This window comes from Desulfotruncus alcoholivorax DSM 16058 (assembly GCF_000430885.1).
Classification (GTDB): domain Bacteria; phylum Bacillota; class Desulfotomaculia; order Desulfotomaculales; family Desulfallaceae; genus Desulfotruncus; species Desulfotruncus alcoholivorax.
Window position 1 is genome coordinate 1 of the sequence record NZ_AUMW01000006.1, and the last position, 57,671, is coordinate 57,671.

At 47.3% G+C, this 57,671-nt stretch carries 48 protein-coding genes, 2 pseudogenes and 1 other annotated feature (1 of these 51 running past the window's edge); of the genes and pseudogenes, 12 read left to right on the forward strand and 38 right to left on the reverse strand.

The window, feature by feature from the left end; genetic code table 11:
• A pseudogene (locus H569_RS22130) lies at positions 1–150 on the forward strand (IS256 family transposase); the annotation flags it as partial.
• A 196-nt stretch (positions 151–346) separates the two neighbouring features.
• On the opposite strand, the gene H569_RS0103535 reads toward H569_RS22130, so the two are convergent.
• Both H569_RS0103535 and H569_RS0103540 read right to left on the reverse strand, forming a co-directional pair.
• Positions 347–526, reverse strand: coding sequence for a GNAT family N-acetyltransferase (locus H569_RS0103535; protein ID WP_027363865.1), 180 nt, complete (start codon positions 524–526; stop codon positions 347–349).
• 161 nt (positions 527–687) lie between these two features.
• Positions 688–1,596 carry a hypothetical protein gene (locus H569_RS0103540; protein WP_027363866.1) on the reverse strand — a complete coding sequence of 303 codons (909 nt, stop codon included), beginning with the start codon at positions 1,594–1,596 and terminating at the stop codon, positions 688–690.
• Positions 1,597–1,853: 257 nt separating this feature from the next.
• Here H569_RS0103540 and H569_RS0103550 point away from each other — a divergent pair, with 257 nt between their 5' ends.
• Complete coding sequence (locus tag H569_RS0103550; RefSeq protein ID WP_027363867.1) at positions 1,854–2,915, forward strand: glycosyl hydrolase family 18 protein; 1,062 nt, start codon at positions 1,854–1,856, stop codon at positions 2,913–2,915.
• Positions 2,916–3,019: 104 nt separating this feature from the next.
• Here H569_RS0103550 and H569_RS0103555 read toward each other — a convergent pair whose 3' ends face one another.
• Entirely contained in the window at positions 3,020–4,498 is a 1,479-nt protein-coding gene (locus H569_RS0103555) for a 4-hydroxyphenylacetate 3-hydroxylase family protein (protein ID WP_027363868.1), read from the reverse strand.
• Between the two features lie 407 nt (positions 4,499–4,905).
• On the opposite strand from H569_RS0103555, the gene H569_RS0103560 reads away from it, so the two are divergent.
• Positions 4,906–5,796, forward strand: a complete 891-nt coding sequence (locus H569_RS0103560; protein ID WP_238492455.1) for a YitT family protein — start codon at positions 4,906–4,908, stop codon at positions 5,794–5,796.
• Between the two features lie 243 nt (positions 5,797–6,039).
• Here the strand turns inward: H569_RS0103560 and H569_RS23470 are convergent, their stop codons facing one another.
• The 7 genes from H569_RS23470 to rocD all read right to left on the reverse strand — a co-directional run bounded on the left by H569_RS23470 (position 6,040) and on the right by rocD (position 13,203).
• Positions 6,040–6,876: a methyl-accepting chemotaxis protein gene (locus H569_RS23470; RefSeq protein ID WP_027363870.1), complete on the reverse strand. Its 837-nt coding sequence runs from the start codon at positions 6,874–6,876 to the stop codon at positions 6,040–6,042.
• Between the two features lie 289 nt (positions 6,877–7,165).
• The gene (locus H569_RS0103570) at positions 7,166–7,657 is read right to left on the reverse strand and encodes a DUF2680 domain-containing protein (RefSeq protein ID WP_027363871.1); all 492 of its coding nucleotides are present in this window, start codon (positions 7,655–7,657) and stop codon (positions 7,166–7,168) included.
• Positions 7,658–7,765: 108 nt separating this feature from the next.
• Positions 7,766–9,163 carry a sensor histidine kinase gene (locus H569_RS19060; RefSeq protein ID WP_027363872.1) on the reverse strand — a complete coding sequence of 466 codons (1,398 nt, stop codon included), beginning with the start codon at positions 9,161–9,163 and terminating at the stop codon, positions 7,766–7,768.
• The gene (locus H569_RS0103580) at positions 9,160–9,912 is read right to left on the reverse strand and encodes a response regulator transcription factor (protein ID WP_309294769.1); all 753 of its coding nucleotides are present in this window, start codon (positions 9,910–9,912) and stop codon (positions 9,160–9,162) included. Before H569_RS0103580 ends, H569_RS19060 begins: the two co-directional genes overlap by 4 nt.
• Positions 9,913–10,011: 99 nt before the next feature.
• A complete protein-coding gene (locus H569_RS0103585) occupies positions 10,012–11,223 on the reverse strand; it encodes a cystathionine gamma-synthase family protein (protein WP_207637516.1) in 1,212 nt (403 codons plus the stop codon).
• Positions 11,224–11,252: 29 nt separating this feature from the next.
• Positions 11,253–12,134, reverse strand: a complete 882-nt coding sequence (locus H569_RS0103590; protein WP_027363875.1) for an isoaspartyl peptidase/L-asparaginase family protein — start codon at positions 12,132–12,134, stop codon at positions 11,253–11,255.
• Position 12,135: 1 nt separating this feature from the next.
• On the reverse strand, positions 12,136–13,203 hold the full coding sequence (gene rocD / locus H569_RS19065; RefSeq protein WP_081410860.1) for an ornithine--oxo-acid transaminase: 1,068 nt from the start codon (positions 13,201–13,203) through the stop codon (positions 12,136–12,138).
• Between rocD and H569_RS19070 the strand changes: the two genes are divergently transcribed.
• Complete coding sequence (locus tag H569_RS19070) at positions 13,193–13,675, forward strand: ABC transporter substrate-binding protein (RefSeq protein ID WP_238492459.1); 483 nt, start codon at positions 13,193–13,195, stop codon at positions 13,673–13,675. The two genes, rocD and H569_RS19070, sit on opposite strands and share 11 nt — an antisense overlap.
• Positions 13,676–13,745: 70 nt before the next feature.
• A complete protein-coding gene (locus tag H569_RS23545) occupies positions 13,746–13,988 on the forward strand; it encodes a creatininase family protein (RefSeq protein ID WP_407638023.1) in 243 nt (80 codons plus the stop codon).
• 150 nt (positions 13,989–14,138) lie between these two features.
• Here H569_RS23545 and H569_RS23550 read toward each other — a convergent pair.
• Both H569_RS23550 and H569_RS0103610 read right to left on the reverse strand, forming a co-directional pair.
• Positions 14,139–14,666, reverse strand: a pseudogene (locus tag H569_RS23550) (ABC transporter ATP-binding protein); the annotation flags it as partial.
• Positions 14,667–14,680: 14 nt separating this feature from the next.
• Positions 14,681–15,313: a GntR family transcriptional regulator gene (locus H569_RS0103610; RefSeq protein ID WP_027363877.1), complete on the reverse strand. Its 633-nt coding sequence runs from the start codon at positions 15,311–15,313 to the stop codon at positions 14,681–14,683.
• Positions 15,314–16,224: 911 nt separating this feature from the next.
• Between H569_RS0103610 and H569_RS0103615 the strand changes: the two genes are divergently transcribed.
• The 5 genes from H569_RS0103615 to H569_RS0103635 all read left to right on the forward strand — a co-directional run bounded on the left by H569_RS0103615 (position 16,225) and on the right by H569_RS0103635 (position 23,025).
• Positions 16,225–17,829 (forward strand): acyl-CoA dehydrogenase family protein, encoded by a 1,605-nt coding sequence (locus H569_RS0103615; protein ID WP_027363878.1) that lies wholly within the window; start codon positions 16,225–16,227, stop codon positions 17,827–17,829.
• Positions 17,830–17,857: 28 nt separating this feature from the next.
• Positions 17,858–19,366, forward strand: a complete 1,509-nt coding sequence (locus H569_RS0103620) for a long-chain-fatty-acid--CoA ligase (RefSeq protein WP_034629403.1) — start codon at positions 17,858–17,860, stop codon at positions 19,364–19,366.
• 604 nt (positions 19,367–19,970) lie between these two features.
• Entirely contained in the window at positions 19,971–21,494 is a 1,524-nt protein-coding gene (locus H569_RS0103625) for an aldehyde dehydrogenase family protein (protein ID WP_027363880.1), read from the forward strand.
• A gap of 5 nt (positions 21,495–21,499) precedes the next feature.
• Positions 21,500–21,829, forward strand: coding sequence for a DUF779 domain-containing protein (locus H569_RS0103630; RefSeq protein ID WP_027363881.1), 330 nt, complete (start codon positions 21,500–21,502; stop codon positions 21,827–21,829).
• Between the two features lie 5 nt (positions 21,830–21,834).
• Positions 21,835–23,025, forward strand: coding sequence for an iron-containing alcohol dehydrogenase (locus H569_RS0103635; protein WP_027363882.1), 1,191 nt, complete (start codon positions 21,835–21,837; stop codon positions 23,023–23,025).
• A gap of 193 nt (positions 23,026–23,218) precedes the next feature.
• Here H569_RS0103635 and H569_RS0103640 read toward each other — a convergent pair whose 3' ends face one another.
• The 8 genes from H569_RS0103640 to H569_RS0103675 form a co-directional block, all read right to left on the reverse strand.
• Positions 23,219–24,058, reverse strand: a complete 840-nt coding sequence (locus H569_RS0103640; RefSeq protein WP_027363883.1) for a 1,4-dihydroxy-6-naphthoate synthase — start codon at positions 24,056–24,058, stop codon at positions 23,219–23,221.
• Entirely contained in the window at positions 24,055–24,753 is a 699-nt protein-coding gene (locus tag H569_RS0103645; protein WP_051273207.1) for a futalosine hydrolase, read from the reverse strand. Before H569_RS0103645 ends, H569_RS0103640 begins: the two co-directional genes overlap by 4 nt.
• Positions 24,754–24,805: 52 nt before the next feature.
• The gene (locus H569_RS0103650) at positions 24,806–26,014 is read right to left on the reverse strand and encodes an NADP-dependent isocitrate dehydrogenase (RefSeq protein WP_027363885.1); all 1,209 of its coding nucleotides are present in this window, start codon (positions 26,012–26,014) and stop codon (positions 24,806–24,808) included.
• Between the two features lie 69 nt (positions 26,015–26,083).
• Entirely contained in the window at positions 26,084–26,701 is a 618-nt protein-coding gene (locus tag H569_RS0103655) for a DedA family protein (RefSeq protein ID WP_309294770.1), read from the reverse strand.
• 483 nt (positions 26,702–27,184) lie between these two features.
• On the reverse strand, positions 27,185–27,367 hold the full coding sequence (locus H569_RS0103660) for a hypothetical protein (protein WP_027363887.1): 183 nt from the start codon (positions 27,365–27,367) through the stop codon (positions 27,185–27,187).
• Between the two features lie 117 nt (positions 27,368–27,484).
• Positions 27,485–28,699, reverse strand: a complete 1,215-nt coding sequence (locus tag H569_RS0103665; RefSeq protein ID WP_027363888.1) for a sodium ion-translocating decarboxylase subunit beta — start codon at positions 28,697–28,699, stop codon at positions 27,485–27,487.
• A gap of 14 nt (positions 28,700–28,713) precedes the next feature.
• Positions 28,714–28,899, reverse strand: a complete 186-nt coding sequence (locus tag H569_RS0103670; RefSeq protein WP_027363889.1) for a hypothetical protein — start codon at positions 28,897–28,899, stop codon at positions 28,714–28,716.
• A 253-nt stretch (positions 28,900–29,152) separates the two neighbouring features.
• Positions 29,153–30,436 carry an ArsB/NhaD family transporter gene (locus H569_RS0103675; RefSeq protein ID WP_027363890.1) on the reverse strand — a complete coding sequence of 428 codons (1,284 nt, stop codon included), beginning with the start codon at positions 30,434–30,436 and terminating at the stop codon, positions 29,153–29,155.
• Between the two features lie 255 nt (positions 30,437–30,691).
• Between H569_RS0103675 and H569_RS0103685 the strand changes: the two genes are divergently transcribed.
• Positions 30,692–32,803: a sigma-54-dependent Fis family transcriptional regulator gene (locus tag H569_RS0103685; protein WP_027363891.1), complete on the forward strand. Its 2,112-nt coding sequence runs from the start codon at positions 30,692–30,694 to the stop codon at positions 32,801–32,803.
• An 88-nt stretch (positions 32,804–32,891) separates the two neighbouring features.
• Here H569_RS0103685 and H569_RS0103690 read toward each other — a convergent pair whose 3' ends face one another.
• The 3 genes from H569_RS0103690 to H569_RS0103705 form a co-directional block, all read right to left on the reverse strand.
• Positions 32,892–34,547, reverse strand: a complete 1,656-nt coding sequence (locus H569_RS0103690; RefSeq protein WP_027363892.1) for an APC family permease — start codon at positions 34,545–34,547, stop codon at positions 32,892–32,894.
• Between the two features lie 122 nt (positions 34,548–34,669).
• Positions 34,670–35,968 (reverse strand): saccharopine dehydrogenase family protein, encoded by a 1,299-nt coding sequence (locus H569_RS19080; RefSeq protein ID WP_081410864.1) that lies wholly within the window; start codon positions 35,966–35,968, stop codon positions 34,670–34,672.
• Positions 35,969–36,435: 467 nt separating this feature from the next.
• Positions 36,436–37,800, reverse strand: a complete 1,365-nt coding sequence (locus tag H569_RS0103705) for a sigma-54-dependent transcriptional regulator (RefSeq protein ID WP_051273209.1) — start codon at positions 37,798–37,800, stop codon at positions 36,436–36,438.
• A 105-nt stretch (positions 37,801–37,905) separates the two neighbouring features.
• Here H569_RS0103705 and H569_RS0103710 point away from each other — a divergent pair, with 105 nt between their 5' ends.
• Entirely contained in the window at positions 37,906–38,352 is a 447-nt protein-coding gene (locus tag H569_RS0103710; protein WP_027363895.1) for an Hpt domain-containing protein, read from the forward strand.
• A 9-nt stretch (positions 38,353–38,361) separates the two neighbouring features.
• On the opposite strand, the gene H569_RS21170 is transcribed toward H569_RS0103710, so the two are convergent.
• From H569_RS21170 to H569_RS0103795, 15 genes are all read right to left on the reverse strand, one after another.
• Positions 38,362–41,307, reverse strand: a complete 2,946-nt coding sequence (locus tag H569_RS21170; RefSeq protein WP_051273211.1) for a PAS domain-containing hybrid sensor histidine kinase/response regulator — start codon at positions 41,305–41,307, stop codon at positions 38,362–38,364.
• Positions 41,308–41,511: 204 nt separating this feature from the next.
• The gene (gene speE, locus H569_RS0103720) at positions 41,512–42,369 is read right to left on the reverse strand and encodes a polyamine aminopropyltransferase (protein WP_027363896.1); all 858 of its coding nucleotides are present in this window, start codon (positions 42,367–42,369) and stop codon (positions 41,512–41,514) included.
• Between the two features lie 246 nt (positions 42,370–42,615).
• Positions 42,616–44,562: a stalk domain-containing protein gene (locus H569_RS0103725; RefSeq protein ID WP_027363897.1), complete on the reverse strand. Its 1,947-nt coding sequence runs from the start codon at positions 44,560–44,562 to the stop codon at positions 42,616–42,618.
• Between the two features lie 431 nt (positions 44,563–44,993).
• A complete protein-coding gene (locus tag H569_RS0103735) occupies positions 44,994–45,815 on the reverse strand; it encodes an ABC transporter ATP-binding protein (RefSeq protein WP_027363899.1) in 822 nt (273 codons plus the stop codon).
• Positions 45,808–46,575, reverse strand: coding sequence for an ABC transporter ATP-binding protein (locus H569_RS0103740; RefSeq protein WP_027363900.1), 768 nt, complete (start codon positions 46,573–46,575; stop codon positions 45,808–45,810). The genes H569_RS0103735 and H569_RS0103740 overlap by 8 nt, the downstream gene beginning before the upstream one ends.
• A gap of 44 nt (positions 46,576–46,619) precedes the next feature.
• On the reverse strand, positions 46,620–47,645 hold the full coding sequence (locus H569_RS19090; RefSeq protein ID WP_407638021.1) for a branched-chain amino acid ABC transporter permease: 1,026 nt from the start codon (positions 47,643–47,645) through the stop codon (positions 46,620–46,622).
• A 17-nt stretch (positions 47,646–47,662) separates the two neighbouring features.
• Positions 47,663–48,538 carry a branched-chain amino acid ABC transporter permease gene (locus H569_RS0103750; RefSeq protein WP_027363901.1) on the reverse strand — a complete coding sequence of 292 codons (876 nt, stop codon included), beginning with the start codon at positions 48,536–48,538 and terminating at the stop codon, positions 47,663–47,665.
• 12 nt (positions 48,539–48,550) lie between these two features.
• A complete protein-coding gene (locus H569_RS0103755) occupies positions 48,551–49,771 on the reverse strand; it encodes an ABC transporter substrate-binding protein (RefSeq protein WP_034629406.1) in 1,221 nt (406 codons plus the stop codon).
• Positions 49,772–50,026: 255 nt separating this feature from the next.
• Positions 50,027–50,284 (reverse strand) — a binding site (T-box leader).
• A 56-nt stretch (positions 50,285–50,340) separates the two neighbouring features.
• Complete coding sequence (locus H569_RS19095) at positions 50,341–52,362, reverse strand: CoB--CoM heterodisulfide reductase iron-sulfur subunit A family protein (RefSeq protein ID WP_051273215.1); 2,022 nt, start codon at positions 52,360–52,362, stop codon at positions 50,341–50,343.
• 25 nt (positions 52,363–52,387) lie between these two features.
• Positions 52,388–53,245, reverse strand: coding sequence for a CoB--CoM heterodisulfide reductase iron-sulfur subunit B family protein (locus H569_RS0103770; RefSeq protein ID WP_027363903.1), 858 nt, complete (start codon positions 53,243–53,245; stop codon positions 52,388–52,390).
• A complete protein-coding gene (locus H569_RS0103775; RefSeq protein ID WP_027363904.1) occupies positions 53,242–53,826 on the reverse strand; it encodes a 4Fe-4S dicluster domain-containing protein in 585 nt (194 codons plus the stop codon). The genes H569_RS0103770 and H569_RS0103775 overlap by 4 nt, the downstream gene beginning before the upstream one ends.
• Positions 53,827–54,218: 392 nt before the next feature.
• On the reverse strand, positions 54,219–54,926 hold the full coding sequence (locus tag H569_RS0103780) for a Vitamin B12 dependent methionine synthase activation subunit (RefSeq protein ID WP_027363905.1): 708 nt from the start codon (positions 54,924–54,926) through the stop codon (positions 54,219–54,221).
• A 68-nt stretch (positions 54,927–54,994) separates the two neighbouring features.
• A complete protein-coding gene (locus H569_RS0103785) occupies positions 54,995–56,842 on the reverse strand; it encodes an ASKHA domain-containing protein (protein ID WP_027363906.1) in 1,848 nt (615 codons plus the stop codon).
• 123 nt (positions 56,843–56,965) lie between these two features.
• Positions 56,966–57,664, reverse strand: coding sequence for a GntR family transcriptional regulator (locus H569_RS0103790; protein WP_027363907.1), 699 nt, complete (start codon positions 57,662–57,664; stop codon positions 56,966–56,968).
• Positions 57,657–57,671 carry the final stretch of a cobalamin B12-binding domain-containing protein gene (locus H569_RS0103795; protein WP_027363908.1) on the reverse strand. It continues 672 nt past the right edge of the window, so only the last 15 of its 687 coding nucleotides appear in the window; its start codon lies beyond the right edge, outside the window; it ends in the stop codon at positions 57,657–57,659. The genes H569_RS0103790 and H569_RS0103795 overlap by 8 nt, the downstream gene beginning before the upstream one ends.

Genomic DNA, 57,671 nt, shown 5'->3' on the forward strand with positions numbered 1-57,671 from the left:
CCGACTGATGATGCCTTGAAAAAGATTATTTACCTGGCCACCGTTGAAGCAGCCAAAAAGTGGACCATGCCTGTTAAAGACTGGAAGAACTGCATCTCACAGTTCGCCATATATTTTGGGGATAGATTGGAAACTGAGTTGGCCATATAAGTTAGCCTGGCGATTAACCGACGGCAGCCCTTGACATGGAGCCTCCAGGCCTGTGTTTCCAGGAGGCCGCGGGGAGTCCACGCTGTGCGTTGGCCTCCCGCCCAAATAGGCTAACACAGGCCTCTCTCCATGTAAAGGGCTGCCTGGCTGTTTCTAATTAACCCCAGTTTTATCTTAACCATTTACACGAAAATATTCACACTCCCTCCATTACCCAGATAGGGCGTTTTTCGGGCTCGTGCTCGTGGAACCAGGCCACCTTGCTTGCAACAGTTACCGGGCTCGTATCAGCGGTAACCATTCTGGAAGGTATAGTAGAATTATAAATATCTACTATTGCAGGTAAATCATTTTGGCAGGCATTTCGTATTATCATGCTATCTAACACTCCCTTAACTTTATGAATGACTACGTCTATTATATATTTCAAAAAAAGAGCTCAGAAATATGAAAATTAAATATTTGATTTGTTCCTGAAAACAAAAAAGCCTTTACCTGCACAAGCTGGTAAAGGCAATTGATTAGGGTGAAAGGATCTTAATCCTTAAATTTTTGAAGCAAATCTTTATACGTTTCGTCAAACCGCTCGTAAGGAACCTGGCAGGTCCCAACATTCTCATGGCCGCCGCCACCGTAACCAAGCATTACCGAACCTATATTTACTTTGGAGCTTTTGTTAAAAATACTCTTTCCACAGGTAAAAACGCAATTATTTAATCTGCCGTCAACGATCCAGATACTTATATTCACATCTGGATATAAAGCATAAGGAATAAAGCGGTTCCCCGAATAAATGGGATCAACGCTTCGAAGATCTGTTACCAGAACGTTATGATGTACTGTAGAGTGCTTCCTTACCATCTTTTTAAATAACTCCATTTGCTCCATATACAATTCGACTCTTTCCCTAACGTCATAGTCTTCCATTATCTCATTAATTTGCTTATGGCGAATGTCATTAGCCAGTTTCTCCATGAGCTGGTAATTGCTGATTCTAAATTGGCGGAATCGCCCGAGCCCTGTCCGGGGGTCCATAATAAATGCCAGCAGCACCCAACCCTGCGGGTGCAAAACCTCGCTCACACTAAATTGCGCAGAATCAGCCTTGTCAACGGCTTCCATCAGTTCATCAAAACCAGGGCCAAATTTTTCACGTCCTCCATAATACTCGTAAATAACCCGGGCACATGAGGGGGCAGGGGCGGATTTCCCTTGATATTGTTCTTTCAGACTCCCCCGCTCTTCTTCCGAGCTATGGTGGTCAAACCAATATCCACAACCCTTGGCATATGGTACATTGGCCAGGATATCATTTGAACCTACTTCGATTAGTCCATCTTGAACATCTTTGGGGTGAACAAATTTAAAGGAGTCAACCAGATCTAGTTCCAACAATAGCGCGGCGCAAGCCAGGCCGTCAAAATCAGAACGAGTAAGCAATCTCATTGCCGAAGCACCTCCAATTATCGTATCAAAACAGGCGTATCAAATAACAATGGCAATGGCACATTTTCTACAAACCTTAAAAATATTCCTTTATTTAATAATTTTTCTTTTGTTATAGAAGGCCGCTGCTCAACGTCGTTTTTTACGCTGGCGGCATTGAAACAGCCCACGGTATTTATGGCAAGGCGATACATTTTAAAAGAACTTTTAGGGCATTTTAATTTTAATATTAAACCTTTTCAGAGGAGTGGAACTATGTGAAAAAAAATAAATTAGTTTACCTTACTGCTTTTTTAATTATTTTTACTATCCTGGCAGGCTGCAGCAAAGCCAAAAAACCACTGTTTCCCGGTTTACAAACGCGACCCGGTGTCAGCGGGTTTTACGTTAATGACCCGGCCGGTTACGATTCATTGCCTTCATTAAAAACTCACGCTAATGTGTTGAATGAAGTTTACCCTTTGTGGTATCACGTAAAAGTAGATGGTTCCCTTAAAGAAGAACCAAATCAAGAGGCAATCAATATTGCCAGGAAAAACAAGGTTAAAATACTGCCTTTAATCAATGTGGTACCAAGTCAGGATACCGTTTTACGCAATCAGGCAGCCCGGGATAATGCCATCGCCAACATCGTGAGGGTTGTGAAACAAAATAACTATGATGGTGTAAATGTCGATTTTGAATTTGTTCCAACAACCGGCCAACAAGATTTCCGGGTTGATCGTAAAGAAATGACTGAATTTATGAAGCTGCTAAACCGGCAGCTGAAGAAAATGGGTAAAGAAACCCATATGTGTGTTCTTCCGCACGTAGGAGTGTCGCCGGAAATGTCCGGAGTGTACGACTATGGTGGCCTGGCGCCTTACGTCGATAAAGTTACTATTATGTGTTATGATCACAGCCAAGCGGGAAGCCCGCCAGGGCCGCTGGCGCCTTTTAGCTGGGTGGAACAAAATATTATAACAGCCACCAAGCAGGGCTTTAAACCTTCACAGATATGCCTTGGCGTAGCAACCTATGGCTATGACTGGCCATCGGGAAAAACAGGCGGGTTTTCAGCACCGACCAAGGAGATCATGCAGCGAGCCTATATGAAGGGTTATAATATTAGATGGAGCAACAGCTATAATGAACCTTATTATTCCTATACAGGTGAAAATGGCGAGAAAAGAGAAGTATGGTTTGAAAACGCATCTACCTTGCAAACAAAAATAGACCTGGTTAAAAAGTATAAGCTTGCAGGAATCTGTATCTGGAGATTAGGCTTCGAAGAACCAAAATTCTGGAATATAGTCGTCAAAAACTGGGGTACAAAGTGAGATTTAAAAAAGAGGAAGGAGGGATAAATTCCGCCTTCCTCTTTTAACTACCATACCTTGGTAACCACATACTTTGTTTTGCCGGCCTTTTGTTGCCTTTAAACTTATTTCTTGCCTTGCCTTGGTTTCATGCCGGCAATTTCCCTGACAATGTCCTTCTTGGACTCAATGTCGTACTGGCTGGTGATAGCGATTTGCTCCATAATTGGAGAGCCGCCGCCGTGGTAAGCGCCGTAAAGCATTGATCCCGCGGATGCTGAAAGACCGAAATCGATGAAATTCAGCCAGAATTTGATTTGCTCCTCAACAGGGATCTTTGGATTTCTGTTGAGGTATTTTTCCAGCAGGGCTTTGGTTTCCGGGTTGGCCAGGTCCTTTTCAAATGGGAAGGTCGCGGGCAAACCACCTGCGATATTGCACAATATCTCTTGCTCGTGGAATACCGCCTCGCCGGTCAAACACCTGCCAACATTGGCGTAGATGGAGTGGGGGATGTAGCTGCCGGGACCATACGGCACATTGCCCACGCCCGGCATGTAAACCTCGGGCTTGGCCAGGTCGGATGCAGTGTAACCGGCCGCGTAGCCGAGCTCACCTGTCATGATCAGTTTGGACAGCATTTCGCGTACATGGGGCGTTTTCTCTATGCCGTTAATTTCAGCAGCCAGGGCGGCTAAACCGATCACATAATCAAGCATCGCGGGTTTGCAGCCGGAATAAGAATGGCGGTGGAACAGCGCAAACAGCAGTGCGGCTATGCCGCCGTGCACGGTTTCCCCACACAGGAACACGCGCTCCCAGGGGACAAAGCAGTCATCAAAAATCACATAAGAATCCGTATAGCCGACTTCAATTCCCTTCTGATAATGTTCGCGCTTGCGGGTGTTATGAATATGGACAACCTGCTTGACGCCTTCATAGTCCGATGGGACCGCAAAACACACCGCATAGGCTTCTTCGCCCTTTTTAAGGGCCCGGTTCGGTACCACCAGGATTTCATCAGAGATTGATGCTTCAGAGATATGGACCTTGGAGCCGCGGACAATAATGCCGTCACTGCGTTCCTCCACCACGTGCACATACATATCAGGGTCGGCCTGTTCGGCCGGCCGCTTTAAACGCTCGCCCTTGACGTCGGTCTGCGCGCAGCTGGCAACGAGGTCTTCAGTTTGAAAGCGCTCCAGCCATTTCAACCAGTTGTCATAGTAGGCGGTTTTGGCCTTGGGGGACTTCTGCGCTTCGAAAGATACGGCGTTGATTGCATTGGCCGCGTCAACACCCATGCAACGCTGGATGCATTGCCCCACCTTGTTGCACAAAAACCTTGTCATGTCCTGCTTTTTATGCAGGTCCTCCTTGTTCTGGTGAATGTGGTTGAAACGGTTGATAGTTTGCCCGGTAAGGTGGGACGTGGCAGTGCAAAGATCTTTGCTTTCCGGGTCCCATGCCGCGTCAAAGGTCAAAGCCATAACGTTAATGGCTGGTTGTTGACGCTCGTCCAGCCTGTCAATTTTCTCACCATTGCAGTAGAGGTTACGGTTCATTTTACCTAACCTCTCAATGTACTGCTCCCTTGTTCTCATGATTATAACTCCTTTCTTTATAAAGCACTTTATCCTGCGCGTTATTTCACCGAGTAGCCGGGACATGCGGGCTAGGAAGAGAATTAGCTTTCTTCTTTTATGAATAGTGAATTATAGCAAGATCCATGCCAACTAATATATCTCATAAGCAACAAAACCTGTGAGACATCTGAAAAGCGTTTATTTGGCTGAAGCAAATTGTTTAGACAAAAAAAATGATCAAAAAAAGATTAACATGGTTGTTAAAAATGTGAACATAGGTGAACATGGCAAATCTTAACCAGGCGAATTTTAAATATAACGTGTCAGTCTATTTTAAACGGGAAATAAATAATATTACAAGCATGTTATCACATTATTGCGGGCATTGAAATCTTTGGGGTCAACTATTATTGGGAGTGATACGCTTGATTGACGCAATGGATTATTTGCATAAACTTAATATTAGTCCTGCCGGTGTAAAAAGGGCCGCGGTCAACCTGTTGATGATCAGCATTGGCGCATTTATAGCGGCAATAAGCATCAACGCCCTGGTTATTCCTTACCACCTGATTACAGGCGGGGTATCCGGTTTGGCGATTATACTTAAATATGTTATCAATACGCCTGTGTATATAATGATATTAGTGCTTAATGTCCCTATTTTCTGGTGGGGATACCGGGAAATTAACAAGCGATTTTTATTTTACAGTCTGGCCGGAACCATTCTCCTAAGCGCCATGCTTCCCATTACCCGCAACTTGATTACCGTACCTAAATTGGATATGGTGCTGGTCGCTATATTTGGCGGCGTTTTAAATGGAATAGGGTTTGGTCTCATTTTCAAATTTCAAGGCAGTACCGGGGGAACCGACATAATAGCAGTAGTAATGAGGAAGAAAAAAAACCTCGGGCTTGGCGAGGTCGCTTTCTATTCAAACCTAATAATAATCGTAATATCCTTATTGTTTTTTCCCGTTGAAACCGGCTTGTATACAATAATATCCATTTTTGTGGCCGGTAAGGTTGTGGACTCGGTTATTACAGGATTAAACACCAACAAATCCGTTATCATTATATCGGAGCAAACCACGCACATAGCCGACCGGATTATTAATGAGATGCACCGCGGTGTGACTTTCTTTTCAGGACACGGCGCTTATTTAAAAAAGCAGAAATCCGTCTTAAATTGCGTTATTAACCGCTTTGAACTGGCCCGCCTTAAGGAAATCGTGTTGAACATTGATCCAAATGCGTTTATGTATATCTCTGATGCCAGCGAAGTATTAGGCAAAGGCTTTACTGGCCAGAACAAATAAGATATTTATAAAAGCATCTCCAGCACTATTTAACAAGCTAAACTATTGTCTCCGTTTACTAAGGGGTTATAGCTTTAACAACCTCTGGAGATTCCCTCCCAGAATTAATTCTTTTTCATAGTCGCTGATTTCAAGTTCATAAACCTTTCGCAGGTTCTTTCCAAGGTTGTCTTTACCAAAGGCGTGTCAGAGGAATGGGCATGACCGTCAATAATCATTCCATTGCCTCTGCTCATTTATTAGTTATAAGATCTTTTCAGCCAGATCTTTCAGCTGATCTGACAAGTCAGCCAGTTTTCGGCCACTGGCGGCAATTTGTTCCGTCTGGGCCGCCTGTTCCTCGCTGATGGCAGCAAAATCATTTACAGATGAAATTATATTTTCAATATCTTCTCTGATCATTTTTAAGGTATTTGTAATTTCAGCCGCGGATACCTTACTGTTCTGTGCCAGTTTTCTTATCTCCTCAGCTACCACCATAAACCCCCGGCCGTGTTCGCCAGCTCTTGCCGCTTCTATGGCAGCGTTAAGTCCCAGCAGGTTTGTTGTTTCTGCAACATTTTTGATGTACTGAAGGATTTCATCGGTTTTTCGGATGCGCTCCTGAGCACTTTTAACTACCAAGCTGATTTCCTGGCTGTTGCTTGCCAATGCCTGGGATGCGCCGGCCAATTCCCCGGTGGAATCGGCCAGTTCCCCGGCAAAGGTCTGTAATGAATCATACATTTGCTTAAGATTTTGCTCATTTTCTTGGGATACGGCAAAAAGTATTGTACCCAATGTGTTTCCGGTGTGCTCGTTGATTACCGGTATGGCATAAGAAATTATGGGGAAACCATAGACTTCCTTTGGTATCTTATTCACCTGTTTTTCCCCGGTTTTCATCGCAGTAGCCGAAGGACCGTCCTTTGAAAGCGCGCTATCTCCTTTAATAGTAAGCCTAAAAGTTTTGGCCGGAATAATTGCTACAAACTTTTCTTTGTCAGTCAGACCCATGGCTACGTCAGCTGAAAAAAGTGAAGGCAACAGCGGGAAAACATTTTTTATAGATTCAAAGTACACTTCGTCGCTGATAGACATTAAATTTCACCTTTCTACGAAAAATCTATGAATGATTTATTGCATCACTCCAATTTAACAATTTTCTACATTTAAGAAAAATTTCCTTCATCTTATTAAAGTTTTCCTTTTATTCTTTATGGCAAAAGCCTAGAATTTATCCCCTTACCAGGGCTCGCACAGTTGCAGCAGTATCTTTCGTTAAAAAAGAACCGTGGCAGCCGTACATATGGAAAAAAAGAGCACCACTAAAGTGGCACTCCTGATGTAAAAGGTTTATTTGCATTAGTTATTTAAAAAATACAATTTATTACCTGTTAACGCATATTCCGTATCCCATGCCACCACCGGCACCGTTTCTCATTCCGGCACCTATGCCGGCCCATTGTCCCCTGTTCATTCCTCTTCCCATGCCAATCCCCTGTCCAAAGCCTGCGCCATATTTTCCGCCGATGCCGGCATTGCCGGTTCCATCACAGGCAGCCTGGTTGTTTTTAATGTTATTATATATTTGGTCTGCCTGCTCCTGTGTAAGACTGCCGTCCGCCACGCGCTGGTCTAAAACCGCCTTCTTTTGCTCCAGCATCTGGGCTTTGAACTCGTCCAGTTTTCCAGCTTCACTGGCAATGGTGCCAAAGGTTTTTCCTGTAGAACGTTCAGCATAAAGTTCCTCAACTGTTTTTCCTGTCAGGCCGGATACTATTTCCGCAGGCGTCTTGACCGTTGCCGCATAAGCGGCCCCCGCCGCGCCCATCACCCCTACTGTTGCCATTACTGCAATAAGCTTCTTGAGGTTTTTCATTAAAATTTCACTCCTTTTTTGATTTGGTTGAGCTTATGTTTTTATTTTAAGGAGCAATTGTGATAAAAGTTTGATAGAAACCTGAAAGAATAATGAAAGCTATAAATATTATTTTTTCAGTTCAAACCAGAAGGTCGTGCCAACATCCTTTTTACTTTCCACACCATAAACAGCCTGGTGGGCTTCAAGCACGCTTTTGACAATAGCCAGTCCCAACCCTGTCCCCATTGCTCTTTTTCCCCTTGCTTTATCCGACTTGTAGAACCTGTCCCAAATTTGGGGAAGGTCCTCCTCCGGTATGCCGCTGCCTGTGTCCGATACCTCAATCCGGACGTAGTTCGGGCTATCTATCATCTTGACTGTGATTGTCCCGCCTTCGGGTGTATGATTGAATCCATTATTAATCAGGTTAAAAAGCACCTGCCCGATTCTTGCTTCATCGGCCTCAACCTGCGCAGCACCGGCACCTTGCCGTACAATTTGCACACCTGTGTTAGCACTTAATAAGTGAAAGCGTTTCACAACGTTATCGATAGTTTCCTTTATCGGAAAACGGCTTATATTGAGTTCAAAATAGCCCGCCTGCAACTGGGAAAGGTTCAAAATATCGTCCACAATTCTACTGAGGCGTTCTGTTTCTTCAATAATAATGGCAATGTGTTTTTCCCTTTTTTCCGGCGAATTCCCGGTTACATCCCGTATGGTTTCTGCATACCCTTTGATCAGGCTTAACGGAGTGCGGAGTTCGTGAGATACATTGGCTATCAAGTCTTTCCTGAGTTGTTCAATTTTAGAGAGCCGTTGTCCCAAATAATTTATTGTTTCTGCTAGCTTACCGATCTCATCCTGTTTTTTTGATTTTATCCTGGCTGAAAAGTCTCCCGAAGCCAGTGTTTCAGAAACCTGCTTGATTTCAAGAATGGGTCGGGTAAAACTACGGGAGATGAGGTAGGAAATCAACAGGGCAGCTGCCAGGAGGATAATAGTTATATAAAAAAGCTGCCATTTTAGTATCGAGGCCGTATCCTCAACCGGCGCCAAAGGCATGTTGATGATCAGCACGCCTGATATTTCCCCCGGGATTTTAACCGGTAGGCCAATCAACATGAATTTGTTACCGAAACGGGGGTGGGTTAAGGGAATTGCAACCTGCTTGCCAACCAGGGCCTCATGAAAAGCCTCGGCCCTGGCCCTGTTATTCATCATCGGCAAATGCCCGCTTGACCCTACAGGGCCTGCTGTATAGATATTCTTCCCGCCTGAATTCAGCAATTCCACACTAAGGTTGTTATTAAAGGCAAAGGCATTAAGCCTGTCTTCAAATTCAGATTTGTTTCCATTACTAAGCAATCCAATGATGGACATACTTTCTTTTTTTATTTCAGATATGCGCATCCGGGTATAAAAGTTTTCAAGGAAAACAATCTGGAAAAACCAAAGCAGCAACAATACAATTAAAACAAGCACCATCATGCCGGCCCAGAGCTTAAGCGCTATACTTTTCATTTCTTGCCTCTTGTATCAAATTTATAGCCTATACCCCAAACAGTTACTATAAACTTTCTATAATCAGCCAGGCTTTCCCTCAGCATTTTCACATGAGTATCCACGGTTCTATTATCACCTGTGAAATCATAACCCCATACAGAATTAAGCAGCTGTTCCCTGGAAAACACCATGTTCGGGTTTTGAGTAAAGAAGCTCAACAATTCATACTCTTTTGGCGTAAGGTTCACTGGATTACCGTCAACATATACATTTCTTGAATTATATTCTATAACAAGACCTTCAAAACTGATACTGTCCTTGTTTTGATTGCTTTCACCCGCCGTTGAGCTTCTGCGTATTATCGCTTTCATGCGGGCCAGCAGTTCCTTGGGGCTAAAGGGCTTAACAATGTAATCGTCCACACCCAGTTCAAAGCCAAACAGCTTGTCATACTCCTCCCCCCTGGCAGTCAGCATGATTACAGGAACCTGGGAGGTCTTTCTAATTTCCTTGCAAACGCTCCAGCCATCCATCCTGGGCATCATTACATCAAGAATAACCAGTGCATATTCATGCTGTTTAAAAAACCTTAAAGCTTCAATTCCGTCTGAAGCTTCATCTATGGCGTATCCCTCCAAACTGCTATATTCTCTGATTATTTCCCTGATCCGTTCTTCGTCATCTACAATAAGAATTCTTATTCCTTTATTGCTGTCCTTACTATCACTAAGCCCCCGGTCAACGGCTGTTTTATTTGTCAAACTCAATCAAAACACCCCTGTTTTAAGTATGGATCCTCACTTCTTCCTCAAATCAGCAATCAAAATTTATACTTAATTTTCCTCCCCCGCCAGCTGACCAGCTTGCTACGAGAGATGTTTAAAAGCTTGTTCTAAATCATTAATCAGGTCCTCTACATCTTCAATACCTACGGAGATTCTAACTAAGCCGTCAGGAATTCCCATTGCCTTACGCTCTTCCGCTGTACATTCCACATGGCTTGTTGTTCTGGCAGGCCCATATGTTGTTTCTACAGCACCAAGGTTGGCTGCCCGGTGGGCATATTTTAATTTAGGCAGTAAAATTCCAACAGCATCCATTCCACCTTTTAAGGCAAAGCTGAGCATCCCGCCAAATCCACGCATTTGTTTCTTTGCCACATCGTGATTTACGTGATTTTCTAAGCCTGGATAATAAACTGCCGCAACAGCATCTTTTGTTTGAAGGTATTTTGCTATTGCCATTGCGCTTTGTTGTTGGCGCTCAACTCTAAGTTTTAACGTTTTCATCCCCCTCAGTAACAGATACGCCGCCCAGGGATCCAGGGATGCTCCATTGATTTCCCTGTAGTGATAAACCTTTTCCACTAATTCCCTGCTTCCGCATGCCACACCACCTAATGCATCAGCATGTCCACCTAAAAATTTAGTTGCACTGTGCAGCACTAAATCAGCACCTAACTGCAAAGGATTTTGATTTATAGGAGTGGCAAAGGTATTATCTACAACTACTAAAGCACCGGCAGCTTTTCCTGCCCCGGCCACACGTTCAATATCTGTTATTTTTACTGTAGGGTTGGTTGGTGTTTCAAGATATACAACTTTACAACCTTTTTTAATTTCTGCCTCAATCGCTTCATGGTCCCCTGTGGGACAAAGTGTAACCTCAATGTTCATAGCCGGCAAAAATTCTAAAAAGATTTTATTGGTTCCGCCATAGGTATCCTTTATGGATACAACTCTGTCTCCAGGCCTCAAAAATGTATATAATGTGTTGCTGATAGCAGCCATTCCGCTGGAAAAACTCGTTGCTGCTTCTGCCCCTTCTAAAGCACAAACTTTATCTTCAAATGCCTGAACTGTTGGATTTGTATTACGTCCGTAAATGTGGCCGGGTTTTTTCCCAACAGCTACATCATACCATTCATCCATATCGTCATAGGTATAAGCAACACTGACTACCACAGGCACCTGTGTAGCTCTATGGACCCGTTGTTCTTCTTCACCTGCCCAGACAACTTTTGTTCCCATTCCTGCTTCTAAAGAATTGTGATGTGGCATTGTTTCTCCTTCTCTCATGTTTTTTCTCCCCAAGTCAACCAAAAAAACTAAGCTATTCTTGTTGCCTCAAAATCCTTAATCACTTGTCCGTCTCTGACCAGGGCAAGTGGAAAACTGTTAGAATTATGAACTGCGGCAACGTTGGCTTTATTATCTACAACCAAAATACCTCCATTTGCATTGATTGATTTTAACCGGTTTATTGTAGCCTTAGCCGCATCATGGACGGAGACTCCTTGAGAAATCAAATTTACCGCCCACGCGGCTCCCTGTAATCTTATAAACGCTTCTCCCAAACCTGTACAAACAGCTGCCCCATAAGGTGAAGCGTAAATTCCTCCGCCAATAACAGGGGTATCCCCGACCCGGCCTGGGAGTTTAAGAAATGAGCCGCCCGTGCTGGAAGCTGCTGCAGGGTTACCGTCACATACCGCAATACACCCTACAGTATCACATGACTTGGGTAATCCCGTAAATGGGCTAAAACTTTTTATTTCACCGGCTATAGCTTTTTCCCAGAATTGTTTTTGCTCTTTTGTAACCGGGTCAAAGGGTAAAAAGCCTTTTTGAGCAGCAAAACGGTTGGCACCATTCCCTACCAGTAAAACATGGGACGTTTCTTCCATTACTTTTCTGGCAACGCAGACGGGATTTCTTACACCTTTAATTCCAGCAACGGCCCCACACCGGTAGCTTAATCCATCCATAATTGCCGCGTCCATTTCCACTTCTCCGTCCAGGTTAAGCACTGAACCAAACCCTGCATTAAACAAAGGATCATCTTCCAGTACCATGATGGTCTTCTCGACTGCATCTATCAAACCCTTCTCGAGTTCCGCATACCCGGTAATGGCAGCTTGCTGCAGGGAATCAAGATATAGAGGATCGCAACTGGTTTCCACACTTCCATGCACTATGATCACATTCATCTTACATTTCCCCTAAAACCGTTTTAATTTTTTCAAGGGCCCAATCTAATTCTTTCTTGGTAATAATTAATGGTGGTGCAAAGCGTATTGTTTGTTCGTGGGTTTCTTTACATAAAATCCCCAACGGCATTAACTTTTCGCAAAACGGCCGGGCAGTCCCAAATTCCGGTTTTATCTCCACCCCAATTAATAAACCTTTACCACGTACCTCTTTAACGTAGGGACTATCTAATTTTTTTAATTCTTCCAAAAAGTAGTTTCCCAATTCTTTCGCTTTCTGCGGCAGGTTCTCTTCCAGCAATACTTCGATGGATGCAATCCCAACTGCCGCTGCCAGAGGATTTCCACCAAACGTCGAACCATGGTCACCTGGATTGAAAACATCCATTATCTCCTTATCTGCTAAAACAGCCGAAACAGGGTATACCCCTCCCCCGAGGGCTTTCCCTAATATTAAAATATCCGGAACTATACTCTCATGTTGAAAGGCAAACATTTCACCGGTTCTACCCAGACCGGTTTGGATTTCATCTAACATTAGTAATATGTTATGTCTGCTGGTAACCTCCCTAATTTCCTTTAGATAACCGCCAGGGGGTACTATCACACCGCCCTCACCTTGTATTGGCTCCACTAGAAAGCCTATAGTATTAGGGGTAATTGCTTCCTCCAAGGCCCTGGTGTCTCCAAAAGGAATAGCCCTAAAACCAGGGGTATATGGTCCGAAACCGAATCTATACTGGTCTTCCGTTGAAAAACTAATAATTGTCACTGTCCGACCATGAAAGTTGTTATAACAAACAATAATCTCACCCATATTTTCAGGAATATTTTTTTTAAGGTAACCCCACTTTCTTGCAACCTTAATGGCCGTTTCAACTGCCTCAGAACCTGTATTCATGGGTAATGCTTTTTCAAAACCTGCTACCTGGCATATTAACTTTAAGAATAGTGCTAATTTATCGTTATAAAACGCTCTGGAAGTAAGTGTTAATTGCCTGGCTAAAGTCCTCTTTGTTTCAGCGCAGCCCGATAAATGCGGCCTTGTTGTTAAACAACTGCGTGACATGGGAGTTGACACTCCGGTAATTGGCGGTGACGGATATGATACTCCTGATTTGGTGAAATTAGGTGGGGTTCCTCAGACTAACAATACTTACTTTACCACTCACGTTTCATTAGGTAATACAGATGGCAGCGTAACGAAATTTGTTGATGCTTATAAAAGTAAATATAATAAAGAACCGGAAAACGCTTTTGCAGCTCTGGCATATGACACCATGTATTTAATTGCTGATGCTATTAAACGCGCCGGCAGCGATGACCCAACAGCTATTCGGGATGCTTTGCTGAAGACAGATGGGTTTAAGGGAGTCACAGGTACTATTTCTTATAAAGACGGCAGTCGGGTTCCGCTTAAGAGCGTTACAATAATGAAAGTGATAATGGTAAGTTTGAGTTTGTTAAAGAAGTTCTTCCAAACTAGCTGGTTAGAGCAGGAGGGTAAATATGGGTTACATTGGTACAAACATGACCGGTAATCAATACATGAACAATAACATTGATAAAGTAATCATAGGGATTGGATCTTTTGAAAATCACGGTTATCATATGCCTTTCGGTACAGATGCTCTAATTTCCAATAAGTTGGCGGAAAAGGTCGCCGAACAGGTCGAAGGCCTAATGGTTCTTCCGCCAATCAATTATGGATTTAGTTCACATTATAATGGTTTTCCCTTTGTGGTAAGCCTTAGTGTTGAAACCATTACCACTGTAATCAAAGAGATCCTGCTTGAAGTAATTCGCAATGGCATTACTAAAATAATCATCCTTAATGCCACGATGGTAACATAGCAGTACCTGAATTTTTTCACATAAGTTCATAACAAATTTCATGTCATGTTCAATTAAAAAAATAGTTAGATCGAATTTATCCCTTAGGTACCTTATCAGACCCATTAATTCTGTTGATTCACTCGGATTCATGCCTGCCGCCGGCTCATCAAGCAGCAGAATCTTTGGTCTTACTGCCAGTGCCCGGGCAATTTCCAGTTTCCTCTGTTGACCGTATGGGAGGTTTCGTGCCTTCATGTCTTTGGCGTGAATTAACCCCATTGTTTCAAGAAGTTCAAGGGACTGGTCCACAAGATGCTTCTCTTCTCTAAGAAATGAAGGTGAGCTAAGCAAAACGGACATAAAGTTATATTTCTTTTTAATTTGCGCTGCGATTAAAACATTTTCAAGAACAGTTAAGTTCTTAAACAACCTTATATTTTGAAATGTCCTGCATATCCCTAAATGAGCTATTTGATCCGCCCTTATCCCTGTGATATTTTTTCCTTCAAAATAAATATTTCCCGACGTGCTTTTAACCATTGAAGTTAAAAGATTGAAGGTTGTGGTTTTACCGGCCCCGTTCGGACCGATAAGCCCTCTTATTTCACCCGGACTAATTTTAACTGAATAGTTTGAAACAGCTTTTAAACCTTTATACTGTTTTGTTAACTCAATTGCTTCCAACAATACGTTCACTTCTTAACCTCCAATTAAATCGCTTTCATAATACGATTTCTACTGGCTTCAATTTGGGCTATCACTACTTTTCTGGCGTTATCACCATCTCGACTTTGAATACATTGAACTAATTCTTGATGCTCTCTATACATATCGGACGGGTCACCTGTGATTAAATCGGAATAAAGAACCCTTTGCAGTTGATTAAGCACAATAGATAAAAATTTGCATAAATACTGATTTCCCGACCCCTTAGCTATAGTCATATGAAAATCATAATTGATACGCATAAACGCATATGTATTTTCTTGATTGTCCTGACATTCCCGGGAAAGTTTTATTAAATTATTTAACCATTCAGATGATATATTTTTAGCAGCCATTTCAGCTGCTGAACCCTCCAGAATTATCCTCATCTGAAACAGGTCTAACAGGTCTTTTACATCCACCCTGTTGACTAAAAAGCCCTTTTGGGGCAACAATTCAACGAGTCCTTCATGTTTTAATGCATTTAAACTGTCTCTAACAGGAGTCTTGCTGACATTAAATCGTTCTGCCATTTCACCAACGGTAATAATGTCACCTGGTAACAGCTTGTTGTAAATTATCAGATCTTTTAATTGTTGATATACATCATGTGTTAAAGATTTTTTTTTATTTTTCATTGTTTTCGATCTCCATAATTCAATCTCTCAGGATGGATTTTAATATTTATCTTTTATTTATTTTTCACCCCCACCACCATAACTAAAAACTATTAGTGATTTGCTGCAACACACCTGTGCGTTTTTTGGAGCCTGATACAAATGGTTCCTGATTAAAAAGGTATTTGTCTGAATATTTAAAATAATTTGCCTTGGCCCTGCTCCTTGGCCCTGCTTAATGTTTTGCTTGCCTAAATGAAAAATACTAATGATATTTCAGAGATATATCACTGGGGGGCACAAAAACACATATAAAATTTTTTACCTATAAACATAGCACATCAATACTTATTTAGCTTACGTATTAGCTGCACAAATCTCACAAAAAATAAAAGCCTTTCCCGGAAATAACATCATTCATACCGAAAAAGGCTCCTTCGCCATACAAGTTGCAACATTGCATAGTTAATAATTGCTATGTAATATTTTTTACAAGTTAGCACAAAAATGGGCTACTGTCAATAATTTTTTTTATTCGAACTGTGAGCACGGCGTTATGTACTCTAGCCGACCAAATTCAATTTAGGCTGTTATGGCTGTCTCTTGTCTTCGCCTGAATGAGGTCTTGAATTTCATTTTCCATGGGTTTCTTCTCCTCTGTTTTGGTTTCCTCCCGTTTGCTAATTATAGCTTACAGGAGTATCTCGTGATTGTCTGACCCCGCTTTGTGAGGACAAATGTCCTCAATTCAAATAATACTTTTCTCCCCATGAGCAAGACCAATCTTTACTTAATACCAACAGGAATATTCGTAGCACCATGTAAACACTGTTTATATATATAAATACTGTTGACAATAATTAATTTTGTTTGCTATCATCCAAATATATAAACTATTTAGTTAATTCTTTCAAAAGAAAGGAGCATGCTGCATGAGTTTCCCAGACCGTAACAATCCCTACAATTTTGATGTATTTCTGGCCCAAAGAGATAATTTTGATTTTTACCGGGACGACCCTTTTCTTCAGAGGATTGTTCAAAACTATGTTGGCGATGAATGGGAACAGCTGCACGAAAAACTATTGGCCTTTTCTCCCAAGGTATCTTTCAGGTGGAGGGACATGGCCGATGGTATAGCGCGGCCCGAAGTCCACCCCCACATGCTGCATTATGACGCCCACAATCACCGGATCGACCGCATCGTTCGCCCTCTGGAAACATCGGTGTTGGAAAAAGAAATTTTCTCCGAAGGGTTGTTCTCCAGCCGGACAACTCCCTGGGAAAGTTTTGTCAAGCGGCTCTTGATTCATCAAATTGGCGAATTTGGCGTCACGTGCCCCCTGGCCTGTACCGAGGGGCTGATAGCCCTGGTCGAGCATTACCCGAACCACGGCATCCCTGAACTGGACAGGATCCTCCGGCATTGCAAAGAAGGAATTAACGGTGATTTCGGCATCGGGGCGCAGTTCATGTCCGAGATACAGGGCGGCTCCGACATCCCGTCCAACTTGCTGGAAGCCGTGCCTGACGGAAAAAATTACAGGCTTTACGGGAATAAATTTTTCTGTTCCGCCATGCATGCCGATTATGCCGTGGTGACAGCCAAGGTAACCGGCAGTGAAAAAGTCGGCACATTCGTAGTGCCGGCCTGGCTGCCCGGCGACAAGGAAAAAGAGCGGCGGAACGGGTATACGATCAACCGGCTCAAGTGGAAAATGGGCACTTGCGAATTGCCCACGGCGGAAGTCGACTATGACGGGGCAGTCGCTTATGCCGTCGGCCCCACCGATAAAGGGGTGGCCAATGCCGTCGGCATCGTGCTGACCCTGTCACGCATAGCCGTGGGCATTTCCAGCGGGGCGGCGATGCTGCGCGCCGCCAGGGAAGCCCGGCTGTACAGTGACTTCCGCGACGTTTTCGGCGGCAAAATCAGTCAATTCCCCCTAGCGGCACGCCAGGTCAAAGCATTGGAAGATACTTCCCAAAGAACAATTGCAGGCGCATTTAAACTTTATGACACTTATATCAAACTGGGCCGCAAACTTGTCCCCGGGCTTAAATCGGATGAGCCGTTGGAGATATTAAAGCAGCGCTTCATCCTGAGGGAACTTATTTTAATGCAGAAAATAACCACCGCTTACGAAGCTGTTGACGTGATACGCACGGCTTTAAGTATTTTTGGCGGGCACGGGGTGATGGAGGAATTTTCATCTCTGCCCCGGCTGTTCAGGGACGCCATGGTTAACGAATTATGGGAAGGCCCGCGTAATGTGTTGCTCACCCAAATCTACCGTGATCTGCAACGGGCCGACCAATGGTTTGATCCAAATGAATTCGTTAGAAATACACTGAACGGAGTAGCGCAGGAAAAAGTTGAGCGGTTTTCTGCAGCACTTAAGAGCCTGTTGGCCAGGCCGGTGCTGGCCGGTGTAAATGCGGATTCCCTGGAAGCGGCGGGCGAGTGGGAAGAATTCTGCGATGATTTCTTCAAGACCTACCAGGCTCAAGCACTGGCGGAAGCAGGCGAAGATAATTAATAATAAATGATAAATTGGGGGTGTAAATATGATTAACATTGGCACGATGTTGAGTAATCGCGCTTATCTTTCACCCAACCTTGAGGCGTTTGTAGGAGAAAATTACAGGTATACCTTTGACCAGGCCAATGCAAGGGTCAACCAGTTGGCCTCATACTTATTGGAGCAAAATATCAAACACGGTAAACGACTGGCCATATTGTGCAAAAACAACCAGTATTTTGCCACCGCCTTGTTTGCAGCGGCCAAAGCGGGCGCTGTTGCAGTCCCGCTCAACTGGCGCCTGCAGGCCAGGGAGCTGGCCTATATAATCAATGATTGCGGTGCTTCCTTGATCTTGTATGATTCAGAATTTAGTCCGGTGGTTGATAAATTACGTTCCCACATACCGGCGTGCCTGTTCATAAGAGCCGGTGGCGCCGGCCCTGACCCGGAATTTGAAGATATTCTTGCCGGAAAATCAGCGGAGGAGCCCAAGGAGGTAATGTCCGGAGATGATGATACGGCCGTGATAATGTATACTTCCGGAACCACAGGCAAGCCCAAAGGTGCCATGCTGGCGCACAGCAACTTTTTCGCAGCCTCAATCGGCCTTTCCCATACTATTGACTGGCGCTACCGCGACCGTTTCCTCGCTGTGGCCCCCTTTTTCCACATTGGAGGACTCGCTCCACTGGTGACCAATATACACAAGGGATGTACAATTGTATTCATGCCCAACTTTGATCCCTTGTCTGCTTGGGAGGTAATTGTTAAAGAGAAGATCAACAACTTAATGTCGGTCCCACTGATGCTGCAGGCCATGCTTAGAGTTCCGGGTGTGGAAAAGTTGGATTTAGGCGCTTTACGAACTATCATCTGCGGAGGGTCCCCGGTGCCGGACAGTTTAATCAAAGCGTACCTGCAGATGGGCATTAAAGTTGAACAGGTTTACGGAATAACCGAGTATTCGGGCGCCGTCACATTCTGGACCCATGACATGCCGCCGGGAAAAAGCGTTTCTATGGGCAAGCCTGTTTTCCACGGTGACATAAAAATTATCAATCCTGAAAACGGCAAAGAGCTTCCTCCTGGAGATATTGGTGAAATCCTTTGCGGTGGACCGCAGGTTTTCAAAGGATATTGGAATAACCGGGAAGCCACCGGTAATGCTATAGTTGATGGTTGGTATCACTCAGGGGACCTTGGAAAGAAGGATGAGGACGGTTTCGTTTATGTAATTGACCGCTTAAAGGATATGATTATCAGCGGCGGGGAAAATATTTATTCCGCTGAACTGGAAGCAGTAATCAACACCCACCCGGCGGTTGCTGAAGCAGCAGTGGTGGGAGTTCCTGACAGTAAGTGGGGTGAGATTCCCAGGGCATATGTAGTTAAGAAACCCGGCCTGGAAGTATCTGAAGAGGATATTGTCGGGATCTGCAAGCAAAATCTGGCCAGTTATAAATGTGTTAAAGAGGTTAAATTTATTGATGCGCTTCCAAGAAATGCTGTAGGCAAAATATTAAAAAATGTGCTTAAACAACAGTCCAACTAATCATATGGAATTATACCGTGATTTTTCCTTTAGCCATGTTAACTATTAGCAGCACATGCTTGGCCCAGTAAAGTACTTAGTTAACATGGCTACCTTTTATAATGGACCCAAGAATTTTGACACAAAACAGGGGTCTTAAGACACAAATGTCTGTTCGCAAAAAATATCACCGGTGGAAAAAGCAAGCTCTTGAAGGTCTGCCGTAGCTTTTTACTGATGAACGAAAGAGCCTGGATGCCATAAGAACCGGTTATGAAAAACAAATACAGGACCTCTATGCGGGAGTTGGCCGGCTAACCACACAGCTCAACTGGTTGAAAAAAAACTCTCGGACTGCGTTTCCGGGAGGCCAGCAGGGAAGCCACGCTGTGCTTGGGCCTCCCGCCTAAACAGGCTAACACAGGCCGCACTCCATGTAAAGGACTTCACAAGCTACCTTGACGATGAGGTCCACCTTGATGGTCTCCAGCAGCTTTTTAACAGCATTATTTTTGGATACTTTTTGATAACCAAGCAGGAATTGGTATGGTTATATGTAATATAGCAAGTACAACGATGGAATGGTCACTATATCGTAGCTAATCCATTAAAGGAGGTTGAAACCATGTCACAATTTTATCCGCTCTTTATCGGCGGCAAGAAAGTTTCTGCCCGCTCGGGTGAAACGTTTGAAGTCATTAATCCTTCCAACGGTAAAGTATGCGCAACCGTTGCAAAGGCGGGCGTGGAAGATGTAAACGAAGCAATTCACGTCGCCGGGGAAACGTTTGAGTCCGGGGTTTGGTGCCGGGTGCCGCCGGGCGAGCGGGCCGATATGATGTTCAAAATCGCCGACAGGATTGCCAAGCGGGCGCAGGAACTCGCCAGTCTGGAAACGACCCAATCGGGCGGCACACTGCGCAGAACTATGGGCAGCGATGTTCTGCTGCTGGCCCAGCAGTTTACCGTCACCGGCCAAATTTTAAATAATTTTCCCATCCGGGAAGAATTGCCGAGCATTGGCTGGCCCGGGCCGTCGATAAATATAATTGAGCGCGAACCGGTGGGTGTCTGCGGCTTGATTACCCCCTGGAACTTCCCGATGCTCCTGGCCGGGTGGAAACTGGCTCCCGCCATCGCCATGGGCAATGCTGTCGTCATCAAACCGGCATCAAATACACCTCTTACAACCCTCCTGCTGGCGGAAATTTTTCAGGAATGCGGTTTACCCGACGGGGTCGTCAATGTAGTTGCAGGACCCGGCGCTCTGATTGGAGAAGCCATCGTCACCCATGCCGGTGTGGACAAGATTTCCTTTACCGGCTCCACAGCGGTAGGCCGCCGCATTATGCAGCTGGCGTCTCATACAGTTAAGCGCGTAACACTTGAACTGGGCGGCAAAAGCCCGGCCATTGTGCTGCGCGACGCCGACCCGGACCTCGTGTCCGAGGGGGCGTTGTTTGCAACATTCCTGCACAGCGGTCAAATTTGCGAGTCCGGAACCCGCTTGATTGTACCGCGGGAATTGCAGGACGACATTGTGGACCGTTTGGTCGCCAAGGCTTCCACCATTACCATCGGCAACGCCATGGAGCTTACCACGGGTATGGGACCGGTCGTATCCAAAACCCAGCAGGAGACTATTCTCAATTACATTCAGGCGGGCCTTGACGAAGGCGCCACCCTGGCGTGCGGCGGAAAGATACCCGATTTGCCGGAGGCACTGGCGGGCGGCTTTTACGTCCAGCCCACAATTTTTAAGAATGTTGACAATTCTATGAAAATTGCACAAGAAGAGATCTTTGGACCGGTTCTCTGTGTCATTCCCTACGATACGGAAGAAGAGGCCGTCCGCATTGCCAACGACACCATCTATGGCCTGGCGGCGGGTGTCTGGAGCAAGAATGTCTCCAAGGCGCAGAATATCGGGCGCAAACTACGGGCCGGTACAGTCTGGATCAATGATTGGCATATGCTGCGGCCGGACGCGCCGTTCGGCGGCTACAAACAATCAGGATTCGGCAGGGAATCCGGCTATCAAGTGCTGTTTGAATACTCCCAGACCAAACACCTGCACACCTCCATGGTGCCCGACGTCAACCAAAGAACCTGGTACCGGCTGCTGTTCGACAGCTGGGCCACGAAATAGCCGCTATGCAAGTGCTGGCACATGATTCGGTTGCAGCGCTGCTGGAGAAGGTCCGGCGGGACAGGAAAGGCAACCTGCTCATTTATATTGGAGAAGGGTGCTGTGACGGCACCGCCCCGTACTTGTATGAAAATTTTATCGTGGAACCCACGGCGGTTCAAGCCGGCGTTGCGCATGGTGTGCCGGTTTACACCTCGCAGCGGTTGGCCGCCTTACATGCCGGTGAGACCTGGCTGTTGTCTGTGATTTCATCTGTGAGTGACAGTTTTTCCATTGCAAGTGACTATGGTCTTCAGTTAGTGCTGTCACCCCAACAACCGGAACAGGAGGGATGATACTAATGCCAACACAAACATATTTTCGGTTTGATTTTCGCACCTCTGTATCAGCAGGACCCGGTGCCCGGGCGTTTTTGCCGGCGCATATGAAAGAGCTTGCCGCCCGGCGCTGGATGATAATAACGGATCAGGGCATTGTAAATGCCGGAATTATTGATCAACTGATGGAATTATTTGCCGGGCCTCATGATTTGAACATCGTCACTGTATTTGATGAAGTTCTGCAGGATGCAAGAATGTCTCTGGTAAATAAAGCAGCGGAAACCGGCCGCCGTTTGGCCGTGGAGGGGATCCTGGCCGTCGGCGGCGGCAGTGTTCTGGACACGGCCAAAGGAGTTAAAATGCTGCTTGCCTCCGGTCTGACGGACATCGCAGACACTGTGCCGGCCAATAACGGGTTATATGCCGGAGAATTGGCCAAGCGGCCGGGGATACCTCACATCGCCATCCCCACCACTGCCGGAACAGGTTCCGAAGTTTCAACGATTGCCGTCTTTTTCAATGAAAGAGACCACGTGAAGGCCAATTTGCTGCACCCATACATCAATGCTGATATCGCTATACTGGACCCCGAATTGACTGTGGGACTGCCGCCTAAAATTACCGCCTTCACGGGATTGGACGCCCTCACGCATGCCATCGAAGGTGTGGCGTGGCAATATCAAGGACAGATGTATGATGCTTTAGGACTGCAGGCAATTCGTTTGATTGAGCGGAACCTGGCGACGGCTGTTGCCAACGGTGCAGATGTTGACGCCCGGATGAACCTTTTGACCGCCAGCTGTATGGCAATCATGTCGTTCCCGGGACTGGGGGCCATCCCGGTGCACAACTGCGCCCACGCGCTGGGTGCGATGTACAACATTCCGCACGGGCTGGCCAACGCCGTGCTGCTGCCCATCGTAATGGAGGCGCTGCCGGAAATCTATCTGCCAAAGATCAGTGTATTGGCAGATGCATTCGGAATCAAGGAAAAAGCCTCACCGGAAGAGCTGCACCAAATGACTGTAGACAAAATTAGAGCGCTCCTTCGTGAGACGGGCCTGCCTGCAAACTTCCTCGAGTTCGGACCAAAACCCGAAGAGATGCAGCAAGCCATTATGAACGTGTTAACCGACCCGGCCGGTTTAGTCTTCAAGATACCGCTCGAACGTCTCATCAAAATACTGAGTAAGGCCTTGTTTGGCATGTAGAAATGACATGGGGACATTCCTACGCTGGTGACATTCCCCGAAGGGGTGTGTCACCTCTACCGCCATAGGTGTGTCCCCCTTTTTTTATATCACCGTTGAAGCCAAATTTCCAACCCCATTGGACTCTCCTGTTTGGCCTTCAAGTTTTAATTGGCGGTTTAACCACGAGGCTTAAAAACAGTACGTAATTGAATTACCGGCGCAGCGCCGCCAAATCCACCTTCGGCACCAACCCTTCCCGCACAGCCCGGCCGAGCAAGGTCTCTACCGCCTTATATCCAGTATCACCCAAGTTTTCGGTGAATTCGTTGACATACAAGTTGATATGCGCGTTCACCACCCCGGGGGACAACTCCTGGGCGTGGCCCAGCACGTACTCCAATGAAGCCCCGGGGTGGGCCCGGGCGTACTTGAGCGATGCCCGGATCCATCCGGCAATGGAGGGCAAATCCAGTGACCGGCGGGCGATGATTGCTCCCAGCGGAACAGGCAAGCCGGTTCCGGCCTCCCACCAGCCGCCCAGGTCCGCCAGTAGGGTCAGCCCGTATGCGGGATAGGTAAAACGCGCCTCGTGGATTACCAGCCCCGCATCAATTTTGCCATCGCGCACCGCCGGCATAATATCTTGAAACGGCATGATTACAATCTCGCCCACACCACCAGGCACATTTTGGGCTACCCACAACCGGAACAATAAATAGGCGGTGGACCGCTCACCAGGTACCGCCACCCGCCGCCCGGACAACATCGCCGGGCCCCCGGCGCCGGCGTCTCCCGCTGTGAGCACCAGCGGCCCGCACCCCCTGCCCAGCGCGCCGCCGCAGGGCAGCAGCGCGTATTCGGACAACACCCACGGCAGGGCCGCATACGAAATCTTGACCACATCCGGCCCGTTGGGGCCGGCCGCCAAACCGTTGGTTACATCGATATCCGCATAAGTTACCTCAAGCCGGGGCGCTCCCGGAACCAGCCCGTGCACCCAGGCGTGGAAAATGAACGTATCGTTGGGGCAGGGAGAAAAGGCAATTTTCATCTTAACACCTCCAATAATACCGGGCCGGCTGCTTCCAAAACTTCCAGGGCCTCTTCAACCCGCCAAGCGGCCCGGTCACGCGGCCCCACCAGGTTGGAAACAGCGCGGAGTTCCAGGACCGGCACCCCGCTGTCGCGCGCCGCCAGGGCCACACCGTATCCCTCCATCGCCTCGGCAGTGGCCCCGGGCACCCTTTCAGCCAGTCTCGCGGCGCTTTCAGCCGTACCCGTCACCGTCGATACGGTGAGCGCTGGGCCTGTTTTAACCGGCAGCCCGGCCGCCCGCATAGCCCCGGTCACAACATCCACCAATCGGGCATCAGGCTGGATACGGGTTGGGCCGAAACCCAGCTCATCCATACTGCAAAATCCTGCGGGGGTCTCCACTCCCAGGTCGGCGGCAATGATCTCGCTCGCCACCACCAGGGAACCCATCTCAGCTTGGCCGGGAAAGCCGCCGCCAATACCGGCACTTATGACCAAACCATAACCGGCGGCCGCCAACATTTTCGCCGTATGGACAGCGGCCGCTGCCGGGCCCACGCCCGCCGCCGCTACGTCAAACCTTTTATCGCCACGCAGCCCGCGCAGCACCGCTTCCTTCTCCGCCGGGACAGCAGTCACCACCAGAACACGCGCTCCCGGCTTCCATCTTGGAGTGATAATATCCTGTGTTTGATTAAAAACCTGGCTCATTTTTCTCCTTTTTTCTTAAGGTGTCAAGGGGACGGGGTTACTGCTGACACGCCTATAACTGATTATCCAACCGTTTTTTAATTTCCAGCAGAAAGTCCTCTGTATTGACCACTTTCTTTTCAGGCAGGTTGGACAGCAGCGCTAAATCTTTAGTCATTATGCCGGCCTCAATTGTCTTGATGGAGGCTGCCTCCAGCTTGTCCCCAAAACCAACCAGGTCTTCAAGGCCGTCTAGTTCGCCTCTCTTTTTCAGGGCTCCGGTCCAGGCAAACAGCGTTGCCATGGGGTTTGTAGAAGTTTCCTCGCCCTTTAAGTGCCTGTAATAATGCCTTGTGACCGTACCATGTGCTGCCTCAAATTCGTAGTACCCTTCCGGCGACATTAAAACCGACGTCATCATCGCCAAACTTCCAAATGCCGTAGCCACCAGGTCAGACATCACATCACCGTCATAATTCTTGCAGGCCCAGATCATACCGCCTTCTGAACGGACAACACGTGCCACCGCGTCATCTATCAGGGTGTAAAAATACTCGATCTTTTTCTCGGCGAATTTTTCCCGGTACTCTTTTTCATATATTTCATTAAAGATATCTTTAAATGTATGATCATATTTTTTAGATATAGTATCCTTGGCGGCAAACCATAAATCTTGGTTGGTATCAAGGGCATAGTTAAAGCACGACCGGGCGAAACTCACGATTGATCTATCGATATTATGCATGCCCAGAATTACACCCTTGTCCTTAAAGTTAAAAATTGTCTCACGGTGCTCATCACCGGCTTCAGGTTTGAATACCAGCTCCGCCTTGCCCGGCCCTTCCACCCGGTACTCCACATCCTTATAAACGTCACCATAGGCATGCCTGGCAATGGTGATTGGCTTTTTCCAGGTCCGGACAAAGGGTTTTATGCTGTCAACAATAATGGGGGCGCGGAACACGGTGCCGTCAAGGATGGCCCTGATAGTGCCGTTGGGGCTTTTCCACATTTGCTTCAGGTTGTATTCTTCAACTCTTTGCGCATTGGGGGTAATAGTAGCGCATTTTACGGCAACACCATACTTTTTTGTTGCCGCAGCGGCGTCTATAGTAACCCGGTCACCAGTATTGTCCCGGTTTTTCAAACCCAAATCGTAGTAAGCAGTCTTTAACTCAACGTAAGGCTCCAACAGAGTTTCCTTGATCATCTTCCAGATGATTCTTGTCATCTCGTCCCCGTCCATTTCAACCAAAGGGACATTCATTTGAATTTTAGACATACACTTCCTCCCTTACAAAAATCAAATTATATATTCTGCTGTAAACACGCTATCAGTTGGGAAACCGTTCTATCTCTTTCTTCTATTATTAATAAAGAACCAAATAATGCCGCAGATTATAGCAATAATAACGGCATAGCTGACCGGCCGGAAATACGGCTCCACGGATTGCCAGTTCTGGCCAAGTTTCAGCCCCAGGTAAGTTAGCGCAATATTCCACGGTATACAGCCAATCAGGGTAAAAATAAGGAATTTTACAAAATTCATCCGGGCAATTCCCGCCGGTAAAGAAATAAACGTCCGGATAACCGGCAAAATGCGCCCGAAGAATACTGCCCATTCACCATACTTGGAGAACCAGCGATCTGCTTGATCTAAGTGATGATGGTTAAACAGAACATACTTGCCGTATTTTTCGAGGAAAGGACGGCCTCCATTGGCACCTGCCCAAAAGGCCAGCACCGATCCGACCACATTGCCCAGAACGCCGGCCCAGACAACTCCCCAAAAATTTAGTATACCCTGGGCAGCCAAAAAGCCGCCGAAAAGCATAATCACTTCGCTGGGCAAAGGGATACAAGCACTTTCCAGGACCATACCGATAAAAACGCCCCAGTGACCAAACGTATTGATCAAGCTCGTAACAAAGGTATTAAGTACTTCAATTAATTGATGCAACTTTGGCACACCTCGATTTCTTCAGCTTTTAGCCAGTTTTAACATTATATTAACGGAATAATATTACCATACCTTTAAGCCGAAGGGTCGTATTAATTGTATTAACCGAGAAAAACCGAGCTTATTAATACGGGCATGGATTTAGTTATATTTTATCATATCTCGGCAGAAGACACCCACTTCTAATGTGGGTGATGAAAGCAGTTTGTTTGAATCAAAGCATGTTTTTCCGGATAATGCCGCCTGTAACGAAAAGCTACGGTCCATACCTCCTTTGCCAATTATGTTCAAAAGCTGCGTTTTACCGTTGAAACATCGCACTACTTCGTGCTAATTCCAGCCGCTATGTATACAATAACCATTAACCAGCATATTGGGCCAAGCATCCATCAAGGGCGCAATAGCATCAGGGTAAAAATGACGCCGGATATATTTTCTAAAGTACTAAAAACCCCCGATCAATAGAACGGGGGTTGTGCGGAGTTTTTTCATCTATCTTCTCCTGGTTCCAAGGGTGATAATAAACAAGCCCAGTATGGCCATGGAAAAGCCCGTGAGCATACACCCAAATCTTAAATTGTCAGGCACTTGCAATGATAAAACTCTTACCGTGAAAACCCCGGCAAACGCGGTTATGGTCCCGGTAACCCAACACAGCTTTCTCTTATTTTCCATGATTTAACCACTTTATCAATGATTATTTCAGGAGTCAGAAGTCAGGAGTCAGTATAAGAGAACGGTTTATCGTCTTATAGTATTTGGGAATTCCGACTGCTGAATTCCAAATTCCGGCTACTTTAATAATGGCACCAGACTAACGTATATGCCTGTAAGAACTGCCGAGGTAATAACACCGCTGATATTGGCTCCAATAGCATATGGCAATACCAGCGCCTGTACGTTTGACTCGGTAGCGGCTTTCTGGGCTACCTTAGCCGTGGTGGGAACGCAGGACACGCCGGCAATTCCGATGACCGGATTAAACTTGCCTTTGCTTATAAAGTACATGATATACCCCCCGGCAATGCCCCCAATTCCGGAAAGGAGCAGTGCCAATATACCAAGCACCAGTAATATCAATATTTTCGGATTAAGGATGGTATTTGCCTCGCACAGCACTCCAAGCAGTATACCCATAAAGAAAGTTGAACCGTACAGCAAGGGGCCTTCAATAAAGGAAACGTAATGCTTGATACCCGCTTCCTTGACCGTCACCCCCAGGAAAAACGACATAAAGAGAGGCGCGGCCACGGGAAACAGCAAGCTGAGAACAGTACAGGTAATAATGGAAAACGCGATTTTTTCACCGGCAGTAACCGTAGGTATTTTGGTCAAATCCATTTGGATGCCGCGCAAACGCTTGGGTATCAAAAATTTAATCAAATAAGGATATCCACCATAAGTTAAACTCAGGTACAAGTAAGCAACGATGGTTATAGGCACAAACAAGTCTTTGGCCAGCATCAGCGACGTATAAAGGACCATCGGGCCGTCGGCCCCCCCCACCATGGCAATGGAGGCTGCTTCATTGTAATTGAGTCCCATGGCCACGGCTATGGGAAAAGTGGCCACGGTACCCAGTTCGGCGCATATGGCAATTAACATGCTGCTGAACGGAGCAGCAAGAACATATCCTATTTCCGTCATCACGCCTATGCCCATGAAAATAAAGCATGCAATCAAACCGTTGCTAAAAGTGAACGTATATATCGGCTGCAAGAAGTCGATTTGCAATATATTCATCAACTGGGCAGGATCGGTGATCAGCGGGTCAATAAATATTGTGCCCATCCTGCCGCCGGATAAAAACAGCACCGCGGCGTTCACCGACGCCATACCAAAACCCATGGGAATCATAATCAAGGGCTCCAGCACGTTTTTAGCGCCAAGGTAAACCAGTAGGATTCCCAGCGCAATCAACGCCAACCTGGCTACAGTTATGGATGTGTCCGAGGCGAATAAGGTAGAAAGCCCCTGAAAAAGATTTAATATACTAATGTCAGGCATTATCTGCACCTCATTTATTTTGCTTGGGGCATGTTTGTGGCAAGTGGAGAATGTTTCCAGCCTTTCTGTTTGGCACTTGAATTATTGCGGAATTTGATAACCGTGAAAATTGATTTAATCATAGCAGCTACAACAAAAGAAATTACCATCCCTATAAGAAAAACGCTTCCCGCTACGTAACAGGCTTCCAAAATGTTCATTTTCCCACCTCCATTGAGTGTTGTATACAATATAATGTGTTATCAATACATAAAAGCAAATCTGATGCCAGTAATTCGTAGTATAAATTACCCATAAACAGCTTCTTTTTTTTAATCAATTAATTAAAATAGCCGGCAGGCTATGCATTAATGCATAAATAACACTTAACAATCCCTTGATTTCCGTGTAATTGTGCCATTGCAATTACGCATTGGTTATGCTAAAATGCATAACACCTGTTTAGCGCCGGGTTTAATAAAAGTAAAACAAAACAAGATAAGCTGTGCAAATTAGCACGGAAACCAGCATCATGGGAAAGGCTACCCTGGTAAAGCCCATAAAAGTTATGGCCACTCCCCTTTTCTCAGCCAATCCCGCCACCACGACATTGGCCGAAGCACCGATCAGGGTCCCGTTACCACCTAAACAAGCACCCAGCGAAAGTGCCCACCAAAGCGGGTTTAAGTCCGTAATACTGCCTAATTGCCCCAGTTCTTTGATCAAAGGAATCATTGTGGCAACAAAGGGGATATTGTCGATAAAAGCAGAGGCAATAGCTGACAGCCACAAAACCAGCAAACCGGTCGTCAACATTGCCCCCCCGGTTAATTCAAGGGATTTTCTGGCAACCGCCTCAATGGCCCCGACGCTGTCCAGGGCTCCAACCAGCACAAACAATCCCGCAAAGAAAAAGATAACGGGCCATTCCACCGCCGCCAATGCGTGCTCCGGTTCATGCCTGGTAATCAATAACAGCAAAACCGCACCTCCAAGGGCAATGGTTGATGACTCAAGGTGCAGGTACTGGTGGACAACAAAACCCAAAATAGTTATGCTGATAACAATCAAGCATTGTCTCAACAACACCGCATCATGGATTTCCTTTTTTTCATTCATAGACATTATTTTTTGCTTTAATTCATCCCTTGCCACGATATCTTTTCTGTACAACAAATACAGCCATAGCATATTTGTTAGAAACACAACAGCTATGACCGGCGCCAGGTTAATTAAAAAATCCATAAAACCTAGTCCGGTGGCGCTGCCTATCATTATATTGGGAGGATCACCGATCAGAGTCGCCGTGCCGCCGATATTGGAAGCAATAACTTCACCCATTAAAAATGGCAGCACGCTTACTTTTAGCTGCTCGGCTACAGCAAAGGTCACCGGCACAATCAACAGCACAGTGGTTACATTGTCCAGAAACGCCGATACAACTGCAGTGATTGTTGATAGATAAATCATAATTTTGACCGGATCACCTTTGGCAACTTTAGCCGCATAAATGGCAAGATAGCCAAAAACACCTGTTTGTCTGGTGATTCCTACTATCACCATCATGCCGATTAACAGCCCGATAGTGTTAAAATCAATAGAACTAAACGCCTTTTCCTGTGAAATGATGCCCGCCAGAATTACAATTAAGCCGCCCGCCAGGGCCAAAACGGTACGGTGGATTTTCTCAAACATAATCATTACATAAGTAACGATAAATACAGCTATGGTAAAGAAAAACTGTGTTTGCGAGGACATATTCTCACTCCCAATATGATTTTTACTGCATAATCCATTATTAAGCATTCCTGCCCGGACATATCATTACATTAACGTCAATTAAATATGTTATGTAAATTTGCATAGAATTATTTATTTTTTTTATTACATGGTATACTGTATTCAGGGGCATTCAATGCGCCTCTACCTCCCTTTAGCAACAGAACTAATCTGGCATTTCTCTTGCAAGACCTTTGCCAGACCATCAATTAATATGGTAAAGAAGGGTTACGCGTGCTGATAAAAGATATTATGACCCCTATAGAGCTCACATTATTACCTGAACAGCCGGTTGCAACAGCATGGCGGATGATCAGGGATTTAGGCGTGATGGGTTTGCCGGTAACGGACAGGAATGGTACCCTGGTCGGAATGGTGACCAGGGATTCCCTGATCGAGGGCGGGCCGGAATTATTATCCGAAAACCCTGCTGTAGTTTCTATTATGAACAACCGGGTTTTTGCGCTGCGCGAAGATTCACCGATAACCGATGCCTGGTCAATGCACGGAACGGTATTTCCCGTTTTAAATGATAAAGGCGAAACCAGCGGCGTTTTGGACAAAGGAATTGTCGCAGCTGAATTATTAAACAAGGCAAATGGGATCATGCTTCAGATTGATACCATCCTGGACTCGGTCAGCAACGGCATTATCGCTATCAACAAGGACGGGATCATATCCCTATACAACAGGGCAGCCGAGAAAATAACCAGGAGACCCAAAAGCTACGCCATGGGCAGACACCTGTCGGAAGTGATTATCCCGCAAGGCTTGCTGGATTTTGTAAATAACGGCAAAGAACAGACCGAATGCAAGCTAACAGTCGCCTTTAAAAACGACAACCGGACTTACCTCACCAATCGTAATTCCATCCGCGAAAATGGTAAAATTGTCGGTGCAGTGGCGATTTTTCAGGATATTTCCGAATTGGAGCAAATTTCGGAGGAGCTTGACTCGGTAAAACAGCTGAACAGAAAGCTGGAACTGATCATTGAGTCGTCATATGACGGGATTTTATTGACAGACCGGGACGGGACCATCATTAAAGCCAACCGCGCGCACGAGCGAATTACCGGTATACCCTCGGCCCAAATACAAGGTGCCCAAATGACCGAACTGATTAAAATGGGTGTTTACTCCCACTCCATAATTGACGAAGTAATTAAGGCGGGAGAATCTGTTACCAGGGTTGAAAATAACCATTATTTAGTCACCGGCAACCCGGTGAGGGACCTCGACGGAAAAATAACCAGGGTGGTTGTGAACATCAGGGATCTAACCGAGCTGAACAACCTGAAGGAACAGTTGGAGTATACCAGGGAACTCAGCGAGCGCTACCAGGGTGAGCTGGTTCAACTGCGCAGCAAACTCAACACACCGCAGGACGGGATCGTTTATAATTCACCTAAAATGAGGGAAATTATTGAAGCAACCTCGCGCCTGGCCACAGTAGATTCCACCGTGCTTATCCTGGGGGAATCCGGGGTGGGCAAGGAGGTAATTGCCAAGCTTATTCACAATGAAAGCAAGCGCCAAAACGGCCCTTTTATAACTGTCAACTGCGGGGCCATACCGGAGAATCTATTGGAATCGGAGTTGTTCGGCTATGAAAGGGGCGCTTTCACCGGGGCAAACCGGGAAGGGAAGGCCGGGATGTTTGAACTGGCCAACAACGGTACACTTTTCCTGGATGAAATAGGTGATTTGCCGCTGGGTTTTCAGGTTAAATTGCTCCGCGTTTTACAGGAAAGAGAAGTGCTGCGGGTTGGCGGCAGCAAGCCCCGGCCGATTAACGTGCGCATACTGGCTGCCACCAACCGCAACCTGGAAGAGATGCTGGAGGAGGGAGAATTCAGAGAGGACCTTTATTTTCGGATCAACGTGGTACCGCTGACCATACCTCCGCTCAGGGAGCGCAAAGAGGATATAATCCCGCTGGTCCAGTCATTTAAGAAAAAATATGAGTTAAAGTACAGCTTTAATAAGAATATAAATGCCAGGGTCTACGATATTTTTTTAAACTACCACTGGCCCGGCAATGTCCGCGAACTGGACAACATGATTGAAAGGTTGATGGTAACAACGCAGGGTCCCGAAGTTGGTGTGGAGGATTTACCGTCTTATCTATTTGAAAACCATATCCGAACCGAGCCGGAAATTTGTGTAAGAGGCGTTATGCCAATGAAAAACGCCGTTATCCAACTGGAAAGACAACTACTGCACAATGCCATTAAAGAATACGGCAGCGCCAATAAGGCGGCCCGCGCCTTGAAAGTCAACCAGTCCACGGTGGTGCGCAAATTGAGCAGGTTAAAAGATTTAGGCTACGATTTTAAAATACAATAAACATGGTCTTTCTTGAGCAAGCAACATGGATAGGGCCATGGGGCTCCATCCATGTTGTAAATTGGCCGCACCCGGCCGATACCTTCGCTCATTCCTCCACAATTATTGATACAGGTTGATTTACTTCTTTGGGGCCAATACGGCCGGCAGGGTCAACGCGCCTGGCGATTACAGCCAATAGCACTGCAACGATCCCGGACCCAACGGTTATATATTCAATCCACCGCATCATGGCCTCAAACAGGCCCTCAACACCGTAATAGTCCGTATAATATGCCGGGTCTTCGTACCACGGGAGGAAGCCCAGCGCTATCAGCCCGGTCACCGTCAATCCCGCAAACATCCAGGCCATCCTGCGCACATCGCCAAACCCCAGCCCGGTTTTCGGGTTCAGTGGGTACTTTACAGAATCAATTTTAGCCATGCCGCCATACAATCTCTTAAAGACGAAGTACATAACCGGACCGGATATGATCCCCACCATGCCGCCCAAAAAGTAATCGGTCCCGTTGATAAAGAGCGCAATAAAGGCAATCAGGATTGGCGGTATGCACATGGCGGCAAATACTTTTGTGCCGACCGGCACCTTAAACGGTCTGGGCATGTCCCCTTCTTTGATCCTTAAAACGATCCCGGAGATAAAGATCAATACATAAGAGGCCATGAGCAGCATCACGTCCACGACGACAATAACATCAAAACTAAACGGGCTGATCAATAGGCTGAATATGCCCATGCTAAGAACCGTAACATAGGGGACGCCCCGCTTTTTGCTGCATTTGGTAAAAAACTTCGGCGCCAGGTTATCTTCCGCCAGGCTGAAGAAAACCCGGGACCCCGAGGCAATATAGGCATTATAAATTGAAAATTGAGCTATAACAGCTACAGCGACAAAAAACAGTCCCAAACCGTGGTAGCCGGCGGATGTAGCCACGTCGCTGTATGTGATGCCGCCTTCGGTTGCCCAGCTGTCCCAGCGGCCCACGGAGGCAATCCCCGCCATGGTTGGTAAAATATAGGTTGCAATAATGATAGGGGCGGTGATCAAGAGCGCCTTTGGTATAACCTGCGGGTTTTTAACTTCCCCCGCCAGTGTAGACATTGATTCATAGCCGGAATACATCCACATCCCAATGGCTAAGCCGTAACCGATACTTTCAAATAATGACTGGCCTTCCGGTATAAACGGGACAAAGGGGTTAGCATGCCAGTGCAACAAGCCGATCACAGTCACTATACCGAAGGCAACGATGACCAGGATGGAAATAATCGTGCTGACCGCGCCAACATCTTTAATGCCCCGGATATTGATATAAGTAAAGAAAATAATTACAGCCGCTTTAAATATATATGCCTCCGTGTCCGAAAGGTGGGCCGCTGTTGCCAAATAAGCGCCGGCAAGCACCACATAAAGGGTATTGTCGAAGTAAATCGATATTGTTCGCCACCAACCTGCCTGAAAAGCCCAGAATTCACCCAAAGCACGCTGGACCCATTTGTAATAACCGCCCTCCTCCGGTATAGCGGAGCCGAGCTCGGCGTTAACCAAACTCTGCGGGGTACCCCAGATGAACGGCAATATCAACAGCATCACCATGGTAAGCCCCGGCCCGGCTACGGGGATCATGTCCTCTATACCATAAGCGCCGGCACAAACCATGGAATAAATCATAAACGCAACCGTTGTCGTTTTCATGTAATGCTTTTTCAAACCCGGGTTGGCGGGTTGTTCCATGATACTCATCAATCAAGGGCCTCCCTTCGAATTTGCCTGCGGTTCCGCCAGGCCTCCCCAAGAACTTTGTCCATAGCTAAGTCCATCCCCCTCTATGTATCCACGGGGTCCCCATGTGAGGGGTGCCGGGATTATTCACGCGCAGCCGCCGCTTCCCGGATGGATTTCTTAAATTGCGCCTCATCCAGGGCTTTCTTGTACTCGGAATCCATCTCCACCAGCCCGCCGGGGAACTCGTAAGGTTCCATCAGCTCCATAAAAGGCTCCGGCGGGAAGGCTTCCGGCCCGCAGACTCCTTGATTCTTCCAAATCCCTTTAGCCAGCAGTTCCAGCATAATTACCGGCGGGAACGCAGTTTGGGCGACCACGGCCTGGCACCCCAACCTCCGCATGCAGTCCTGGTTGTCGGCCACCTGGTAAAGGTAGATTTGCCGCTCTTTTCCGTCTTTAATGCCTTTGGCCCACACACCGGCACAGGTCTTGCCGAACATTTTATCCCCGATGCGGGCTGGATCAACAGCGGTAGCCGCCACCAAATCCCGGGGTGACACTTCCACCTCGCCCACTTTAACCTTTTCCTTTTTGTCCAAGCCCAACGCGCGTAAAATCTTCAAGACTTTGATAAATTCCGCACCCAGCCCGAATTTGAAGGTCACCCGTTTTAAACCCTTATCCACATACCGGGGAATCAAAATGACCTCTTCATGCTCCACATTGACCAATTCAGTGGGGCCAATGCCTTCCGGCAGGTCGAATATTTCCGGCTCTGAAAAGGGTTCCGTGGTATACCAGCCTTTATCCCGCTCCCAAATCAACGGCGGGTTCAAGCATTCCTCGATAGTGGTCCAGATTGAAAAGCCGAATGGGATCTCCACCCCTTCCACCACCAAATTGTTCCCGTCCCTGACACCAATTTCCTCCAGTTCATCAAAAAGGTGTTTCTCAATGTACTTGGCAAAAACATCTGACATACCCGGTTCCACCCCGGCAGCCAACAGCGCCAGCAGGCCTTTATCTTCCCACGCTTTCGCTTGGGCAAACTGGAGATCACCCAGCTTGATATAAGTTTTATGATACGGGTCTTCCGGGTGGGGCTCCGACAGGCTCATGGCGCAGTCCATGTAGTTGGTCCCTGCTTCAAAAGCCGCGTTAAAGATATGCATGTTAAAGGACGGGTCGCATCCGTTAAAGATGAGATCAACCTGATATTTTCGGGCCAGAGAGATAATCTCATTTTTATTTCTCGCGTCCACTTTTTCCGCAGGGAACCGCTTGGGGTCATCCATTTTGGCCGCCACTTCCCGGGCGCGGTTAAAATTGTAATCAGCAATGACCAATTGTTCCATCCAATCAGCCTTAGCGCCTCTCCTTTTGATGACTGAAGCCACCGCTTCCCCAACGCCGCCTGCTCCAACCAGTAAAATTCTCATGTCCAAGACCTCCTGTTTTCTTACTTACTGCTGGGGTTTTCCGCCGCTTCCTGCGCCCCAGTGCAGATTAAGTTGATGTATGTATTGATGTATGTATGATTGAAGAGCAAAAAGAATACCACCGAACTTTAATCCCAACAACACACTGTTCGCCGGTCCCATTTTGCCCGCGCAAAAGGCCCGGAACCTTTTATTTTCCCCGGTTCCGGGCCTTTTGCGCTTCAACATGCCCGTGTTCGCCGCCCTGCCCTCAACAGACCGGCAGTTTTGATACCAATTGTAATTTTTACAACCACCCTGTAAAAATTACAGAATTTTGTTGCTATTCAATTATTCAGAATTACTAATTGGAATTTCAGGAGTCAGAATTCAGAATTCAGTAGAGATTTATTCACTGTACCCCAAGATTATTCTGAATTCTGACTCCTGACTTCTGAATCCTGATTCCTGAGTAGTTACAGCATCTTTTAATTAACGCCGTACCGGTGGAGTTTATTATACAAAGTCTTTACCGAAATACCCAGGATGGCTGCCGCTTTGCTTTTATTGCCCCCGGTCTTTTGGATAACGTTCAAAATATGATTTTTCTCCAGCTCATCGAGAGTTAATTCGCAGTCAGCGCCACGCCTGCCGTTATCCAGCTTTACGGCGGCGCGGATATGGTCGGGAACGTTTTCCACCCCGATTACTTCTCTGGTTGCCAGCGACACCATGGAATGAACCACGTTCTTCAGCTCCCGGACATTCCCCGGCCAACTGTATTTTTGCAGGATATCCATGGCTTCAGGGGATATGTTTTCTGCGACCACCATATATTCCTCCTGGTATTTCCGGATAAAATACATTACCAGCGCCTCTATATCTTCCTTTCTGTCCCTTAGAGGAGGGACCGTAATCAGGACTGTATTGACCCGGTAGTACAAGTCCTCCCGGATACGCCCCGCTGCCACTTCTTCCGTCAAGTCCCGGTTGGTGGCGCAAATAAGACGGAAATCCGAATAGACGGTTTTATTGCCGCCTAACCGTTCAAAACTTTTATACTCCAATACTCTGAGCAGTTTTTTCTGCAGGCTCATATCAATTTCCCCTATTTCATCCAAAAACAACGTCCCCATATGGGCTTGTTCCAGTTTTCCGACCACCGTCTCACCGGCGCCGGTGAATGCCCCCTTTTCATGGCCGAAGAACTCATTCTCCGCCAGGTCTTTCGGCACGGCACTGCAGTTGATCTTGATAATGTGGTTGTATCTGCGGATACTGTTATAGTGAATAAAATCCGCCAGCATCTCTTTGCCTGTGCCGTTTTCCCCCGTGATCAGGATGGGCAGGTTGGTATTGCACACTTTTAAGGCCATGTCGAAACATTCCTTAATAGCCTTGCTTTGGCCGATAATGTTGAGTCGTTTGTCTAAAATAGTCTTCTGGTGTAGACCCTGTTTATCCGGGTTTAACGCTTCATTCAAGATGGTATGGATGTTCTTTACCGAAAACGGCTTGGCGATAAAATCCACAGCGCCCTTTTCCAAGAAATAATGATTTTTTTCACTGTCGGCAAAGGCCGTCATTATGACAATCTTCATATCCGCAAACAAATTCTTGATAATTTCCATGGCCTCCACACCATCCATTTTGGGCATGGCGACATCCATTATCACCAGGTCGGGCCTGTCTTCCTTCATCCGCTCAATGGCCGGCCCGGCATCACTGAAAATCTCCACCTCGTAACCCTGGCTTTTGATGATTTTTTGCAGCAGCACCAGGGTCGACTGGGAATCATCAATAATAAATATTTTCTTTAAGCCCGTTCTGCCGCTGTTTACTGGCGCCCCCATTCCCTCAGCAACCCCCTTCAAGATCAAAATGCACCTGGTTTTTCAATACTGCTTCGCGCCCGCCTCACAAGCCCGGTTTCCCCGTCCCCGGAAGGACTTAAAACTATGCCGGACGAATATATTTATATAGCCCCACCCGAACCGCGCCGGTCTGATCAGGTTGTCCCGCTTGCCGTGCGCCGGCTCAAAAAGGAGATGTCTGATCGGATGGTTTATAAAGTCCCTGATGCCGCCGCAGATATTATGGTGGACCCGGAAGATTTAAAAGAGGTGTATGAAATCTATTTCGATGAATCCCGGAAAAACCTATCCGCATGTTGCGCAGCCCTGGCAAAAGGGGATTGGAAAGGCGTGGCCAAACTGGCCCATGCCGTCAAGGGCGCGTCATCCAACCTCCGTATCCACTCCATCCGTTACCTGGCCGAGCTATTGGAGCTACATGCCAAATCAGGCAAAACAGAAGCAATTTCTGTCCTTTTGCTTGCGCTGTGCAAAGAATTTGACACTGTCCGCACAGAAGTACAGCGTTATTTCCACACCGCCAAATTTTAGAGGGGCTGTCTAAATCTCCTTTTGCGACAGCCATCGTTCCAGAGTCATTTTTAATTCATCCTGTTTTAAAGGTTTGCACAAGTAGCCGTCCATCCCGGCAGCGAGACACTTGTCCAGGTCTTCCTCGGCGGTATTGGCCGTCATGGCGATAACCGGCGTATGCCTTTCCAACAGGGCTTCTTTTTGCCGGATCATCCGGGTGGCCTCATACCCGTCCAGTACCGGCATTTGCACATCCATAAGGACAAGTCCGTATACCCCCAGTGCCATAGCTTCCACCGCTTCCTCCCCGTTCCCTACCGTTTTCACACGGTATCCCAACTTTGCCAGATGGATCTCCGTCAATTTCCGGTTCACCGGATTATCCTCCGCCAGCAGGATCATAGGATCTCCTTGTTCAATCCCGTTGCAGCCGCCGGCCGCAGCAATCTCCGCCGGGGTGCAGGTTAATTCTTCTTTCATCTCCCGTTCCTCCTGCACCGGATCTCCATGGCCAAACGGCGCGTATTCCAGGTTTAAGGTAAACCAAAAGGTGGAACCTTTACCCACTTCACTTTCCAATCCCATCCTGCCCCCCATGATTTCCACCAGGCTTTTACAGATGGAAAGACCCAAACCTGTTCCGCCATACCTCCGGGTAGTCGACCCGTCCGCCTGGACAAAAGGCTCGAAAATTTTCTTTTGCACTCCCACGGGTATACCGATGCCGGTATCTTTTACCTTAAAGCATATTTCGACATTATTACAATATTTCTGAGCAGCAACCGCTTCCAGAAATACTTTGCCCTGCTCCGTAAATTTAATCGCATTGCCGACCAGGTTGAAAATGATTTGGCGCAGGCGCACCGGATCGCCAACTAACCGGGCGGTAATTGCCGGGTCAATCCACATCGCCAGCTCCACCTGTTTTTCCCTGGCTTTTGCACCCATCACCCGGACAATCCCTGCCAGCAGACTGCGAAGGTCAAAGGTGGTGTGCTCAATAATCATCTTGCCTGCATCAATTTTAGAAAAATCAAGGATTTCATCAATGCTGCCCAGCAGGATACCAGATGAACCGTGGATTATTTCCACAAGCTCCCTCTGCTCCCCGGAAAGTAATGTGTCCCTCAGCAGTTCCGCCGCGCCGATCACGCTGTTGATCGGGGTCCTGATCTCGTGGCTGATATTAGCCAGGAACTCACTCTTGGCCCGGTTCGCCGCTTCAGCAGATTCCTTGGCCTGCTTCATCTGGGCTTCTGCTTGTTTACGCACGGTGATATCTCTAATAAAGGCAAGAATACAATTTTCTCCCTGAAACTGCAGGCTTGTCCCGATAATCTCCACTTCCATACGTTGGCCGTCTTTTTTCCGGAAAAGGTCTTCCAACAGGATGACCCGGTTATCACCAACCGCCTGTTCAATGTTCTCTTCGATTCTTTGCGCCTCCTGAACCAGGAAGTCATCGAAATGCATCTCCAACAGTTCCCCGGAAGTGTAGCCCAACTGGCCGGCAAGGAATGAATTTGCCGCTACAATTTTGCGGGTATCACCCCTAAAGATTAATACACCCTCCGGAGCGTGTTCGAAAATGGTCCGAAATTGTTTTTCTGAAGCCGCAATCTTTGCCGATGATTCCCTGATAAAACAAAGAATAATAAAAAACCCCATGGTGAGGATGCTCCAGATAAAAGTAAATACAATGACAATGAGTCTACGGGCCGCCCCCACCCGTTCCCAGTATGTGGCACTGATATCAATGCCAAGTGCCGCTACAACACGACCGGAGACGGGATCGGTGACAGGCGCAAAACCAGTCACCCAATCTCCCCACCGGTCTCGCATAGGTCCTTCGATATACGGCTCTCCGCTGGAAAAAAAATTGATTAATTGCCGGGTGGTCTCCTGATACACATCACCCGGTTTGGAATAATCGGCCGAATGCCTGGGTTCCGAATCGACGTAGAAAAACACTTTGCCGTCACGGAGGCCCATCAGGTAGACAAAACGACAATCCGGATTGGCCGCATGAATAGCCTTAAGCTGTCGCCTTAAGGTTTCAAAACCAGGTTTTCCATTATCTGAAGGAGAACCGGACAACGCCAATACCATTTCCGGCTTGATGGCCGTTGCGGCAGTGGCCGCCCTGGCAATGATATTCCTGCTGAACTCTTCCTGTCCTCTTTCACCGACGATAAAAGCGACAACCCAGCCAAACAGCAAGATAAAGAGCACGGCCGGCACTGCCCAGCGCTGGTAGTCCGGCACCATTTCGCCGCTGGATAATTCCTTTTCCAAATTTTCCGGCGTTTGGGCATAAACCCTGATTTGCGTGGCTGTATAGGCCGTCACCATACTGTCCAACAGCAACAGGTACAGCCTGAACTTATCTAATAAGGACGATGTGTCAATTAAGGTACCGTAAAAAATAAGCTCCTGCGAGCCGGCGAGCATGGACAGGGCATAAAAGGCGAACAGCAGACCGGTCCTGAATAAATGCTTACGCCGCTTGGAAGCAAGACCGGCTGCGTACTTTACAACGGCAACGCTTGCCCAAATTCCCCCACCGAAACCCAGCAGGTACCGGGAGGACAACAGCATCCCCCCTATCCCGTACCTGCTGCCGCAGAAGATGACGATGAAAATCAAAAGAATGTGGATCCAGCGTCCCGGACCTTTATCCCAAATTAGTTCAAAGATTTTGCGGCCAAATTCAATCAGTAAACCAAAGGAAAGGACGAGGCCAAAAACCCGAATGGCTGCAAACACCGGTCCGTCGCCCAGGCTGTTGACCAGCAGGCAAAGCCAGCCGTAAATCCCGTGAGTGAATCCAAACAAGCCAAGATAGCTCCAAAACGACCGCTGTTTCCTCCCAACCAGAAAACAGGCAACCGCCAGGAGCAGGAAGGACAGGCTATATAAGAAAAGGATATAATCCAATTGGTCGGCAAAAAAATTAGCGGCCTGAGAAAACATACTGTTTCATCCTCCTCCGGTACGGGTATGCCAATACCGGTTATGGATCGCAACTCTTTATGCTTTCATAATTATTTGTTTTTTCGTAATACTTCGCCATCATCTATTTAATTACCCTTCTTTTTCCTTAACCTAAAATGAATATTATTGTCCACCACGTAAAAAGAGGCAGAGATTTCGACAATCTCTGCCTCTTTTACATGATTATTTGTCCAGTTTATTAAGGATAAATCCCGGTATGACAAAGCAGCTTTTAATAATTCCTTCACTAACATATTTAGCTTCTTTGTCCCACTCTCTACGCCATGTAAGAGGATCGTGTTTATCCGAGGCAAGGGTGAAACTCCAAAACCCGCCCGGGTAAGTAGGTACCACAGCTAAATAGGTGCGGGTGATTTGAAAAATCCCCTTTAGACTTGCTCTTGTATTATTGAGAGTTTGCATGTAAAAAAGCGGCGATTCGCTTTGGCATACGATTATTCCATCTTGCTTCAGAGCTTTTTTGGCACCGGCGTAAAACTCTTGATGAAACAGACCGACCGCCGGACCAACGGGGTCAGATGAATCAATAATAATCACATCGTATTCATTTTGTTTTGTTTTAACATACTCAATTCCATCCGCGAAAATAAAATTTACTCTAGGGTCCGACAGGTTTCCGGATACCTCCGGCATGTACTGCTTACAAAGCCGGACGACAGCCTCGTCAATTTCCACCATATCAATTCTTTCAACTTCTTTATATTTTGCCGCTTCCCTGGCAGCCCCACAATCCCCGCCCCCAATTATAAGTACTTTTTTGGGGTTAGGGTGAGTTACCAAGGGAATATGCGAGATCATTTCATTATATATATGCCCGTCCAGAGATGTTGTTTGCACAACCCCGTCAAGAATAAGCGAAGGTCCAAAATCGAATAAATCAACAATCATTATATGTTGGAATGGTGATTGTTCCTCATGAATGATTTCTTTAACTCGATAACTTATTTTAAGATTATCCCGGTCTTCCTCTGTTAACCATAATTCCCCGTTTTCTCTGGTTATCCATTTAGATATGTTCATACTCCTACCTCCTACCTTATAATGATAACTATATTCCAGTTTACCCTTTCTTTATAAAAGGAGTCAATTTTTCTACCTGATTCTCCGGAGATTTTTCTACAACTTTACACCTGACCAAACCATAACTTGTTCATCTTGACGCCGGAAGGCGTTGAATGAAAAGGCTCAACTGCCGGCTATAACCGGCGGTTGGGCCTTTTCACACGCAAAACTTCCGATTGATCCCTTCAAGTACCTTCCCACATGCTATTTATTCCAAAATGCCTCAGGTATCAAGGCCATAACTATTGGTGTATCCGAACCGCTGGGGGGCGTATATACGAATTCATCCGTTTGCCCGGCTCTCAGAACACCCAGCACGGCAGCCTGCTTGAGTCCGTTGCAATAGCTGGTCGCCGGAGCCTTGTAAACCTTTCCGTCAGGGCCCAGAAAAGAACCCTTGAAGATGCTGCCCCGGGGATTTAACAGCACTCCTGTTTTTACGGGAGCAGACATCTTTAAATGGTAAACCACACCGTAATTGCCAAAATTCTTGACGGTTTCCCCCGTGAGCGGGTCAACGCCTTCGGCCCAGGTATCAAATCCAGGCGCTTCCATGCCCAGGGTGATTTTTTCCTCTCGCTTGCCATTCCCTTGTATGTCCACCAGGCAGTCCCCGTTGGGGAAAACACCCCGTACCTGCTGAGAGTTTCGGGGCAGCACCGGCAGGGATAACAGGTACTCAATTTTTTCCTGCAGCATTTCCTCCGGTGTTTTTACCGGAACGGGCTCACTTGCTGTACCCGTTGCACCATCCGGCTCCACCTCTTGAAGGTTACCGGGGGATATTGTTGACCCACCCTGCGCCGGAGCTTCTTCCTGTGCCTGTTCAGGTAGCGGTTCAGTTTCCGGTGCTTTTTCCGGGCCCATAATCACGCTGATGGTTATGGTGCCGTCTGCCTGAAAGTCCTGCATGCCCGTGACGGCTTCTTTATAATTCAAAGGACGCAAGCCCGGGTTTAAGATGATTTTTTGCCCGGGTTGAATGGTCACGGGGTTGGATGGCTGAGACGACAGGTATCTTATTGTCACCGTTTGTCCCAGGTTCATGTAATCGGTTGCCGGGCCGCCCACCCCTGATTTCAAGGTTTTCAGGGTAACCGGGGCCGGGCTGTTGTTTTCGGCTATTACATAAAGGCACTGTTTTTCGGGGGAGCCGTTCAGATGGTGATACATGAGCCTGAAATTGCCCGATGCATCGCTCCGGTATAGAACACCCGGCCCGGTCACCACCTCCGGGCTGTTGCTCAGGTGCAGAACAGGCCCGGTCCGTTTAAAGGCAATGTTTTCATTGGGTTCGATGTTATAAAAATTAACATTTTCATCATTCTCAAACAGTTCACCATATACAGGCTTGGAAAATTTAAAGGCCATTTCAGACATGAGCTTTTCATCAGCTACAGTAACGCTGGTAGAGGAGGTTTCACTCCAGTTTCCTGCGGCATCCTTTATTCTAAGGCTGATTGTGTATTCACCGGGCTGGAAGAAGGCCCGGGGCTTACCCGTCATAATCCGGGTATCGCCTGGGAGCCGGTAACTCCACTCCTCGGCAGCAATGCCTTCTCCCTCTTCATTGTCATATGTATAATTAAAGTTCAGCGCTTCCCCGATTTTGATCACGTCATTTGGTAACCCCAGAGAAGTAATTACCGGAGTCAGATTAACGGGTGCGGGTTCAGCTACTTCGGTGATGATAATGGTTTTATCAGCGGCATTAAACTCAATGGACATGTTCAGGTTTTCCGCCAAAAAGCGCAGCGGCACCAGCGTACGCCCGTCTTTTATCAAGGGTGGGTTGCTTATTTCCATTTCCTGACCATTTACTGATGCCTGTCCGGTTTTCAAAGACATCTTAACATCAACTTCATCTTTTGTTATTTCCATGATTTTTGTGGTTGCGTCCCATTTTACCGCGGCGCCGAGGATTTCCTCCGCCACAAAGCGGGCGGGAAGAAATGCCGTGCCGTCTACCAGTACAGGCGGTATTTCAAGCTGGCACGGGGCATCGTTCAGCAAAGCGTCTTTACTACCCAGGGTTAATATCACCTTTTTGGCGCTATCCTGGGCACATGCAGCAGTGCCGTTCGACCAGAGGGGCGGGGCTGCCAGTAAGGCTGTCAAGGTTAGAGCAGTGCATAGTCTCTTGAAAATCATAAATACCTCCGTTAGTCACTTAATAACAAATAATTACGCTAGATGGCACGTTTTTCTTTTTTTCGGCTTTCTACATCATAGACGTATATTTACCTCAAAAAGTTTCATTTATTAAACTCCCAAATATTCATTTATAACATCATCTATTGCTGTTTCAATCCCATCTGAGGATGTTGATATTGCGCGAACACCGCTCCTACTTTGCCTGAAAGGGCCATAAAAAACCACCTCCACGAAAAAGGTCTGGCAATAAACCAGACCTTTGTTAAAACCATATTATCTCTGGGGCGGATTTTTAAGTACAAAGTATGTCATTCCTTTAATCTCATTCCCCTTTTGGTCTTTATACCTATCAAACACCAGACATCAACTCCCACATACAGAAAAGGTTATGCTTTGGATGGAAAAACAAAAATAGCTACTAAAATAAGTCAAGCCTGACCCCAGGCTGGTTGGACGCGGGCGCGGCCAAGGTAGGCCTGCTGCACCTTGGAATCAGACATCAGTTCAGCCGAACTGCCGCTAATGGTAATCGAGCCCCGTTCCATGACAAGTGCCCTGTCCGCCACCTTTAGCGCAGCCCTTGTGTTTTGCTCCACCAGCATAATCGTTACACCGGTTTTCTTTAGCTGGCTCAATATAGACATAATTTCGCGCACCACCAGCGGGGCCAGGCCGACTGAAGGCTCATCCAGGAGCAACAATTTGGGGTGGGCCATCAGCGCTCTGCCGATGGCAAGCATCTGCTGCAGGCCTCCGCTCAATGTTCCCGCCATTTCTTTTTCTCTGCCCTTTAAAGCCGGAAAAATTTCCATAACTTCCCGGACGTCACATAAAATTGTTGCTTTATCACGGCGGTAACGATGATAGGCGCCGAGCATAAGGTTATCCAATACACTCAATGAACTAAAAATTTCCCTTCTTTCCGGCACCAGGCTGATACCCTGGCGCACCATTTTTTCGGGAGAAGTATTGGTTATATCCTTCCATAATTGGGGACATTCCACTTGGGACATTCCTCCAACAGGAGTGTTCCCCTTTTCCTTGTTTGGAGGCGTATCCCCTTTCCTCTTAACCAGAATATTTCCTTTAGCCGGTTTGTGCAGGCCGGCCAGCGTCCCGAGCAGGGTGCTTTTACCGGCCCCGTTGGCGCCAAGGATGGCCAGCAATTCACCCTCTTTTACATGCAGGGAAAGCCCCCTGACTGCCTGCACATATCCGTGATAAACATCCAGCCCTTCTATTCTAAGCAATTTGTTCATCCTCCCCCAGGTAAGCCCTGATTACTTCCGGGTCGGCCTGAACCTCCGCCGGTGTCCCTTCAGCTATTCCCCGGCCGAAATTTAAGACTAAAATACGGTCAGCCACTTCCATGACAGTTTCCATATCGTGTTCCACCAAAACCATGGTAAGACCGTTTTCTCTTAATTTTTTAAGAAATCTGGCCAGGGTCTTTGTTTCGGTGCTGTTTAAACCCGCAGCGGGTTCATCCAGCAGGACCAGCCGGGGACCGGAGGCCAGCGCCCTGGCTATTTCCAGCAGTCTCTGCCGGCCGAAGGGAAGCGCTGCGGCAGGAAGGTCCGCTGAACTGTCCAACCCAACCTCGCCCAGCAATGCCATAGACTGTTCAATTATTTGTTTATCTTCCGCGTTTATACCGGGCCGGCGCAAAATTGACTTGACAAAACCGGTTTTACCTTTTAAATGGGCGCCGGTCATAACGTTTTCCAGCACAGTCATACCGCTGAACAATTGAAGGTTCTGAAATGTTCTGGTGATGCCCGCCGCAGCAATCTGATACGGCTTTAGCCCGTCAATCCGTTTACCCAGAAAGTTAATGGACCCACCGTCAGGCTGAAGCATGCCGGTGATTAAATTAAACACCGTAGTTTTGCCGGCGCCATTAGGACCGATCAGTGCGAAAATGGTGCCTTCGATTACTTTAAAACCAACATCCCTGACTGCGGCAACACCGCCGAAATGTTTTGTAAGACCTTGCACTTCCAGCAGCAAACCGGAAACCCCCTTCAATTAACTGCAATTAACTTTAATTAACCTCAACCGCTCTCGGGTAAACCCACATCCGATGCGGCCGGCGTTTTTTCCATAGGTGATTTTGAAATTTTGCCAAAGGCCCCGAGACCTTCGGGGCGATAGATCATCAGGACCACCAATATCAGTCCGAAAAAGATAATCTCATACTCACCGCCGGCGCCGGGTATAACCAGCGGGATCGCCCAGCGCAATAGTTCTCCCAGCAGCACCACCAGCGCCGCCCCCAGCAGGGGGCCTAGAAAGGTACCCAAACCCCCGACCACAGCCATCAGTACAAACTGCACCGAGGTATTGAAACCAAAAGGCGCAGGACTGACAAAGGTTACATAAAAGGCGTAGAGCCCGCCGGCCAGCCCTGCCAGCAGGGCACTGAAAATAAATGCCTTTAATTTTAGTTTGCCGGTATCTATCCCGGCGGTTTCAGCAGCGTGCTCACTTTCACTGATGGCGCGGAGCGCCCTGCCCACCCGCGAGCGGATTAAATTGTTGATTCCGAATAAAACCAGCAGCACCACCGCCCAAATAAGGTAGAAAAATTTGATATCATTGTCAAAGGTCAGCCCGCCAATAGTAAGGTAAGGAATTCCCGCAATTCCCGACGGTCCCCCGGTCAATTCCCCGGCCTCATTGAACATTGTATGAATAAGTATGCCAAAACCCATGGTGCCCATTGCCAGGTATAACTCCCGCAGTTTGAGCGTTGGCCGCCCGATGATGGCTGCAATTAGCCCCGGCAGGATAATCGCAGCCAATAGCGCCAAAACCGGGTGCCACCCATAGCGCGTAGTCATTATAGCAACCGCATACCCCCCCAGGCCGAAGAATCCGCCATGTCCGAAGGATACCTGACCCGCATAACCCATCAAAATTCCCAGACCCTGCACAATAATTGTGTAAAGGCCAATGACAATAAGCACACTAATTAAATAATTGCTGTCAATCACCAGGGGCAGGGCCAAAAAAAGCAGGACAGCCGCCGGCCATAAAAAAGTTTTTTTTATCTTCATTAAACATCTAAATCGATCCACTACCTTCCCGCCTTCTTTTAAATTTTACGCTCACCCAGAACTCCCAGAATACCCTGCGGCCTTAACAGGAGAACCGCCAGAAGAATGATTATGGCCAGGGCATCTTTCAGCCCGGAGGAAATCAGACCGGCGCTGTATGACTCCAGAACGCCCAAAAGAAGCCCACCCAGCACAGCACCTCCGACATTGCTCAACCCGCCTATTACTGCAGCCACAAAGCCCTTAATTCCCAGCATAAAGCCCATGTCATAGGTTGTCATGGTAACGGGAGCGATGAAAATACCCGCTGCAGCACCCAGCGCTCCGCTTCCTACAAAAGCCCAAAAGGACACGGTACTGGGGTTGATACCCACCAACCTGGCCGCAGTTCGATTGATAACAGCGGCTTTTACCGCCCTGCCCGCATAAGTCAGTTCAAAGAAAGCGTATAGCAGCGACAGGGTTAAGACAGCAAGACCCAGGATCCAAATACTTTGTGGATTTAAAGCAGCCCCCCCGATGAAAAAGGGCCCGCCTTTGGAAAAGGCGGGGAGAGAGTATGTGTCCGTGCCCCAGATTAACAACGCCAAACCGCGCAGGGATATTGACAGACCAATGGTAATAATGATCAGGGTAAGGCCCGATGCCCGCCGGGCAGGGTAAATTGCAGCCCGCTCCAAAACCCCTCCCATTATCGCCACCAGGACAATCGACAGGATAAAAGCAGCGATCAAAGGCATTCCGGTTGCATACAGGCTGATTGCCAGCAGCGCCCCGATGGCAGCGAATTCCCCCAGGGCGAGGTTTAATACACCGGTTATGTTAAAAGTGGTAACCAGTGCCAAAGCAATCAAGGAATAGATGCTCCCCAGGGTAAGTCCCGAAAAAAGAAGCTGCAACAGCTGATCAGACATATAAGCACCTCTTTATTTAATAAGTTGCCACTTGCCGTCCTTAATCTGTACCAGTACCATGGAATCCACACCAAGCCCGTTATGATCCTGGGGTGACATGTTAAATATGCCTGATATTCCCGCAAATCCACTGGTGTTCTTTTCAAGCTCGTCGCGGATGGCAGCGCGGTCCGGACCTGCCTTTTCGATAGCGGCCACCACCAGCTTAAAGGCGTCCCAGGCATACCCGCCAAAGGAATTAGGCTGCGTGTTATATTTTGCCTGGTAATCAGCAATATAACTTTCCAACACCTTTTTCTGAGGATCGCTGTCAGGAATTTGGGATGCCACGGCTAACTTGCCTATAGGTAAAATAACCCCCTCCGCAGCCCCCTGGGCAAGTTCGATAAACTTCTGGTTGCCCACACCGTGGCTGTGGATCAGCGGAATGGACAGTCCCATATCTTTAAAATTCTTGGTAATAATCGACGCAGAAGGAGGAATGGCCCATACAATAGCAGCCTGGGCCCCGCCGGCTTTGACTTTGGTGAGCTGCGGTGTCATATCTTTATCGCTGGCCTCAAATTTCTCTTCCGCTACAATTTCAATGCCGTTTTCCTTGGCTGCAGTGGTAAACGCAGCTTTTCCCCCGTCCCCGTAAGTATTGTTCATATACAGTAAAGCCACCTTGGTCAGGTCCCGCGCCTTAAGATAGGTGATGATTTTCTTTACTGTTACGATGTCACTTTGGGCGGTTTTAAACACCCACTGCCGGTCACTTACGGGCTCAACTATACTGCTGGCTGCAGCCATGGAAACCATGGGCACCTTTGCGTTCTGGACAGTGTTGATCATAGCCATGGACGGGCCGCTGGAACTACAGCCCAGGACAGCCAGCACATTTTTCTCAATTAACTTTTTAACTGCCAGCACCGCTTCGGTTTCTTCGCTTTTATTATCTAATATGGTCAATTCCACCGGGTGGCCGTTAATCCCGCCATCCTGGTTCAACTTATCAACCAGCATAAGTAAGGTATCCCGCTCGGGCACGCCCAGAGAAGAAGAGTTTCCACTAATATCAATAACCGCGCCTATTTGATAAGGCTCATTTCCCTGTTCTTTTCCTTGCTCCTTCGCCTGCCCGGCACTTCCGGCGTCATTTTGACTTGAAGCGCATCCGCCTGCTATTAAGCCAACTATTAACAAAAGTATTGTCAGTAGTGTTAAACCAATTTTTTTTACCAATTTACTCAAAATTTATCCCCCCTGATTCTATTTGTTAACCTTTGCAGACAGACCTTACTCATATGAGTTTATTCCCATCACCCCCGGGTTTCCGCATATAAAAAGGCCACAGCTTTCGTGGGGACGAAAGCTGTGGCCTTCCGCGGTACCACCCCGCTTGGTTTCATAAAGAACCCTCTTCTTTAGGGTACGGGAACACTGTCGTACTGCCTGCCAAAAAGGTGTAGTAAAAATAGGTGTAATAAAAACAAAAACATTTCATCCCCCAGGGACGAAATGTTACTCTCGCGGTACCACCCTCATTGACCAAAAAGGTCCACTCTTGGCAGGGTACGGGAAATATTCCTTATACCCCCTTCCTTTTAACGGTGGAAGTTTCCGGTCGGGCCTACTTGTAAAATATTTCAGTCCGACGGTTCGGGGGAGAACTTCAACGATTCATACCATAGAAGCGCTTTCAGTCGCGACGCTTCCTCCCTGAAAGGCTGTGTACCGCCTACTTTTCCCCTTCATTACCTTTATCAAATTATTTATTAATTATCATAACATTCCTACAATTAACGGTCAAGAAAAATTTCTTATCTCTTCCGCACTTTCCGCACCAATTCAGCAAAGTTGTCTTCGCACAGACATGCCTTTATTGCGGAGACTATTTGTTCATTGGAAAAACCCTTTAAATTAATTGCGCCCGAGCGGCAAGACGATGTGCAGCATCCGCAGCCCTGGCAAAGACCGCTGTTGACATGAGCAACTGTTTGTGTTTTTGCCTGGTCATGAGCGTTGTTGGGAATTGTTTTGGTTTCAATGGCCTGAAACGGACATACATCCCGGCATAACAGGCAACCCTGGCATTTTGACTCGTTAACCTCTGCAATCATCGGGTTGGTTGCAATTTCCTGTTTATAGAGCAGCGCACAAACCTTAACCGCAGCCGCGCTGGCCTGGGCCACTGTATCGGGGATATCTTTGGGACCCTGACAAACCCCGGCTAAAAAGATCCCTGCCGTGTTCGTCTCCACCGGGCGAAGTTTGGGGTGCGCCTCCTGGAAAAAGCCGTCCTGGTCCACAGTAAAGCCTACCGTTCTGGCAATTTCCCGTGAACCCCGTGACGGCACCATTGCCGTGGCCAGAACAACCAGGTCGGCTTCAATTTCCACCTGGCAACCCAGCAGGGTATCCGCACCCTTAACCAGTAATTTGTCACCCTTGCGGGATATTTTGGATACCCGTCCCCGGATATACCGGGCCCCCTCATTAACCGTGCGCTGGTAAAATTCTTCATAAGCTTTGCCCGGCGCCCGGACGTCCATATAAAAGACAAACACCCGGGACCCTGGAATTTTTTCCAGCACTTGGTGGGCATGCTTGGCGGTATACATACAGCAGGCCCTGGAACAGTATGCTTTGCCCTTGGCTTCATCCCTGGAACCTACGCATTTAATAAAAACAACATTTTGGGGTTCCTTGCCGTCGGATGGCCGGGTTATTTTTCCACCGGTGGGACCGGAGGCATTGACCAGGCGCTCAAACTGCAGTCCCGTGATTATATTGGGAATTTTTCCATAGCCATATTCACCGTAAGCCTGCGTCCAGTCGAAAAGATCATAACCGGTGGCCATAACAATGGCGCCTACTTTCACCTGCCGGTATTCATCCTGCTGTTCATAATTAATTGCCCCTGCCGCGCATACTTTGGCGCAAACTCCACACTTTTTCCCGTTCAGGCGGCGGCAGTTTGCCGCATCTATGCAGGGCTTATTGGGTACCGCCTGGGGAAAGGGAATATAGATGGCCTTGCGGATGCCAATATGCTGATTGAACTCACTGGACACCTTTTGCGGGCATTTTTCCCAGCAGGTGCCGCAACCGGTGCAGCGGCTATGATCAACATAACGTGCCTTTTGTTTAACCGTAACTGAAAAATTTCCGATGTAACCACTTACTTCGGTAACTTCAGCGTAAGTAAGCAGCTCAATATTGGGATGCTGCGCCACCGCCACCATCTTGGGCGTACTGATGCAGGCCGAGCAGTCTAAAGTGGGGAAAGTTTTGTCCAGCATAACCATTTTGCCGCCAATGGTCGGCTCCCTTTCCACGAGTATTACCTTATGCCCGGCATCCGCAATGTCCAGCGCCGCCTGAATGCCGGCAATGCCGCCACCGATAACCATTGCTTTTTTGGTTACAGTAATGGATCCCTCAGACAGCGGTTCCAAACGGGCCGCTTTGGCAACAGCCATTCTCACCAGGTCTATGGCTTTGGCAGTAGCCTGATCAGGTTCTTTGCTATGCACCCAGGAACACTGCTCGCGAATATTAACCATTTCAAGTAGATACGGGTTCAGCCCCGCCCGGGCGATAGTCTTACGAAAAGTAGTCTCATGCAGGCGGGGTGAGCAGGATGCAACCACCACCCTGTCTAAATTATGCTTTTGAATAGCATCAACAATCATGTTCTGTCCCGGTTCGGAACAGGTATATTTATAATCCACGCTGTGCGCAACGTAGGGTAAATGGGCGGCCCGGGCGGCCACCCGGGGAACATCGACAACCCCGCCGATATTTGATCCACACCAGCAAACAAATACTCCTATCCTCATTGGTATCGCTCCATATCATCAATAATCACCCAACCAGTTCAAGTACCTTGCTTGTATCTATAAAATGGGTGTTAAAGCTTAAATTGTCAGGCGTAAGCCCGATAGCCAGTCCTATTAACTGGGTAAAATAAAACACCGGCAGCTGGTAATCAGTACCGAAAACCTGGTTTATTTTTTTCTGGCGCATATCCAGGTTAAAGTGACAGAGCGGGCAACCCGTGGCAATACAGTCGGCCCCGGCCCGGGCGGCATCGGCAAGTATTTTACTGGTTAGCTTCAACACCACGTCATCATTGGATATGGCCAGGGAAGCGCCACAACACTCGGTTTTACTACCCCAGTCTACGGTTTTGGCGCCAACTGCCTCAAGCAGGTGGTCCATAACTAAAGGGTTCTCGGGATCATCAACCTGCACAGCTTTTGGCCTGACCATCAAACAGCCGTAATACACTGCTATCTTTAAATTTTCCAGCGGCTTTACGAGCCGGGAAATTATTTGTTCCGGGTTTAATTCAGCAATTATCTCCACTATCGACTTGACCTTTACGCCCCCGTGGTAAGTTTTTCCTGTAATCCAGTTAATTTTTTCACAAAGTCTTGGATCATTTTGCATTTCCACGTTGGCCATAGCCAGACGCTGGTAGCAAGCCGCACAGGAAGCAGTGCAGTCCAGCCCCATTTCCGCCACCAGAGCCAGATTGCGCGCTGCCAGGGCTATTCCCAACAGATGACTGGTGCTGTGCCCGGGCGTTGAACCACAACAACTCCAGCCGGGTATTTCAACTAATTCCACATCCAGGGCATGGCAAAGCGCCCTGGTGGAAATATCATATTCCCTGCCGCTGGTATGATCGCAGCATCCCGGGAAATAAGCGTATCTCATCTGGCTTTCCCCTCCAGTTCACGTACCCGCTGGAAAATCATCGCCACGTCCCGGCGGTTTTTGGTCTTAGCAGGTAGAAATTTAATTTTGTTTCGGGTTAACATGGCCAGGCCGGTATTGGCATTCTTAAATAACTGCCTGGTTTTTAAATTGTAGTTAAGCATCATACCCAACTCATAAAGCTTACCGTTATCTTCAACAGTGTTTAAAAAGCAGTCGTAAAACAGCGAAACATCCCTGGCGCGATCATCAAGCGGAACACCCTCGCGTTTGGCAAGGCTGCGCAAGCAATCCATAACCTGGGCCAGGTCAACATTGCGGGGACACCTTGATGTGCACGTGGAGCAGCCGGCGCAAAGCCAAATAGCCTGGCTTCTCAGCACGTTTTCCTTTAAACCCAGCTGCACCATCCGGAGCACGCGGTGGGGAGGATAATCCATAGCAAAAGCCACCGGACACCCGGCGGTACATTTGCCGCATTGGTAACATTGCTCCACCGGTTGGCCGCTTTCCTTGCTTACGTTATTGATAAAGCCAAAATTATCTTTGAGGCTGTTGGTTAGATTAAATGCCACCGACATTGTTATGACCCCTTATCTATAAGCGATATTTATTGTTATGACCCATAGTCTATAAACAATATTTTTAATATCGCAAAAAACGTGCCATGATAAAAGCGGCAATTTATTAAATTAATAACACGGAACACCGCCGTGTTTACAATAATTTCATAACGACGGTGCCCTGTTTTGGAACTATTGTTCCATACTGGTACATTACAACAATTTCGCTATAATTTAACCAGCTAACTATTCCAATGTGCATAAATTGTGCCTTTCACCACTTCTGGTGCAATAGTAAATTTAACACAATAATAAATATAATTATATTTTTCTCACATGTCAAGGTTTGACATAATTTAACAATATTTGACACCTTATAATGGAAACACAGGTAATTATCCCGCTTGCTGCTAGCATTTCTCCCCAAAATGGTTTAGCTGGCATTTTTTCTGCAGACTACAGAAGTCACAATGAGTTTTACCTTTAAAGTCCGGCAGGTCGCGTCCCACTCCCATTACCATGGCGATTGACTTGCGGGGCATCATTAAGTTCGAATCTGTTAGGCGCAGGCCAATTTGCCCGGGCTGTAGAAAGTAAAAAACAGTTTGCAAATCCTCCAGCGAACGCCAGTATGAGTGCCCCGGCCCCATGGGAAAGGTTGTTTGAAGGGCTGCTTTACGGCAATGCTCCTCAATTTTATCCACCGCCGTCATACTGCTTTTTACGATATATGCTGTTCCGGCGGCGTCCAGGGCGAAGGCTTCCAATGTTTTCCCGGACTTGATATAATACTCCTCCCGGTCGTCTAACGCGTTTCCGATGGTCATTGCGAAAAAAATTAACTTTTCTGCTGTTCCCGCCACCCTTGCCAAAAGCCTGCCGGTCAACTTTTGCCCTTCTTCAAGCAAAAGCTCCCGCTCTCCGGCACCTAATATTTTAACTTCACGCCAGGTCATGACCGGCCGGACCAGAGATGATGCTTCAGCCAGGGTCCGGCGGTGCAATTCCAGCGTTCTTGGCCGCGGAGGACGTTTATTGTAAGCGGCACCTTCTGCTTGAAAAAGATCCTCCACACTTACATCCGGCAGGGGAATTTCCCAAATCTTCGGCTCCGTCATAGTTATGCTTCCATCCTTTTCTGTATTTGGACAACCAGGTACGGCACTAAAGGTTTTCTACGGATTATTCAATGGAATTGCTTAAAATATGTGCATTCAGCAAAAATACTATTGAATTTGGGGTAACTGCCTAATTCAACAAACTCGGCAAATCCGGCTATCTCAGCGGCCCTGCGGTACTCCCTTGAGGATAACAGGGCTTGTTTGGACCCGGTACCCGCTGCATTACCAACCATTTTGATTTTGCTTTCCAGTTCCAGTGGTATCAGTCCGGTCACACAGGCGCTGTGCGGGGTCAAATAATTTCCAAAAGCCCCGGCCAATAGGACTTCTTTGATGTCGCCCGCTTTAATGCCACAAGTTTCCATTAAAACTTTAACACCGGCCGCCATTGCCCCCTTGGCTAATTGGAACTCCCGGATATCATTCTGGGTAATCATAACCGGTCTGCCGTGGCCGGTTTTACCGGCGTCTGCAAGTAAAAAAGCCGGTTCACCTTTGTGTTCCAAAAGATGATCTTTATAAGCATGCGCTTTGGTATTTGTAATTTGCTCAAAAGGCAATATCCTTCCCCGCTTATTAATAATACCCAGTTCCAGCAAACCCGCCACGGTATCAAGCAAAGCAGAACCGCAAATGCCCAGGGGGCTGCCCCCTCCAATTACGGAGTATTCAAGGCGGTCCCTAAAATAAACATGGTCAATGGCCCCGGCAGCCCCCCTCATGCCGCTGCTGATCCGGGCCCCCTCAAAGGCAGGGCCGGCCGCGGCGGAACAGGCAACCATTCTATCCCTGGAACCCAGAACAATTTCTCCATTTGTACCTATGTCAATGACCAATTTTACTTCTTCACTCCGGTCCAGTTCTGTGGCCAACAGCACCGCCGTGGTATCCGCCCCGACAAATCCCGCGATATTAGGCAAAACAAATATTTTGCCTGCCTGGTTGATATCAATTTTCAGTTCCGCGGCACTTGCCACCAGAGGTTCACTGACAGCCGAAACATATGGTGCTACCGCTATATACCGGGGGCTGACGCCAAGGAAGAGGTGATGCATACAGGTGTTTGCCGCTATGGATACCCCGTAGATGTCTCTTTTGTCCACACCGGCTTGATCCGCCGCTTCCCTGATCAGTTTATTGATGGCCTCCAGCACAGCGGCATGCAGTTTGGCAAGCCCGTCCTCTTCCTGATTGGCAAAGGCGATTCGGGAGATAACATCTGCGCCGAATCTGGTCTGCGGGTTAAGCATCGATACCACGCCAAGCTCCTGCCCTGAATAAAGGTCCAGCAAATATCCCACAATGGTGGTCGTCCCTATATCAAAAGCCATGCCCAGCATGGTCCCGGTGGTATCTTGCTCCTCAATGCCCGTAATTTGGCTGCCACACATAACCGCTGTAATGCGGTGATTGGCTTTGCGCAAGGTTTCCGGCAACCGGCGCACAAGGGAAACCGGAACCTCTAAAGCATCGCCGTTATAGCCGTGCTGTTCCAGGCTGTCTTTGAGGCGGCGCCAGTCTGAATACTGTTTATCCAGCAACGGCTTTTTTACTTCAACCAATATTTTTTTTAGGTGCGGCTCAATCTGAAATATTTTTTTTCCCGAGGTTAAAATGTTATGCTGATGGGTATAGTTCGGCAACTGTACGGTCATGTCACGATTAATTCTTGTTGAGCAAGCCAAACGAATTCCCTCCGCCAATTCTTGTGCCTCCAGGATATCCCGCTCAATGGCGGTGGGTTCTTCTGCTCCCGCTAAAATCTTAACCCGGCATTTTCCGCACTTACCCCTGCCGCCGCAGGGAAAATCAGCACTGATGCCGGCCGATTCCAATGCTTCCATAATAGTGTTGCCTGGTTGCACTTTAACTTCCAGGCCACCGGGTTGAAATATCACTTTATAACTCCGCAAGGTAAATCCCCCTAATTAGTTAGAATGTTTAAGAAATGCAATTTACCAGCCAAGCTCAAAAAAAACTAAACTGCACCGGTATCAGATGCAGCACTGAAATTCCCATCCAACCATCTGGAAATCTTATTGACTAATTCCCTGCAGTTTAATATAGTCTCCCCGAAAATAAGTTATCCCAAGTCCCACCGGTTTGTTGTCACTGCCGTAAAGCTTTTGTTCAACAACCAGCAGGGCAAGCTCGTTGTAAATATTTAAGTATCTTTTTATCTGTTCATCCGGGATCTCGGCATGAATTAGTATTTCTTTCTTTAACGCAAAATGAGAAACTTTATTGGATAACATTTCAGGGAAAGTAGCATGTTCGATTTCCTTCTCTACAATAGGCATCCCTTTTTGATAGAGCAAATATTTAACATCATAAGCCACTGGGACACCATCTGTGTAGAAAAGCCTGCGAATCATAATCACATTTTTATTTTTGGTAATTTGCAAATCACCGGCCAACTTTTCATCAGGCATAATGATATTGACTTCTAACAATTTTGTTTTGTCAACACTGTTAATAGAGTTGTTCATCTCGTCGTAGAAAATGGTGTATTTGTTTAATACAGGTTCTTGAACAAAATTTCCTTTACCCGGAATGGAATAGATATATCCCTCGTTGGCTAAAATGGTTAGACTTTTTCTTACCGTCATCCGGCTAACGCCATATTCTTCACATAGTGCCTTTTCCGATGGTACAGCATCACCCGGATTTAAGCCGCCGCCGTTTATCTTGTTTTTAATGTCTTCAACTATGCTTAGATAAACCGGACTAACCATTATCTAT

What these genes read in the sequence shown, in the direction of transcription:
- H569_RS0103585 (WP_207637516.1), bottom strand. Translation starts at nt 11,223, where the DNA reads ATGAGAGAAGGAGAAACAATGCCACATCACAATTCTTTAGAAGCAGGA.
- H569_RS0103540 (WP_027363866.1), bottom strand. Translation starts at nt 1,596, where the DNA reads ATGAGATTGCTTACTCGTTCTGATTTTGACGGCCTGGCTTGCGCCGCG.
- H569_RS21170 (WP_051273211.1), bottom strand. Translation starts at nt 41,307, where the DNA reads ATGTTTTCTCAGGCCGCTAATTTTTTTGCCGACCAATTGGATTATATC.
- speE (WP_027363896.1), bottom strand. Translation starts at nt 42,369, where the DNA reads ATGAACATATCTAAATGGATAACCAGAGAAAACGGGGAATTATGGTTA.
- H569_RS19095 (WP_051273215.1), bottom strand. Translation starts at nt 52,362, where the DNA reads ATGAGGATAGGAGTATTTGTTTGCTGGTGTGGATCAAATATCGGCGGG.
- H569_RS23545 (WP_407638023.1), top strand. Translation starts at nt 13,746, where the DNA reads ATGCCTTTCGGTACAGATGCTCTAATTTCCAATAAGTTGGCGGAAAAG.
- H569_RS0103670 (WP_027363889.1), bottom strand. Translation starts at nt 28,899, where the DNA reads ATGAACATTTTGGAAGCCTGTTACGTAGCGGGAAGCGTTTTTCTTATA.
- rocD (WP_081410860.1), bottom strand. Translation starts at nt 13,203, where the DNA reads ATGTCACGCAGTTGTTTAACAACAAGGCCGCATTTATCGGGCTGCGCT.
- H569_RS0103635 (WP_027363882.1), top strand. Translation starts at nt 21,835, where the DNA reads ATGCCAACACAAACATATTTTCGGTTTGATTTTCGCACCTCTGTATCA.
- H569_RS0103625 (WP_027363880.1), top strand. Translation starts at nt 19,971, where the DNA reads ATGTCACAATTTTATCCGCTCTTTATCGGCGGCAAGAAAGTTTCTGCC.
- H569_RS19060 (WP_027363872.1), bottom strand. Translation starts at nt 9,163, where the DNA reads ATGAAAAGTATAGCGCTTAAGCTCTGGGCCGGCATGATGGTGCTTGTT.
- H569_RS0103535 (WP_027363865.1), bottom strand. Translation starts at nt 526, where the DNA reads ATGATAATACGAAATGCCTGCCAAAATGATTTACCTGCAATAGTAGAT.
- H569_RS0103555 (WP_027363868.1), bottom strand. Translation starts at nt 4,498, where the DNA reads ATGAGAACAAGGGAGCAGTACATTGAGAGGTTAGGTAAAATGAACCGT.
- H569_RS0103775 (WP_027363904.1), bottom strand. Translation starts at nt 53,826, where the DNA reads ATGTCGGTGGCATTTAATCTAACCAACAGCCTCAAAGATAATTTTGGC.
- H569_RS0103615 (WP_027363878.1), top strand. Translation starts at nt 16,225, where the DNA reads ATGAGTTTCCCAGACCGTAACAATCCCTACAATTTTGATGTATTTCTG.
- H569_RS0103630 (WP_027363881.1), top strand. Translation starts at nt 21,500, where the DNA reads ATGCAAGTGCTGGCACATGATTCGGTTGCAGCGCTGCTGGAGAAGGTC.
- H569_RS0103570 (WP_027363871.1), bottom strand. Translation starts at nt 7,657, where the DNA reads ATGAAAAACCTCAAGAAGCTTATTGCAGTAATGGCAACAGTAGGGGTG.
- H569_RS0103675 (WP_027363890.1), bottom strand. Translation starts at nt 30,436, where the DNA reads ATGTCCTCGCAAACACAGTTTTTCTTTACCATAGCTGTATTTATCGTT.
- H569_RS0103620 (WP_034629403.1), top strand. Translation starts at nt 17,858, where the DNA reads ATGATTAACATTGGCACGATGTTGAGTAATCGCGCTTATCTTTCACCC.
- H569_RS0103610 (WP_027363877.1), bottom strand. Translation starts at nt 15,313, where the DNA reads ATGAAAAATAAAAAAAAATCTTTAACACATGATGTATATCAACAATTA.
- H569_RS0103665 (WP_027363888.1), bottom strand. Translation starts at nt 28,699, where the DNA reads ATGCCTGACATTAGTATATTAAATCTTTTTCAGGGGCTTTCTACCTTA.
- H569_RS0103790 (WP_027363907.1), bottom strand. Translation starts at nt 57,664, where the DNA reads ATGGTTAGTCCGGTTTATCTAAGCATAGTTGAAGACATTAAAAACAAG.
- H569_RS0103725 (WP_027363897.1), bottom strand. Translation starts at nt 44,562, where the DNA reads ATGATTTTCAAGAGACTATGCACTGCTCTAACCTTGACAGCCTTACTG.
- H569_RS0103750 (WP_027363901.1), bottom strand. Translation starts at nt 48,538, where the DNA reads ATGTCTGATCAGCTGTTGCAGCTTCTTTTTTCGGGACTTACCCTGGGG.
- H569_RS0103705 (WP_051273209.1), bottom strand. Translation starts at nt 37,800, where the DNA reads ATGGGGGCGCCAGTAAACAGCGGCAGAACGGGCTTAAAGAAAATATTT.
- H569_RS0103710 (WP_027363895.1), top strand. Translation starts at nt 37,906, where the DNA reads ATGCCGGACGAATATATTTATATAGCCCCACCCGAACCGCGCCGGTCT.
- H569_RS0103780 (WP_027363905.1), bottom strand. Translation starts at nt 54,926, where the DNA reads ATGACGGAGCCGAAGATTTGGGAAATTCCCCTGCCGGATGTAAGTGTG.
- H569_RS0103645 (WP_051273207.1), bottom strand. Translation starts at nt 24,753, where the DNA reads ATGAGCCAGGTTTTTAATCAAACACAGGATATTATCACTCCAAGATGG.
- H569_RS0103650 (WP_027363885.1), bottom strand. Translation starts at nt 26,014, where the DNA reads ATGTCTAAAATTCAAATGAATGTCCCTTTGGTTGAAATGGACGGGGAC.
- H569_RS0103690 (WP_027363892.1), bottom strand. Translation starts at nt 34,547, where the DNA reads ATGAGTATCATGGAACAACCCGCCAACCCGGGTTTGAAAAAGCATTAC.
- H569_RS19080 (WP_081410864.1), bottom strand. Translation starts at nt 35,968, where the DNA reads ATGAGAATTTTACTGGTTGGAGCAGGCGGCGTTGGGGAAGCGGTGGCT.
- H569_RS0103590 (WP_027363875.1), bottom strand. Translation starts at nt 12,134, where the DNA reads ATGAATGTGATCATAGTGCATGGAAGTGTGGAAACCAGTTGCGATCCT.
- H569_RS0103640 (WP_027363883.1), bottom strand. Translation starts at nt 24,058, where the DNA reads ATGAAAATTGCCTTTTCTCCCTGCCCCAACGATACGTTCATTTTCCAC.
- H569_RS0103660 (WP_027363887.1), bottom strand. Translation starts at nt 27,367, where the DNA reads ATGGAAAATAAGAGAAAGCTGTGTTGGGTTACCGGGACCATAACCGCG.
- H569_RS0103770 (WP_027363903.1), bottom strand. Translation starts at nt 53,245, where the DNA reads ATGAGATACGCTTATTTCCCGGGATGCTGCGATCATACCAGCGGCAGG.
- H569_RS23470 (WP_027363870.1), bottom strand. Translation starts at nt 6,876, where the DNA reads ATGTCTATCAGCGACGAAGTGTACTTTGAATCTATAAAAAATGTTTTC.